The 55056-nt window shown below is 61.7% G+C and carries 55 protein-coding genes, 3 tRNA genes, 1 other RNA gene and 3 pseudogenes (2 of these 62 running past the window's edge); 24 read left to right on the top strand and 38 right to left on the bottom strand.

Annotation, left to right across the window (positions count from 1 at the left end; genetic code table 11):
* Both phoU and phoB read left to right on the top strand, forming a co-directional pair.
* A protein-coding gene (gene phoU, locus ABIE62_RS07490) for a phosphate signaling complex protein PhoU (RefSeq protein WP_354324866.1) crosses the window boundary here: on the top strand, window positions 1–579 show its 3' portion. 90 nt of this gene lie to the left of the window's left edge; 579 of the gene's 669 nt are visible here — the last part of the coding sequence; its start codon lies off the left edge, out of view; the stop codon is at window positions 577–579.
* A gap of 134 nt (window positions 580–713) precedes the next feature.
* A complete protein-coding gene (gene phoB / locus ABIE62_RS07485) occupies window positions 714–1403 on the top strand; it encodes a phosphate regulon transcriptional regulator PhoB (RefSeq protein ID WP_354324864.1) in 690 nt (229 codons plus the stop codon).
* 124 nt (window positions 1404–1527) lie between these two features.
* Here phoB and ABIE62_RS07480 read toward each other — a convergent pair.
* From ABIE62_RS07480 to ABIE62_RS07470, 3 genes and pseudogenes are all read right to left on the bottom strand, one after another.
* Window positions 1528–1878: pseudogene (locus tag ABIE62_RS07480) on the bottom strand (PHP domain-containing protein); the annotation flags it as partial.
* Window positions 1879–1949: 71 nt separating this feature from the next.
* Window positions 1950–2279, bottom strand: a complete 330-nt coding sequence (locus tag ABIE62_RS07475) for a PilZ domain-containing protein (RefSeq protein WP_354324863.1) — start codon at window positions 2277–2279, stop codon at window positions 1950–1952.
* Window positions 2280–2645: 366 nt separating this feature from the next.
* A complete protein-coding gene (locus ABIE62_RS07470; protein ID WP_354324861.1) occupies window positions 2646–4205 on the bottom strand; it encodes an amino acid permease in 1560 nt (519 codons plus the stop codon).
* 139 nt (window positions 4206–4344) lie between these two features.
* Between ABIE62_RS07470 and panB the strand changes: the two genes are divergently transcribed.
* Both panB and ABIE62_RS07460 read left to right on the top strand, forming a co-directional pair.
* The gene (panB, locus tag ABIE62_RS07465) at window positions 4345–5217 is read left to right on the top strand and encodes a 3-methyl-2-oxobutanoate hydroxymethyltransferase (RefSeq protein ID WP_354324859.1); all 873 of its coding nucleotides are present in this window, start codon (window positions 4345–4347) and stop codon (window positions 5215–5217) included.
* Window positions 5218–5246: 29 nt separating this feature from the next.
* Window positions 5247–6326 (top strand): DUF475 domain-containing protein, encoded by a 1080-nt coding sequence (locus ABIE62_RS07460; RefSeq protein ID WP_354324857.1) that lies wholly within the window; start codon window positions 5247–5249, stop codon window positions 6324–6326.
* On the opposite strand, the gene ABIE62_RS07455 is transcribed toward ABIE62_RS07460, so the two are convergent.
* From ABIE62_RS07455 to ABIE62_RS07430, 6 genes are all read right to left on the bottom strand, one after another.
* Window positions 6298–7278, bottom strand: coding sequence for a bile acid:sodium symporter family protein (locus ABIE62_RS07455; protein ID WP_354324856.1), 981 nt, complete (start codon window positions 7276–7278; stop codon window positions 6298–6300). The genes ABIE62_RS07460 and ABIE62_RS07455 overlap by 29 nt on opposite strands.
* A 148-nt stretch (window positions 7279–7426) precedes the next feature.
* On the bottom strand, window positions 7427–8911 hold the full coding sequence (locus ABIE62_RS07450) for a tetratricopeptide repeat protein (RefSeq protein ID WP_354324855.1): 1485 nt from the start codon (window positions 8909–8911) through the stop codon (window positions 7427–7429).
* The gene (prsR, locus tag ABIE62_RS07445) at window positions 8895–10256 is read right to left on the bottom strand and encodes a PEP-CTERM-box response regulator transcription factor (protein WP_354324853.1); all 1362 of its coding nucleotides are present in this window, start codon (window positions 10254–10256) and stop codon (window positions 8895–8897) included. Before prsR ends, ABIE62_RS07450 begins: the two co-directional genes overlap by 17 nt.
* Entirely contained in the window at window positions 10256–12376 is a 2121-nt protein-coding gene (gene prsK, locus ABIE62_RS07440; RefSeq protein ID WP_354324852.1) for an XrtA/PEP-CTERM system histidine kinase PrsK, read from the bottom strand. Before prsK ends, prsR begins: the two co-directional genes overlap by 1 nt.
* Before the next feature lie 2 nt (window positions 12377–12378).
* On the bottom strand, window positions 12379–13764 hold the full coding sequence (locus ABIE62_RS07435; protein WP_354324850.1) for a TIGR03013 family XrtA/PEP-CTERM system glycosyltransferase: 1386 nt from the start codon (window positions 13762–13764) through the stop codon (window positions 12379–12381).
* Between the two features lie 122 nt (window positions 13765–13886).
* Window positions 13887–15242, bottom strand: coding sequence for a helix-turn-helix domain-containing protein (locus tag ABIE62_RS07430; protein ID WP_354324848.1), 1356 nt, complete (start codon window positions 15240–15242; stop codon window positions 13887–13889).
* A gap of 179 nt (window positions 15243–15421) precedes the next feature.
* Here ABIE62_RS07430 and ABIE62_RS07425 point away from each other — a divergent pair, with 179 nt between their 5' ends.
* Window positions 15422–17020 (top strand): isocitrate lyase, encoded by a 1599-nt coding sequence (locus ABIE62_RS07425; RefSeq protein WP_354324847.1) that lies wholly within the window; start codon window positions 15422–15424, stop codon window positions 17018–17020.
* Between the two features lie 161 nt (window positions 17021–17181).
* Window positions 17182–17367 carry a hypothetical protein gene (locus ABIE62_RS07420; protein ID WP_354324974.1) on the top strand — a complete coding sequence of 62 codons (186 nt, stop codon included), beginning with the start codon at window positions 17182–17184 and terminating at the stop codon, window positions 17365–17367.
* Between the two features lie 212 nt (window positions 17368–17579).
* On the opposite strand, the gene ABIE62_RS07415 is transcribed toward ABIE62_RS07420, so the two are convergent.
* From ABIE62_RS07415 to efp, 4 genes are all read right to left on the bottom strand, one after another.
* Window positions 17580–18905 (bottom strand): amidohydrolase, encoded by a 1326-nt coding sequence (locus tag ABIE62_RS07415; RefSeq protein WP_354324846.1) that lies wholly within the window; start codon window positions 18903–18905, stop codon window positions 17580–17582.
* A gap of 95 nt (window positions 18906–19000) precedes the next feature.
* A tRNA-Leu gene (locus ABIE62_RS07410) sits at window positions 19001–19085 on the bottom strand.
* Window positions 19086–19250: 165 nt separating this feature from the next.
* On the bottom strand, window positions 19251–20069 hold the full coding sequence (locus ABIE62_RS07405; RefSeq protein ID WP_354324844.1) for an inositol monophosphatase family protein: 819 nt from the start codon (window positions 20067–20069) through the stop codon (window positions 19251–19253).
* 9 nt (window positions 20070–20078) lie between these two features.
* Window positions 20079–20642, bottom strand: a complete 564-nt coding sequence (gene efp, locus ABIE62_RS07400; RefSeq protein WP_354324842.1) for an elongation factor P — start codon at window positions 20640–20642, stop codon at window positions 20079–20081.
* Between the two features lie 171 nt (window positions 20643–20813).
* Here efp and ABIE62_RS07395 point away from each other — a divergent pair, with 171 nt between their 5' ends.
* Complete coding sequence (locus tag ABIE62_RS07395) at window positions 20814–21236, top strand: elongation factor P (RefSeq protein ID WP_354324841.1); 423 nt, start codon at window positions 20814–20816, stop codon at window positions 21234–21236.
* Between the two features lie 9 nt (window positions 21237–21245).
* On the opposite strand, the gene thiE is transcribed toward ABIE62_RS07395, so the two are convergent.
* The 7 genes from thiE to tkt all read right to left on the bottom strand — a co-directional run bounded on the left by thiE (window position 21246) and on the right by tkt (window position 28177).
* Entirely contained in the window at window positions 21246–21893 is a 648-nt protein-coding gene (gene thiE, locus ABIE62_RS07390; RefSeq protein ID WP_354324840.1) for a thiamine phosphate synthase, read from the bottom strand.
* A gap of 40 nt (window positions 21894–21933) precedes the next feature.
* Window positions 21934–22824, bottom strand: coding sequence for a fructose bisphosphate aldolase (locus ABIE62_RS07385; RefSeq protein ID WP_354324838.1), 891 nt, complete (start codon window positions 22822–22824; stop codon window positions 21934–21936).
* A gap of 167 nt (window positions 22825–22991) precedes the next feature.
* The gene (locus tag ABIE62_RS07380) at window positions 22992–23444 is read right to left on the bottom strand and encodes a PaaI family thioesterase (RefSeq protein WP_354324836.1); all 453 of its coding nucleotides are present in this window, start codon (window positions 23442–23444) and stop codon (window positions 22992–22994) included.
* Window positions 23441–23875 (bottom strand): DUF4440 domain-containing protein, encoded by a 435-nt coding sequence (locus ABIE62_RS07375; RefSeq protein WP_354324834.1) that lies wholly within the window; start codon window positions 23873–23875, stop codon window positions 23441–23443. The genes ABIE62_RS07380 and ABIE62_RS07375 overlap by 4 nt, the downstream gene beginning before the upstream one ends.
* 1 nt (window position 23876) lies before the next feature.
* Complete coding sequence (locus ABIE62_RS07370) at window positions 23877–25079, bottom strand: phosphoglycerate kinase (protein ID WP_354324832.1); 1203 nt, start codon at window positions 25077–25079, stop codon at window positions 23877–23879.
* A gap of 98 nt (window positions 25080–25177) precedes the next feature.
* Window positions 25178–26185, bottom strand: coding sequence for a type I glyceraldehyde-3-phosphate dehydrogenase (gene gap, locus ABIE62_RS07365; protein WP_354324830.1), 1008 nt, complete (start codon window positions 26183–26185; stop codon window positions 25178–25180).
* A gap of 15 nt (window positions 26186–26200) precedes the next feature.
* Window positions 26201–28177 carry a transketolase gene (gene tkt / locus ABIE62_RS07360; protein WP_354324828.1) on the bottom strand — a complete coding sequence of 659 codons (1977 nt, stop codon included), beginning with the start codon at window positions 28175–28177 and terminating at the stop codon, window positions 26201–26203.
* Between the two features lie 253 nt (window positions 28178–28430).
* Here tkt and ABIE62_RS07355 point away from each other — a divergent pair, with 253 nt between their 5' ends.
* From ABIE62_RS07355 to ABIE62_RS07340, 5 genes are all read left to right on the top strand, one after another.
* Complete coding sequence (locus ABIE62_RS07355; RefSeq protein ID WP_354324826.1) at window positions 28431–28646, top strand: hypothetical protein; 216 nt, start codon at window positions 28431–28433, stop codon at window positions 28644–28646.
* A gap of 6 nt (window positions 28647–28652) precedes the next feature.
* Window positions 28653–29096, top strand: coding sequence for a cell division protein ZapA (locus ABIE62_RS07350; RefSeq protein WP_354324824.1), 444 nt, complete (start codon window positions 28653–28655; stop codon window positions 29094–29096).
* 11 nt (window positions 29097–29107) lie between these two features.
* A non-coding RNA gene (gene ssrS, locus ABIE62_RS14705) (6S RNA) lies at window positions 29108–29280 on the top strand.
* 258 nt (window positions 29281–29538) lie between these two features.
* On the top strand, window positions 29539–30117 hold the full coding sequence (locus ABIE62_RS07345; RefSeq protein WP_354324822.1) for a 5-formyltetrahydrofolate cyclo-ligase: 579 nt from the start codon (window positions 29539–29541) through the stop codon (window positions 30115–30117).
* Window positions 30117–30368, top strand: a complete 252-nt coding sequence (locus ABIE62_RS07340) for a DUF2842 domain-containing protein (protein ID WP_354324820.1) — start codon at window positions 30117–30119, stop codon at window positions 30366–30368. Before ABIE62_RS07345 ends, ABIE62_RS07340 begins: the two co-directional genes overlap by 1 nt.
* 68 nt (window positions 30369–30436) lie before the next feature.
* Here ABIE62_RS07340 and ABIE62_RS07335 read toward each other — a convergent pair.
* The 5 genes from ABIE62_RS07335 to thyA all read right to left on the bottom strand — a co-directional run bounded on the left by ABIE62_RS07335 (window position 30437) and on the right by thyA (window position 35357).
* Window positions 30437–30513 (bottom strand) — tRNA-Asp (locus ABIE62_RS07335).
* Between the two features lie 117 nt (window positions 30514–30630).
* Window positions 30631–31944: a dihydrolipoamide acetyltransferase family protein gene (locus ABIE62_RS07330; protein WP_354324819.1), complete on the bottom strand. Its 1314-nt coding sequence runs from the start codon at window positions 31942–31944 to the stop codon at window positions 30631–30633.
* 7 nt (window positions 31945–31951) lie between these two features.
* On the bottom strand, window positions 31952–33004 hold the full coding sequence (locus ABIE62_RS07325) for an alpha-ketoacid dehydrogenase subunit beta (RefSeq protein ID WP_354324817.1): 1053 nt from the start codon (window positions 33002–33004) through the stop codon (window positions 31952–31954).
* Window positions 33001–34296 carry a 3-methyl-2-oxobutanoate dehydrogenase (2-methylpropanoyl-transferring) subunit alpha gene (locus tag ABIE62_RS07320; RefSeq protein WP_354324816.1) on the bottom strand — a complete coding sequence of 432 codons (1296 nt, stop codon included), beginning with the start codon at window positions 34294–34296 and terminating at the stop codon, window positions 33001–33003. Before ABIE62_RS07320 ends, ABIE62_RS07325 begins: the two co-directional genes overlap by 4 nt.
* 113 nt (window positions 34297–34409) lie before the next feature.
* The gene (gene thyA / locus ABIE62_RS07315) at window positions 34410–35357 is read right to left on the bottom strand and encodes a thymidylate synthase (protein WP_354324814.1); all 948 of its coding nucleotides are present in this window, start codon (window positions 35355–35357) and stop codon (window positions 34410–34412) included.
* 111 nt (window positions 35358–35468) lie between these two features.
* Here thyA and ABIE62_RS07310 point away from each other — a divergent pair.
* A tRNA-Pro gene (locus ABIE62_RS07310) sits at window positions 35469–35545 on the top strand.
* Window positions 35546–35651: 106 nt separating this feature from the next.
* A complete protein-coding gene (locus tag ABIE62_RS07305) occupies window positions 35652–35909 on the top strand; it encodes a hypothetical protein (RefSeq protein WP_354324813.1) in 258 nt (85 codons plus the stop codon).
* A gap of 80 nt (window positions 35910–35989) precedes the next feature.
* Here ABIE62_RS07305 and ABIE62_RS14700 read toward each other — a convergent pair.
* A pseudogene (locus tag ABIE62_RS14700) lies at window positions 35990–36541 on the bottom strand (Ivy family c-type lysozyme inhibitor); the annotation flags it as partial.
* On the opposite strand from ABIE62_RS14700, the gene ABIE62_RS07300 reads away from it, so the two are divergent.
* The gene (locus ABIE62_RS07300) at window positions 36458–36931 is read left to right on the top strand and encodes a hypothetical protein (protein ID WP_354324811.1); all 474 of its coding nucleotides are present in this window, start codon (window positions 36458–36460) and stop codon (window positions 36929–36931) included. The pseudogene ABIE62_RS14700 and the gene ABIE62_RS07300 overlap by 84 nt on opposite strands.
* A 282-nt stretch (window positions 36932–37213) precedes the next feature.
* Here ABIE62_RS07300 and ABIE62_RS07295 read toward each other — a convergent pair whose 3' ends face one another.
* Window positions 37214–37711, bottom strand: a complete 498-nt coding sequence (locus tag ABIE62_RS07295; RefSeq protein ID WP_354324810.1) for a hypothetical protein — start codon at window positions 37709–37711, stop codon at window positions 37214–37216.
* A gap of 180 nt (window positions 37712–37891) precedes the next feature.
* On the opposite strand from ABIE62_RS07295, the pseudogene ABIE62_RS07290 reads away from it, so the two are divergent.
* Window positions 37892–38059: pseudogene (locus ABIE62_RS07290) on the top strand (DUF6445 family protein); the annotation flags it as partial.
* Window positions 38060–38086: 27 nt separating this feature from the next.
* Here ABIE62_RS07290 and ABIE62_RS07285 read toward each other — a convergent pair.
* From ABIE62_RS07285 to ABIE62_RS07260, 6 genes are all read right to left on the bottom strand, one after another.
* Entirely contained in the window at window positions 38087–38860 is a 774-nt protein-coding gene (locus ABIE62_RS07285; RefSeq protein ID WP_354324809.1) for a sulfite exporter TauE/SafE family protein, read from the bottom strand.
* A 34-nt stretch (window positions 38861–38894) separates the two neighbouring features.
* Window positions 38895–41333 carry a TonB-dependent receptor gene (locus ABIE62_RS07280; RefSeq protein WP_354324807.1) on the bottom strand — a complete coding sequence of 813 codons (2439 nt, stop codon included), beginning with the start codon at window positions 41331–41333 and terminating at the stop codon, window positions 38895–38897.
* Window positions 41334–41436: 103 nt separating this feature from the next.
* Window positions 41437–41604 (bottom strand): YezD family protein, encoded by a 168-nt coding sequence (locus ABIE62_RS07275; RefSeq protein WP_354324805.1) that lies wholly within the window; start codon window positions 41602–41604, stop codon window positions 41437–41439.
* 143 nt (window positions 41605–41747) lie between these two features.
* Window positions 41748–42188, bottom strand: coding sequence for an RrF2 family transcriptional regulator (locus ABIE62_RS07270; RefSeq protein WP_354324803.1), 441 nt, complete (start codon window positions 42186–42188; stop codon window positions 41748–41750).
* A gap of 121 nt (window positions 42189–42309) precedes the next feature.
* Window positions 42310–43515, bottom strand: a complete 1206-nt coding sequence (locus ABIE62_RS07265) for a type III PLP-dependent enzyme domain-containing protein (protein WP_354324801.1) — start codon at window positions 43513–43515, stop codon at window positions 42310–42312.
* A 224-nt stretch (window positions 43516–43739) separates the two neighbouring features.
* Window positions 43740–44297, bottom strand: coding sequence for a LemA family protein (locus ABIE62_RS07260; protein WP_354324800.1), 558 nt, complete (start codon window positions 44295–44297; stop codon window positions 43740–43742).
* A 68-nt stretch (window positions 44298–44365) separates the two neighbouring features.
* Between ABIE62_RS07260 and ABIE62_RS07255 the strand changes: the two genes are divergently transcribed.
* A complete protein-coding gene (locus ABIE62_RS07255; protein WP_354324798.1) occupies window positions 44366–45334 on the top strand; it encodes a DUF3137 domain-containing protein in 969 nt (322 codons plus the stop codon).
* Here ABIE62_RS07255 and ABIE62_RS07250 read toward each other — a convergent pair.
* Window positions 45327–46520: a carboxynorspermidine decarboxylase gene (locus ABIE62_RS07250; RefSeq protein ID WP_354324796.1), complete on the bottom strand. Its 1194-nt coding sequence runs from the start codon at window positions 46518–46520 to the stop codon at window positions 45327–45329. The two genes, ABIE62_RS07255 and ABIE62_RS07250, sit on opposite strands and share 8 nt — an antisense overlap.
* 154 nt (window positions 46521–46674) lie before the next feature.
* Entirely contained in the window at window positions 46675–47913 is a 1239-nt protein-coding gene (locus ABIE62_RS07245; protein WP_354324794.1) for a saccharopine dehydrogenase family protein, read from the bottom strand.
* Between the two features lie 63 nt (window positions 47914–47976).
* On the opposite strand from ABIE62_RS07245, the gene ABIE62_RS07240 reads away from it, so the two are divergent.
* From ABIE62_RS07240 to ABIE62_RS07215, 6 genes are all read left to right on the top strand, one after another.
* Window positions 47977–48966 carry a threonine ammonia-lyase gene (locus ABIE62_RS07240; RefSeq protein WP_354324792.1) on the top strand — a complete coding sequence of 330 codons (990 nt, stop codon included), beginning with the start codon at window positions 47977–47979 and terminating at the stop codon, window positions 48964–48966.
* A gap of 75 nt (window positions 48967–49041) precedes the next feature.
* Window positions 49042–50256, top strand: a complete 1215-nt coding sequence (locus ABIE62_RS07235) for a BtaA family protein (protein ID WP_354324790.1) — start codon at window positions 49042–49044, stop codon at window positions 50254–50256.
* Window positions 50256–50900: a class I SAM-dependent methyltransferase gene (locus tag ABIE62_RS07230; protein WP_354324789.1), complete on the top strand. Its 645-nt coding sequence runs from the start codon at window positions 50256–50258 to the stop codon at window positions 50898–50900. The genes ABIE62_RS07235 and ABIE62_RS07230 overlap by 1 nt, the downstream gene beginning before the upstream one ends.
* A 69-nt stretch (window positions 50901–50969) precedes the next feature.
* The gene (locus ABIE62_RS07225) at window positions 50970–51425 is read left to right on the top strand and encodes an MAPEG family protein (RefSeq protein WP_354324787.1); all 456 of its coding nucleotides are present in this window, start codon (window positions 50970–50972) and stop codon (window positions 51423–51425) included.
* Between the two features lie 10 nt (window positions 51426–51435).
* A complete protein-coding gene (locus ABIE62_RS07220) occupies window positions 51436–51864 on the top strand; it encodes an MAPEG family protein (RefSeq protein WP_354324785.1) in 429 nt (142 codons plus the stop codon).
* A gap of 92 nt (window positions 51865–51956) precedes the next feature.
* Window positions 51957–52340, top strand: coding sequence for a hypothetical protein (locus tag ABIE62_RS07215; protein WP_354324784.1), 384 nt, complete (start codon window positions 51957–51959; stop codon window positions 52338–52340).
* A 12-nt stretch (window positions 52341–52352) separates the two neighbouring features.
* On the opposite strand, the gene trxB is transcribed toward ABIE62_RS07215, so the two are convergent.
* Complete coding sequence (gene trxB / locus ABIE62_RS07210) at window positions 52353–53327, bottom strand: thioredoxin-disulfide reductase (RefSeq protein ID WP_354324783.1); 975 nt, start codon at window positions 53325–53327, stop codon at window positions 52353–52355.
* Window positions 53328–53385: 58 nt separating this feature from the next.
* Window positions 53386–54201, bottom strand: a complete 816-nt coding sequence (locus ABIE62_RS07205) for a tyrosine-protein phosphatase (protein ID WP_354324781.1) — start codon at window positions 54199–54201, stop codon at window positions 53386–53388.
* Window positions 54202–54374: 173 nt separating this feature from the next.
* On the opposite strand from ABIE62_RS07205, the gene ABIE62_RS07200 reads away from it, so the two are divergent.
* Window positions 54375–54824 (top strand): response regulator, encoded by a 450-nt coding sequence (locus ABIE62_RS07200; protein WP_354324779.1) that lies wholly within the window; start codon window positions 54375–54377, stop codon window positions 54822–54824.
* Window positions 54825–54838: 14 nt separating this feature from the next.
* On the opposite strand, the gene ABIE62_RS07195 is transcribed toward ABIE62_RS07200, so the two are convergent.
* On the bottom strand, window positions 54839–55056 hold the final stretch of the coding sequence (locus tag ABIE62_RS07195) for an acyl-CoA dehydrogenase family protein (RefSeq protein ID WP_354324777.1). 1426 nt of this gene lie beyond the right edge of the window; the window shows 218 of its 1644 coding nt (coding positions 1427–1644); its start codon lies beyond the right edge, outside the window; it ends in the stop codon at window positions 54839–54841.

Below are 55056 nucleotides of genomic sequence, written 5' to 3'. Positions count from 1 at the left end.
ATTGCCGAATCGCTTGATGCGCTGGTGCGCGGCGACGTGGCGCTGGCCGAAAGCGTTGTGGCCCGCGACAAGCGCATCGACGCGCTGGAGACCGAGGTTGATAAGCTGGCGGTGCGAATCATCGCCTTGCGCGCGCCGATGGCTGATGACCTGCGCGAAGTGATCGCTGCACTGAAAATCGGCGGGGTGATCGAGAGGATCGGTGATTATTCCAAGAACATCGCCAAGCGGGTCGGCATGATCGAAGGTCGCGGCCGTTTTGAACCGCTGACACTGCTGCCGGCAATGGGCGAGTTGGCGGGCGATATGGTGCACGACGTGCTTACCGCCTATGCCGCGCGCGATCCCGATCTGGCCCGCGAAGTGATCGCCACCGATGCCAAGGTTGACGCCTTTTACAACAGCATTTTCCGCAATCTTGTCAGCCATATGGTCGAAAATCCTTCGACCATTTCGAGCGCAGCACAGCTATTGTTCGTCGCCCGCAATATCGAACGCATCGGCGATCACGCGACCAATGTGGCGGAAATGGTGCACTTTGCGGCGACCGGTGTCTATCCGCCCGAAGGGGACCGGTGAAAGTAAGATATGACGGGCGATGCGTAACGCCCGTGTGGAAAACTTGTCGCATTCCGTTTCATCAAACTGTCGCGTAGATGACACATAGCACTTGTCAGCGCCCGTCTGTGCGGGCTTGAGGAGGCATCTTGCCCATGTCCGCTGCCAAATTACTGCTGGTTGAAGATGATCCGGCGCTGTCCGAATTGCTCGAATATCGTTTCCAGAACGAAGGCTATTCCGTCCGTTGCACAGGCGATGGCGACGAGGCCTTGATTCTCGCCAGCGAGGAAGTGCCCGATCTCATCATCCTTGACTGGATGATCGAAGGCACCAGCGGGATCGAGGTTTGCCGTCGGCTGCGCCGCGACAAGGAAACCGCACACGTCCCGATCATCATGCTGACCGCGCGCGAGGCTGAGGATGACCGGGTGCGCGGGCTCGAAACCGGGGCGGATGATTACCTGACCAAGCCGTTCAGCCCGCGCGAACTGCTCGCCCGGGTGGCGGCGGTGATGCGGCGTATCCGCCCGGCGCTGGCGGGTGAGACGATCGAGGTTGGCGATCTCAAGCTTGATCCGGTGGCGCACCGGGTGCAGCGTCGCGGCCGCGCGCTGCAACTGGGGCCGACCGAGTACCGCTTGCTCAAGTTCTTCATGGAAAGCCCGAGCCGGGTGTTCAACCGCGGGCAATTGCTTGACGGGGTGTGGGGCACCGGCTCCGACATCGAGTTGCGCACGGTCGATGTCCATATCCGCCGCTTGCGCAAAGCAATCGGGATCGACGGCGCGAAAGACCCGATCCGCACGGTACGATCTGCCGGATATGCGCTTGAGGCGAGCTGAAGTTTACTCGCTAACCCTAATGAAAATCGCGTGATTTTGGCAATATCCGGTGGTCGCGCGGGTGGCCGCTTGGCCCGTGCTCGAACATCAAGCGGTTGGCCTCGTCGGCGCGGGCCAGCGGAGCGCTCAGCAGATGCATCCGCCCGGCACTGATGAGGCGGCATAACCGGCCATAGGCGGCACGATCTTCAGGATAAGCGAGAAAGGCCAGCCCCTCCACCGTCTCGATCCGGCAGCCGATCACCGGGCGCAGCTTGAGCGCCTTCGCCTCGGTATGCAGGCGCACCACGCCTGCCAGTGAATTGGCATCGGCCAGCCCGATTGCATCATAACCGTGGGCGTGCGCGGCCAGCACCAGATCAGCCGCGTGCGACGCGCCGCGCAAAAAGCTGAAACAGCTGACGATTCCGAGTTCGACAAAGGCGCTGCGCAGGGGCAGCACATCATCAGGGGTTTCGATCGTTTTCTGGGGCATTGGGAACCTTAGGGAACACCTTTATGTTCCTTATATGTTCCGCGCCAAATGCAAAGCTTGCAAGTAGGTAGTCAGACCCTGCGGCGTTGCGGGGCAGCCAGCTTTGCGCCGCCCTGTTCACACAGATAATCGATCACAGCGGGATGCATTGCGCCTTCGAAAGCGACGCCCGCGATTGGCCCTTCAATCCAGGCGATGTTGCCGAGCGGCGCGTTGATGCCGTTCACCCTCATCGTCACCCGGTCGCCCATCTCGGCAAATCCCGGTTTTCCACGGATCTTGCAACCGCCTTCGGACAGGTCGATCAGATCGACGAACACCACGCGCGAGCGCACCCGGCTTTTCACCATCAGGCTTATCGGTCGGCGATCAGACGCCCGCGGGATCGAATCGAGGTTCATGGTCTGAACTTCGCATAAACACGTAAAGGAACTCTAAGCAGGCCTATAAGGAGGCTTAAAGGCAACACCTAGGCTCAGGGCCCTAGGCATACAGCCCCGTGCAGAAACCAATCGGGCACCCCGCCGCGCCCGTCGCCTGCGATCCCTTGGCGGTAAATCCAGTAACGCCAGTCGCCAGCGCGATTCCGGGGGTACGCGAAGCACAGCGCGGGCAGATGAAAGGTGCGAGGACATAGCTGAACGACTCATCTGTTCATATTATGTTCCATTTGTGAGCTTGGCAATCGCTTCGTCAACCAACAAAAAAGGGGCGCCTGAACCAGGCGCCCCTCTAATTGTCTCAAACGGCATTGATCAAAAACCGGATTAGCCCTTAGGCAGGAGTGTTTCCTCTCCCAGCACATCATCAACCACTTCCACGACCCCGCGTCCCAGATGACTGCGGCTGCGGCCATAGGCGACATACATGAGCACCCCGGCCACAGTCCATGTTGGCAATACGATCATTGCTTCGAACGGCAGATTGAAGAACAGGAACAGACAGCCTGCCATCGCCGCAGGGGCAATGACCCACAAGCCCATAACCCGGAATGGCCGCTTCACATCAGGCCGCTTACGCCGCAGCACCATCACCGCCAGCGCGACCATCGCAAAGGCGTACAGTGTTCCGGCATTGGCAATGTCAGCCAGCTTGCCCACCGGCAGGAACGCGGCACCAACCGCCACCGCCGCGCCGGTGATCATCGTCACCACATGCGGGGTCTGCCACTTGGGGTGAACCCGGCTAAGCACATCGGGAAGCAAGCCGTCACGGCTCATCACGAAGAAGATGCGGGTCTGCGCAAACAGCAGCACCAGGATCACCGATGGCAAGGCAATGAACGCGGCATAGCCCAGCGCATTACCGATCCCCGAATAGCCGATCTGCCGCAGCACATGGGCCAACGCTTCATCCGAACATACCAACGCAGCGGAATAGGCCGGCATGGCGCATTGCCGTGCAAGTTCTTCTGAACCGGCCGGGAACGGAACGCCGCCCGGGCCCATGATCGGCTGACCACCAATCGTGCCAATCGCCCCGGCTGCCACCAGAATGTAGAACACCGTGCAGAACAACAGCGAACCGATCAGCCCGATCGGAACGTTGCGCTGCGGGTTTTTGGTTTCTTCAGCTGCGGTCGAAACCGCATCGAAACCGACATAGGCGAAGAAGATCGTCGCCGCAGCGCCGACCGCGCCGACACCCGTGCCCCAACCGCCAAAAACGCCAGCCGGCAGGAACGGGTTGAATTTATCCGCATCAACTTCGGGCAGGGTCAACACGATGAAGATCGTGAGCGCAGTCACCTTGATCGCCACCAGCACCGCGTTGACCTTGGCGCTTTCGCTGGTGCCGATCAGCAGCAACCAGGTAACCAGCAGTGCGATCACGAAAGCAGGAAGGTTGATAATACCTCCCTCGACCCCGCCAAACGCCAGCGGCCCACCCGAAAGCGCGGCTGGCAGGTGTATCCCGAATGTCTCATTGAGGATTGTGCCGACGAAATAGCCTGACCACCCCACAGAAACGGCGCTCGCCGCGATCGCGTATTCGAGCACCAACGCCCAGCCCACTGTCCAAGCGAGAAATTCGCCCATCGTCGCATAGGTGTAGGTATAAGCCGAACCCGATACCGGAATGGTCGAGGCGATTTCAGCATAGCATAAAGCCGCGACAATACAGATCAGCCCCGCAATGGCGAAGGCCAGCATCAGACCCGGCCCGGCTTTCTGCGCCCCCGCAGATGTCAGCACGAATATCCCGGTGCCGATGATACTGCCGATGCCGAACAGCATCAGTTGCAATCCGCCGAGCGTGCGCTTGAGCGATTTCTTCTCCGCTGCTGCGAGGATCGCATCAAGCGGCTTTACCCTGTCAAGAAACATCTGGAATAAATCTCCCACTGATCGCAAGCAGATCCCCCGCGCGATCGTCGGGGACGGAAGCTAGCGTAACACCGGCGCAACACAAGTCGAAAGCGCGCTCTTTCCCCAAGCGCAGACAATCGCTAGACGCGGGGACATCATGTCAACGACCTTCCAGCTAGATACCAGCACCAGCCGTGCCAACCCCACCCCGCAGCCGATGCGGCGGTTTACCGTTCCCGGCATCCGCAACCGCAAACAGGATGGGGTGACGGCTGAACCGCTGGTGATGCTCACCGCCTATACCGCGCGGCAGGCGCAATTGCTTGATGCGCATTGCGATCTGCTGCTGGTCGGGGATTCGCTGGGGCAAGTGATCTATGGCCTGCCCTCGACCATTCCGGTGACGCTGGAGATGATGGCAAACCACGGCGCAGCGGTGGTGCGCGGTTCCTATCATGCGGTGGTGGTGATCGACATGCCGTTCGGCTCTTACGAAAGTTCGCCGCAGCAAGCGTTTGAAAGCGCAGCTTTCCTGCTCAAACAGACCGGCGCGGCTGCGGTAAAGCTCGAAGGCGGGGCAGCGATGGCACCGACCATCGCGTTCCTCAACCAGCGCGGCATCCCGGTGATGGGCCATGTCGGCCTGACCCCGCAGGCGGTCAATGTGCTCGGCGGATATGGCGCGCGCGGGCGTTCCGACGCCGAGGCCGAGAAGATCGTCAGCGATGCTAAGGCGCTCGACGACGCCGGGGCCTTTGCCATCGTGATCGAAGGCGTGGTTGAACCGATCGCGATTGCCGCAACCAAGGCGGTGTCCTGCCCCACCATCGGCATTGGCGCTTCGGCGCAGTGCGATGGGCAGGTGTTGGTGACTGAAGATATGCTCGGCATGTTTGAACGCGTTCCGCGCTTCGTGAAACGCTACGAAGACGTCGCCGGATTGATCGACCGCACCGTTGCCCGCTATGCCGATGAAGTGCGCAGCCGCGCCTTCCCCGGCGAAGAACAGACATATCAGCCCAAGGGCTGACCCTCTCCTATTCAAGGCCTCTTTCTGTCATGCAGACTTTGCTGCGTTTCTACACATTTTCGCTCGGCTTCACGGCTGTCTGTTTTGCGCTGGCAGCCTATTATGGCTGGGTCAGCAGTGGCAATCTTGCGGGGATGCTGTCGGTTCTATGGATCGTGTTTGTGCTCTCGATCCTCGAAATCTCGCTCAGCTTTGATAATGCGGTGGTTAACGCCACGGTGCTGCGTGAAATGGACCCGGTATGGCAGCAACGCTTTTTGACTATCGGCATCCTGATTGCGGTGTTCGGGATGCGGATCGTGTTTCCGATCGCGATTGTTTCAATCGCGGCGCAGATCGGCCCTTGGGATGCGATCCAACTCTCACTTGGTGATCCGCAGGAATATGAGCGTATCGTTTCAAGCGCACATATCGGCATTGCCGGGTTTGGCGGCGCGTTCCTTGCGATGGTCGGCCTCAGCTTCTTCTTCGATTCTGACAAGGAAGTGCACTGGATCGCATCGGTCGAACAGGCGATCAACCGCTTCTCGAACGTCCCGGCGGTGGAAATCGGATTGGTGCTGTCACTGGTCTATGGCGTTTCGACAATGCTTGCCCCCGATGATGCAAACACATTTCTCACCGCAGGCATCCTCGGCCTTGTCACCTATATCGGGGTGAATGCGCTGGGGGCGATCATCGAACAGCGCGAAGCCGCCAAAAAGGCCAGCGGCGCTATCGTGCGGTCAGGGTTAGGCGGGTTTCTGTATCTCGAAGTGCTCGACGCCAGCTTCAGCTTTGACGGCGTGATCGGGGCGTTTGCGCTGTCGAACAACATGATCGTGATCGCCATTGGCCTATCCGTAGGCGCGATGTTCGTGCGCTCAATGACGATCCATCTCGTCAAAGCCGGAACGCTGGCGCAATATCGCTATCTTGAACACGGCGCGTTCTGGGCGATTATCGTGCTGGGTGGGATCATGCTGATATCGGCGCGCTATCACATTCCTGAAACCTTCACCGGATTGATTGGCGCGACCCTGATCGGGCTGTCGCTGGGGTGGTCAATCCGTCACAACCGGGCGGAACGCCGGGCCGAAGCTATTGGGCAGTCCGCGCCAGACGCGTAGCCAGCGGCGCGGCCACCACCAGTTGCGCAAGGTGATAGAGTAGCAGCGGGGCAATCACGAACCCGGCGCTGGCGGGTGGAAACAGAATAGCAGCGAGCGGCGCGCCGATGGCAACGCTTTTCTGCGACCCTGCGAACAGAAATGCGATCCGGTCAGCGCGCGGCAGGCCCAGCGCGCCGCCGCTGCCCCATGCCCCGGCCAGCGCCAACCCCAGCATCGCCAGCACCAGCCCGATCAGCACCAGCCAATCGGCAGGCGCAAACATCGCGCCCAGCCCGTGCTCGACCGCGCCGGAGAACGCGACATACACCGCCATGCCGATCACCGCCCGGTCAAGCCACACGATGCGCGCACGGTGGGCGGTGATACGATCGAACACGCGATCCTGTACCACCTGTCCGATCACGAACGGCAATATCAGGATCAACCCGATCCGGATGATCGCCTCACTGCCGATCTCGCCCGCGCTGCCCCCGCCCAGCAGTGCGAACAACGGCGCGCTTATAAACACCCCCGTGATATTGATCAGCGCCGCGCCGACCACCGCCAGCGCCACATTGCCATGCGCCAGACTGGTATAGGACGTCGCCGATTGCACCGTTGATGGCAGGCTGCCAAGATAGACAAACCCCAGCGCCACCAGCGGCGGCAAGGCGTTTCCTGCAAGGCTAGCAAACCCCACCCCCGCCAGCGCCATCGCGCCAAACACGAACAGCATCAGCGGCGCGAAATAGCGCCAGTTGGCCAGCCCGCGCGCGATCTCGCCGCGCCGGATGCGCATTCCGTTGACGAGGAACAGCACGAATATCCCGCCATTGGAAACGGCACTCGCAAAGCGGCGCGCTTCTCCGGTGGCGGGCAGCAACAGCGCCAGCGTGGTCGCCGCCAGCAACACGGCGACCATCGGATCGCTGAATAATGGCAGGCGCAGGAGGGATCGAGGTTGGGACATTGGCAAGCCGCCCTGCCCCGCGCTTGCCCGCTTGTCGAGCCTGTCGCTAGAGCGGGCTGCGTTAAATCTGACGCAGGTCGCCCGCTCTAGCTTTTGTTGTCGCATCGTAAAAAGCTGAAAACCGGTTCCCACTTTTCAGCACGATGCTCTAATGCTGCGCCAAGGTGCCCGGCCTGATGTGAGCCAGCAACCGGGCGAAATGCTGCGCATCGGCGGGCCGATTCAGCGCCCGAGCGGCCTCCACGCGCAAGCTCAGCAGCGCAGGATCATGCCCGCCGCCCAGCCTGATCGCATGGTCGAGCAACATTGCAACCCGCGCCCAGTCCCCCCGTTGGGCTTGGACATCGGCCAATTCGACCAGTCCGCTTATCGCCAATGGCTCGCCCGCAACATGACGCGCCAGTAAGGCATCGGCTGCCTCCGCGTCTCCGGCCATGCGCGAGGCAAACGCGATCTTTCGGGTCATCGGCCAAGGGCGTTTCACCCTGGCGGCCAGCGCATAGGCGGCAAGCGCCGCACGAATATCTCCCGCGCCATAGCTGGCATCACCGGCAAGGCTCGCCACATCTGCCGATGCCGCAAAGCGAACGCGCAAATCCTGCGCCTGCGCCTGCGCGCCTGTCCAGTTTCCAGCCAACGCATCGGAACGCATCGAAGCGGTTGGCGGCGGCAGGCCGGGACGATCTGCCAGTGCGATCGGTGTGCGCCGCGCGCCGCCATAGGCACGCGCCAGCAGCGGTGCCGCTCGCGCCCGGTCGCCCAGTCGTTCATGCGCCCGCGCCACCAGCATGATGAGATAGGGCGAGGCTTCTGCCAGCTGCGTTTCGGCACTGAAACGCGCAACCAGATCCGCCTCGCGCCCCGCCAGCAGCAAGGCTCTGGCGAGCAATTCGCGCGCACGGGCGTTGCCCGGTTGGCGCGCGGTCAGCGTTTCAAGCGTCACGGCTGCGCTATCGTAATTGCCGTTGGCAAGGCTCAGCACCGCGTCAAGCTGCATCGCCGCAGGCACCTCGCGCGCGGCCAGCCCGCTACGCTGCAACAGGCTGCGGGCGAGCGCGGGGTTATCGCCGCGCGCGGCCAGCACGGCTTGCAAATAGAACACCCGCGCATCATCGGGCGCAATTTCTGCCAGCCTGCGAACCGCCCGTAGCATCGCCCGGTTGCGTCCGCTATCGCCAAGCGTCGCCGCGTATTCGGCCCACACCTCGGCATTATGCGGATCAGCTGCCAGCGCCGCCTCGAACCACGCCAGCGCCTTGGCTGGCCCATGCGCATCGCGCACCATCAGCGCCCGCATCAGCAGTGCGGGCGCGTGACGGGGGCCAAGTTCCAGCGCACGGTCTGCCGCTTCGAGTGCGGTGAAATGTTCGCCGCCACGAAACCGCAGCCGGGCAATCGCAACCCACAGATCAGGATCATCGGGCGCAAGCACGCGCGCTGCGTCAAGCTTGCTACCCGCTTCGGCCAACGCGCCCTGCGCCATTGCCGAATCGGCATCGTCCAGCAGGATCGCAACCGCCGGATCGCGCATCGCGGATGGGTCTGGCGCACCCGTGTCGCCCTCCCCCGCACAGCCCGTCAGCGTCAGGATCAGAGCGGCTAGCGCAGCGCGGGTTTCACGCCTGCAAATCATACTGCTTGAGCAGGTCATAAAGCGTCGGGCGGCTGACCCCGAGCAGCTTGGCGGTGCTGGAGATATTGCCTTCACTGCGCGCAAGCGCGTGGCGGATCACCCGGCGATCCGCTGCCTCCCGCGCGGCTTTGAGGTTGAGGACATTGGCGTCTTCCTCCTCCGTGCCAAAATCGAGGTCATCGGCATTGATCAGCTTGCCATCGGCCATGATCACCGCCCGTTTCACCCGGTTTTCCAGCTCGCGGACATTGCCCGGCCAGTCATGCGCATCAATCGCGGCGAGGGCATCGGGAGCAAAGCCGGTGACGCCGGGGTTCATCTCTGCGGCGAAGCGTTTGAGGAACACTTTCGCCAGCAGCACCGGATCGCCGTGGCGTTCGGCAAGGCCGGGAATGCGCACCACGATTTCGGCAAGCCGGTAAAACAGGTCTTCGCGGAAAGCCCCAGCCGTGATCATGCTTTCAAGATCCTGATGGGTGGCACAAACAATCCGGGTGTTGACCGCAATCGCCTTGCGTCCGCCGACGCGTTCGATGGTGCGTTCCTGCAGGAACCGCAGCAGCTTGACCTGAAGGGGGAGCGGAATGTCGCCGACCTCGTCAAGGAACAGCGTGCCGCCATTGGCGCTTTCGATCTTGCCTTCGGTGGTCTTGATCGCCCCGGTGAACGCGCCCTTTTCATGCCCGAACAGCTCGCTTTCGAGCAGGTTTTCAGGGATAGCCGCGCAGTTAATCGCGACAAACGGCCCGTCAGCGCGGTCGCTGGTATCGTGCAGGCCTTGGGCAAGCAATTCCTTGCCCGTCCCGCTGGCACCCAGCAACATCACCGACACGCTGGTTTTGGCGACACGTTCGATGGTGCGTGCGACCTTGACCATTTCTGGCGCGGCGGTGATCAGGCGGCCAAGCACGGTCTTGTCGGCGCTGTTGCTGGCAATCAGCCTGCGGTTTTCCTGTTCGATTGCGCGTAGGTTGAACGCGCGCCGGACGATCAGGCCAAGCGTCGCGATATCAATCGGTTTCTGGTAAAAATCATAGGCCCCGCGCGCGATCGCCTCCAACGCGCTTTCACGCGCGCCGTGGCCGCTGGCGACGATTACCTTGGTGTCGGGCTTCAGCGCCATGATCGCATCGAGCACGGCAAAGCCTTCGCTGGTGCCGTCGGGATCGGGCGGCAGGCCGAGATCGAGCGTGACCACGCCGGGAACCTCCGCCCGCAAGGCTGCGAGCGCGCTGTCACGGTCACCCGCGATCACGACTTCGAAATCATCATAGGCCCATTTCAGCTGGGCCTGCAGGCCGGGATCATCCTCGATCACCAGCAGTACGGGTTTCTTGTCAGACATCAGGCGACCTCTTGTGATGGTGGTTCAGGCGCAGTTTGGCCGGCCAGCAGCCGCGCAGCCTCGGCAATCGGCAGCGTCACGGTGAAGCGCGTGCCCAGCCCTTCGCGCGATTCCACCGCAACCCGCCCGCCCATCGCCTTGACGAGTTCGCGGGCTTCAAACGCGCCGATGCCGAACCCGCCCTGTTTCGATGATGTGAAGGGTTTGAACAGGCCGGTGCGGACGAATTCGGGGGTCATGCCTTCTCCAGTATCAACCACTTCGATAACGCCATGCAGCCCATCTCCAGCGACATCGAGGAACACCGGCGCGCCCACTTCACTCGCATCAATCGCGTTCTGAACCAGGTGGATCAGCGCTTGTTCAAGACCTTCGCGGTTTCCCATCACCTCTACTGGCGTCTCTCGGGTCAGCATTACCGGGTGCACCGTGCGGAACCGCTCGGCAATCGCGCGAGCAAGCGCAGCAAGATCAATCGGCGCAAGATCGTGCACCTGTCCCGATCCATAGCGGCCCAGCCGAGCAAGCAAGGCCGAAAGCTTATCCGCCGAATTGCGCAGCGTAACCAGCATATCGGCGCGGAACGCGGGGTTATCAGCGTGCTTTTCGGAATTGGCCGCCAGCAGCGACAACTGGCTGACAAGATTCTTGATATCGTGCATCACAAACGCGATGCGACGGTTGAATTCGTCGAACCGGCTGGCGTCCATCAAGGCCTGTTGCCCGGCCTGTTCGGCCAGATAACTGGCAAGCTGCTGACCTGCGACGCGCAGCAGATCGAAATCTTCCCAGTCAAGCTGGCGTTCAATTCGCGGCCGCGCGAGCACAATCGCACCCACCAAGCGATCAAAATGGAGCAACGGCACCAGCGCCCACGCATCCTCGGCCTCGATCAGCCACGCAGGCACCAGCGGCAGTTCCCCGTGATGATCGATGCCCCCGCGCGCCTCATCGAAGGCGAGCACCAGGTTATGCTGTTCGATCAGGCCCGAAAACCCATAATCTGCCGCCGCGGCAGGCACCGCAATCGTCGGCCAGTTCCAGCGCGCGGTCAATTCCAGCAGCGCTTCTTCGTTAGGCATCAACAACAGCCCTGCCGGGCTTTCGGTAATGTCAGCCAATGCCTTGATCGCACGTTCGTGCAAACTTGCGGTGCCTGCCCCGGCGTGGCCGATGGTGCGGGTAAAGCGCAGCCATTCCTCGCGGTAATCGTAACGGTGCTGGAACAGATGCTTGGTCGCCATGACCCGCAGCCAGCCCCTGACCCGCGCCGATGGCAGCGCGATTCCCGCACCGACAATCGCCAGCACCACAAACATGATCTGGCTCACCCGGGCGATATCTCCGCCGATCAGCGCCAGTGATTTGGTCACCAGCACCATCAGCGCGAAGTAACCGCCGATCAGCAACAGCGAGAGGGTTCGAAAAGTCACCGCGCGCGACGGATTGAACTGCACCCGCGGCCCTGAAGCGTTCATGCCAAGTGCAAACAGCCCCGCCATGATCCCGGCAAACAATCCGCGCAGATCCGTAAGCCCAGCCGGGTTTTGCCCGCTGAGATAGCTGATCGTGCTGAGATTGAGATCATAGGCAAAAATGCCGGCCAGCGCGATTCCTGTCCAGCGCAGGATCGGGCGTAGGTTATTTGCCGCCCCGGCATAGAGATTGTGAAGCAACATCAATGCCCCAATCGACACCAGCATATCTATGATGAGGCGCACTTCAAACGCCGCGCGGGCGATGCCGGGAACTTCGCTCGCCCGCCACTGGAACAACAGCACCACGGGTTGCAACAGTTGCACCAGCACCAGCGCAATGATCACCGGGCGGATAGGTTTGAGGCTGTCGGCTCGTCCATCAGCAGAGAACAGGCAGAATATCGCCGCGATCAGCGCCAGATTGCGGGCCATTGCCGCAGTGATTGCAGCACCGTGGTCTGGCCCAAGCCCGGCTGTCAGCGAACACCACACGGCGCTGCACCCAGCCGCCGCGAGCAACGCGCCGCGATCCGGCCGCGCACGCTCACCATGCTGCCACAACCACAGCATTGCGCCCGCGCTCAACACCGCGCCCGCCAGCCATGCCAGCGATGTCGCCAAAGGCATGATGGTGCCGGCCATGATCACCGTGCACCCTCCGGCCACAGGATCACGCGCATAGTCTGCAACAGAATCACGAAGTCGAGGAAGGGCGTATAATTCTTGGCGTAATAAAGATCATATTCCAGCTTGCAGCGGCTGTCTTCAACCGACGCGCCATAAGGATAATTGATCTGCGCCCAGCCGGTGATGCCGGGTTTGACCATGTGCCGTTCGCCATAGAACGGGATTTCTTCTTCCAGACTTTCGACGAAAGACGGCACTTCGGGGCGCGGGCCGACGAAACTCATCTGGCCTTTAAGCACGCTCCACGTCTGCGGCAGTTCATCGATCCTGACCTTGCGGATAAACCGGCCAAGCCGGGTGATGCGCGGGTCGTTTTCCTCGGCCCACTTGGCCCCGTCTTTCTCGGCATCGGTGCGCATTGACCGCAGTTTAATCAGCGTGAACGTCTGACCAAACAGACCCACGCGCTGCTGACGGAAAAACGCCGGGCCTTTGCTGTCGATCTTCACCAGAGCCGCAAACAGCGCAATAAGCGGGAGCGTCAGCGCGAGCAGGATGACGCTCGCGGTGATATCGAACACGCGCTTGACCGCGCTCGAAAACATCCGCCCACTGGAAAACCCGTCAGAAAAAATCAGCCAGCTGGGATTGATGGTGTCGAGATCGACGCGCCCGGTCTCACGCTCGATAAAGCTGGAAAAATCATTGACGTGGACGCCCTTGGTCTTGATCCGCAGCAGGTCTTTCAGCGGTAGGGCATTGCGGCGTTCCTGCAGTGCCAGCACCACTTCGCTCACGCCGAGGTTTTCGACGAACCGGCCCAGATCGTGGATCGCCGAACGCGGGATCGCTTCTTCGACAACACGCGTGTCGTCGCTCATCGCGATAAAGGCGACGATCACGAAACCGGTTTCGGGTTTTTCGGCCAATTCGCGCAGCCGCTGCGCCCGGTCGCCCGCGCCCAGCACCATTACCCGGCGGCGAAAGGCGGAGGAGCCGAGGAAGCTGTTGAGCAGCAAACGATCCGCCACCAGCACAAGGATGGCGAAGCCCATCGTGTAAAGCAGCGTTGAACGCCAGAACAGGTCGCTCGGGATGATAAAGTCGATCACCGCCAGCGTGATGATGCCCAGGCTGATCGCCACCAGCACCCGCGCGCCCGCAAAGCGCAAACTGCGCAGCGCATTGGGGCCGTAAACACCGACCGAAATCATCGCGAGCCAGATCACCGCCGCAGTCCCGATCAACGCAATCCACCGATCGGCGAGGCTGCCCACATCCATGCCGATCTGATGCGCGCGCAATTGCCACGCCGCTTCGCTCGCCAATATCAGCAAGCCGAGATCAAGCAGACCGAGCAGCAGCACGGCGTGTGGGATATAATGCTTGAACAGGCGGATCATGACAGGGCGGGCCTTTGGTGCTTGGCTGCGCCCGGTTTTAACGCTGAGACCTTAAGTGTCGGTAAACTTTACACCGTTTACTGACTCGCGGTTTTCTGCTGCATATGACGGTTAATACCGCGTCAGGAACCGGGCCGCAGTCGTGGTAATACGCTCGCCAAACGTGCCGGTGCGGGCGTCAGGCATTCCGTCCGCCCACAACGCAGGCAAGGAGTGCCCAGCGGCACCGCATCCGCGCGGTCCAGAGAAACACCGCGCGCGTGGGCCAGATCGCCCGCGAAGCGCGCTTCGATCCCCAGCACCACGGAGCTGCGGCCCGCGCACATCACCCCGTCGCCATCGACCGTGCGGGTGATGGTAAACCAGTGCCGCGCCGTGCCTTCGCCTTCCCCGAAAGTCACTGCCTGCGTCAGCACCGTGCCGGGCCGTTCAAAAGCCGCGAACGGCACCCATGCTGGCCATAGCGCGCCTTCGAGCGGGTAAATCGCGCCGCTGCCGCCCGCCGTGAAGTGGGTCAACCGTCCGGCGCGATCAATCGTGGCGGTGAAGAACGGCAGCCCGCGCTCTCCCACCCGGCCCAATGTGGTCAGGCGCTGCGCCACCTGATCAAAGCTGACAGCAAAGCGGCGTTGCAGCACTTCCAGATCATATCCGGTCGCCTCGCAAGCCCGCATAAACCGGCGGTAAGGCAGCAGCAGCGCGCCCGCCAGATAGTCGCTGATGTGCTCACGCAAATGGTCGCGCGCTTCGGTCGATGCGAGGTTCGCACCTGCCACCAGCGCTTCAATCGCCTCACGCATTTCGAGCGTGCCGACCTGCCGCGCAATCTGGAATCGCCGCGCCGCGCCGGGCAGCATCTCGGACAATTGCAATTGGCGCGCATGCAGGTCGAGCCGGTGCACCTGCCCCGGCATCACCTCTGCCGGGAGGATGCGCACCGACAACTGGTGCCTTTCGCGCAGCCGTTCGCTCAGCGCGGCGCTGATTTCCCCGCGCGACAGGCGCAGTTCGTCAGCAAGGGCTTCGGCGGCGTGATCGAGATCGGCAAAATGGTTCTGCCAGCGTTCGATCACCCGGCGCGCAGCCGCGGTGGCATCTTCGGCCTCGGCCCGCCCACCACTTCCACTACTGTCATAAAGCCGAGCAAATGCTGCTGCAATCTGGGGGGCGGCGGACAGGAACTCCTGCACTTCCTCGCGGTCGATTCCCAGATCGGCAAAGCGTTTATCCGCCATCCGCCGGATCAGCCCGTCGATGCCGCCAATCGCATCGTCCTCACGCAGGGAACGCGGGTCAAAATCAAACCGTTCGATCACCCGCACCAGCACTTTCGCCGATAGCGGGCGCTGATTGCGTTCGATAAGATTGAGATAGGATGGAGAGATGCCCAGCGCGGATGCCATCGCGGCTTGGGTAAAGCCTTCGCGCTTGCGCAAGCGGCGCAACGCCGGGCCAGCGAGGAGATTGGTGTCGGACATGGTCACGCTGTAAATAACTTTACTGATTTACACAAGATCAGGGCCAAAAGTCCGCATAGCCACACGATTTTCTGTAAGTTTTCCTGTTATGCTGCGCCGCACCATGGCACAGCCTGCTCATCCGAAGGTGCAAGCCCTACCAGGCCCGCACCACTGCCCAGAACGGACAGGAGAAGCATATGACCTACCACAACACCATCACCCACATGCGCGACATCGTCGCCGCCAATGGGCCAAGCTGGGCCGCAATCGATCCCGAAAGCGCCGCGCGCATGGCGACCCAGAACCGTTTCGCCACCGGGATCGACATCGCCAATTACACCGCCAAGATCATGCGCGCCGATATGGCGGCCTATGATGCCGACCCGGCGCAATACACCCAGTCGCTGGGCTGCTGGCACGGCTTCATCGCGCAGCAGAAAATGATCGCGATCAAAAAGCATTTCGGCACCACCAAGCAGCGTTACCTGTATCTGTCGGGCTGGATGATCGCCGCGCTGCGCAGCGAATTCGGCCCGCTGCCCGATCAATCGATGCACGAGAAAACCTCGGTGCCTGCGCTGATTGCCGAACTCTACACCTTCCTCAAGCAGGCTGACGCGCGCGAGCTTGGCGGGATGTTCCGTGCGCTCGACGCGGCCCGTGCGGCAGGTGACGCGGTCGAAGCCAAGCGGCTCGAAAACGCGATCGACAATTACGAAACCCACGTCGTGCCGATCATCGCCGATATCGACGCAGGCTTCGGCAACGCCGAGGCGACCTATCTGCTCGCCAAGAAGATGATCGAGGCAGGCGCCTGCGCGCTCCAGATCGAAAATCAGGTGTCGGACGAAAAGCAGTGCGGCCATCAGGATGGTAAAGTAACCGTGCCGCACGAGGATTTCCTCCAGAAAATCCGCGCCTGCCGCCATGCCTTTCTCGAACTGGGCGTGGACGACGGGATCATCGTTGCCCGCACCGATTCGCTCGGCGCTGGCCTGACCAAGCAGATCGCATTCTCCAAGGAACCGGGCGATCTGGGCGACCAGTACAACGCCTTCCTCGATGCCGATGAAGTTGACCCTGCCAACATAACCAATGGTCAGGTGTTCATCAGCCGCGATGGCAAGCTGCTCGCGCCCAAGCGCCTGCCTTCGAACCTTTACCAGTTCCGCCCCGGCACCGGCGTGGACCGCGTGGTGCTCGACTGCATCACCAGCTTGCAAAACGGTGCCGATCTGCTGTGGATCGAGACCGAAAAGCCGCACGTCGAACAGATCGCCGAAATGGTTGATCGCATCCGCGAAGTCGTGCCGAACGCGAAGCTCGTCTACAACAACTCGCCCAGCTTCAACTGGACGCTCAACTTCCGTCAGCAGGTGTTCGATGCCTGGGCCGAAGCAGGCAAAGACGTGTCGGCCTATGACCGCGCCAAGCTGATGAGTGTCGATTATGACACCACTGAACTGGCCGCCGAAGCCGACGAGAAGATCCGCACCTTCCAACGCGATGGTGCAGCGCGGGCGGGGATTTTCCACCACCTCATCACACTGCCGACCTATCACACGGCGGCACTCAGCACCGACAACCTCGCCCGCGAGTATTTCGGCGAACAAGCGATGCTGGGTTACGTAAAGAACGTGCAGCGTGAAGAAATCCGTCAAGGCATTGCCTGTGTGAAGCACCAGAACATGTCCGGCAGCGACATCGGCGATGATCACAAGGAATACTTCGCCGGTGAAGCCGCGTTAAAGGCCGGCGGCGCGCACAATACGATGAACCAGTTCGAGGCGGCATAAACGCAGCCTCACCGCAGGTGGAATGCTGCATGGCCGCAGATGACGGTCAGCAGCAAGAGGATGCCACATGACAGCCAACCGGAAATCGCGCTTGCCGCCTTCCGGTTGGCTGCCGAAACGCCTAAGCGCGCAAGGGTGCAAGCCGCCCGAGGAGACTGATGATGAGCGATACTGATACCCCCAAGACCGAGCCCGCCCGCGCCCGCGCGCTGCTGTCAACGGCCGACATGAAGCTGCTGCGCCGCGCGCTGGAAAGCCACGCCCGCGCGACCGAAGACCGCGAGGAGCTGGCGAAGATCAACGCGCTGCACCACCGGCTCGGCACCTACGTGCCGGATTCGGAATAACCCCGTTCAACAATTCTCCTGGGGAGGAGAAACGGCCGCCGGAATGCTCCTTCGCTGGGGCGATCCGGCGGCTGAATTTTTTTAAATGTGCCGATGCCTACGAACTGAAGCACAATCGGTTGCGCAGCAACCGCAAGGGCGACCGGCCGCCCGCAGCGACCAAAGGGAGCGAGGATTTCGCATCGCGGAAGCGATGCGGAACACAAAAACTCCTATCCCCCAGATTTCGCCATCAGATCAAGCGTGGTCGCGGTCAGCGCCTCAGTTGCAGTCGCGATCACCACCGGGGCGTCGGGTGCCCAGAATGGTGAGTGGAGCGAGGGAAGTTCGATCTCGCCGCGTTCCGATTTCGCCCATTCGCCCGGCCGCACACCGCCAACCCAGAAGATCAGCGATTGGACATTGTCAGGATCAGCGCGACGGAACTGGCTGAAATCCTCACCCCCCATCACGCTCGGCGCTTCAAACACGCGGCCTTCGAACCGGGTTTTCAATCCTGCCATGACCTGATCGGTGAATTCGGGGTTGTTGTATGTCGCCGGGGTATAGGGATCTGACACAGTGACCTTGGGCAGCTTGTCGTCGGGCATTCCGGCGGCCAGCGCCTCTCCCCTGGCGATCCGGGCGATCCCGTCGAGCAGCTGCTTGCGCGCCTCGTCGGTGTAGCTGCGCACGGTGATTTGCAGCCGTGCTTCATCGGGAATGATGTTGTGCTTTGACCCGGCCTGAAAGCTGCCGACTGTCACCACCCCCGGTTCAAGCGGGTTCAATTCGCGGCTCACCAGCGTTTGCAACCGGCTGACGATGCTGGCGGCGATCACGATCGGGTCTTTGGCGGTATGCGGATAGGCACCATGTCCGCCGACGCCGGGAACCACCACATCGACGCTGTCGACATTCGCCAGCGCAAAGCCTTTCGAATAGGCGATCACCCCAGCAGGGGCCTGCGCCGCATCGTGGAAGGCCAGCACGTAATCAGGCTTCGGGAAACGGGTGTAAAGCCCGTCTTCGATCATCGCGAGTGCGCCTTCGCCGATCTCCTCGGCCGGTTGCAGGATCATCACCAGCGTGCCCGACCATTGATCGCGGCGTTCGGACAGCAATTGCGCGGTGCCGATCCAGGCCGCCATGTGGGTATCGTGGCCGCAGGCGTGCATCACCCCGGTTTCGATCCCGGTGGCAGGCACCGCGCGGCGCGTTGAGGCATAGGGCAGCCCAGTCTGTTCGATCACCGGCAATCCGTCCATGTCGGCACGCAGCATGACGGTGGGGCCATCGCCGTTCTTCATCACCGCAACCACGCCGGTTTTGCCGACGCCTTCGGTCACTTCAAACCCCAGCGCACGGGCGCGGGCGGCGAGTTTCTTGGCGGTTTCAAACTCCTGGAACGACAATTCAGGGTTGGCGTGCAAATCCTGATAAAGCGTCACCAATTCGGGCAGATCAGCGGCCACCGCTTCGCGCAAATCGTCAGCCTGCGCCGGTGCCGCCAACAGCGTCAGCGCGCTTGCCCCGGCTAGGATTGTCTTTAACCGCATAACGTTCCCCTCAATGGCAGGGCTCGAACGTGACCCTTGGCGAAGGCTACCCAATTTCGTGGGGCCTGCACAAGCGGTTTATGGGAAAGCGGCGGTGGTGCCCCTGGCCAGACTCGAACTGGCACTTCTTTCGAAACTCGATTTTGAGTCGAGCGCGTCTACCAATTCCACCACAGGGGCGCCTGCGCGGGAGCGGGCCTGTTAGCGAGGTGTGCGATCCGCATCAAGCGTCAAGCGGCATTGTTTCACGTGAAACATTGGTCTGGATGGGGCCTAGCAGGGGTCTAAGTGGGGTCTAGCAGGGGTCTAGCGCCACCTAGGCAGGATCTGGAGCGCTCGGAAACCTTACCGCAGCGCCCCCGCCAACAGCTTATGCAGCCGTGAATGCAGCACATCATTGGCCGCCAGCACCTGATCAGCATGGATCGGGGCTGACCGCCCGCGGAAATCGGATACGAATCCGCCCGCCTCGCGCACCAGCAGGCACCCGGCTGCGGTGTCCCATTCCGACAGGCCGCTTTCCCAGAACCCGTCAAACCGGCCCTGCGCGACGTAAGCCAGATCGAGCGAGGCGGCGCCGAACCGGCGGATGCCCGCAACCTCCGGGCCAATCGCGCCGAAAATCCGGCTCCATTCGGCAAAGTCACCGTGTCCGAAGAACGGCACCCCGGTGGCCACCAGCGAATCGGCCAGCCGTGAACGCGCCGAGACCCGCAACCGCGCGTCCTGCAACCACGCACCGCGCGATTTTTCCGCCCAGAAGGTCTGATCGGTGATCGGCTGATAGACCACGCCCGCCACCACATCGCCCCAGCCGCTGCCATCGGGCTTGGGTTCCTGCGCGGCGATGGAAATCGCGAAATGCGGGATGCCGTGGAGGAAATTGGTGGTGCCATCAAGCGGATCGACGATCCAGCGCGGCATTCCGGGATCACCTTCGATCACGCCGGCTTCCTCCATCACGAAGCCCCAGCCGGGCCGCGCGGTGAGCAGTTCGTCATACAGCGTGCGTTCGGCGCGGATATCCGCCTTGCTGACGAAATCAGCCGGGCCTTTGCGGCTTGCCTGCAAATGTTCGACTTCGCCGAAATCGCGCCGCAAACGCCCGCCCGCCTTGCGCGCGGCGCGTTCCATTACGCGGATCAGGCCGGAAATAGCTGCCATCAGTTTTGCTCAGTTCGCCTTGCCGACATAGGCCTGTTCATAGACATCGACGATGATCCGCGTGCCGCTGCCGATATGCGGCGGCACCATGATCCGCACGCCGTTATCGAGGATCGCGGGCTTATAGCTCGACGAGGCCGTCTGCCCCTTCACCACCGCGTCCGCGTCGACAATCGTTGCTTCGATCTGCGCGGGCAGTTCGACCGAGATCGGCCTTTCGTCCCACAGTTCAAGATTGACCTGCATCCCGTCCTGCAAAAACGGGCGCGCATCGCCGAGCAGATCGCCGGGCAGCGTGATCTGTTCGAAGGTGTCATTGTCCATGAACACCAGATCATCACCCTCGGCATAGAGGAACTGGAATTCCTTGGTGTCGAGCCGCACGCGCTCAATCGTGTCGGCGCTACGGAACCGCACGTTGGTTTTGCGGCCATCCTGCAGGTTCTTCATTTCGACCTGCATATAGGCCCCGCCCTTGCCCGGCTGGGTATGCTGGATCTTGGCGACCTTCCAGATGCCTTTTTCATATTCAAGGATATTGCCGGGGCGAATATCGACGCCGCTGATCTTCATGGGGCTATTGGCCTTTGTGCAAGGAAGTGGTGAGAGCGCACCGCGCCGAAACGCAAGCGCCCGAAAATGATGCGCGCCCATAGCCGAGCCTGCCCGTCCCGGCAAGCGCGGGCAGAAGCCTGCTGAAAGGCTTGGCCTTCGCCGCTGCTGGCTGATAGAGGCGAACCCATCATGAAGACCCGTTACATTTTCCTGCTGATCATCAGCGCCGCTGCCGCCGCCGCCTTCCTGCCGGGAAGCGCCTACGGGCAGGATCGCGCAAAATCACTCCCGCCTAACCGCGACGATAGGCCTTCGTCCGGGGTGCTCGGCATTCTCCAGCATGGGAACTACGAATGCGCGCTGCCGGGTGATGCCGGCAGTGTGGCCTTTGATGTCGTGGCCGAAGAAGGCTTTCGCATCGGCGCCGCGTCAAGCTACGTCAACGCCGAAGGCAACGGGATTTACCTGATGCGCGGGGATGAAGTGTTGTTCACCCGCGGCCCCAAGAAAGATCAGCGTTTCCGGCGGCTTGGCGATAACACCTTGCAAAAATTGAATGCCGACGGGAGTCCGAGCAAGCTGATCTGCACCCGGCTCGGCTCGACGTTTTAGCGCGCCGTTTCAACGCGATTCGGCGATCGCCTTGGCGAAGGCTTGCACAGCAGCGACTTCGTCCCCGCCCCATACCGCGCCCGACACGGCGAGAAAATCTGCGCCAGCCTCTATCAGCGGGGCGCAATTGTCGGGGGTGATCCCGCCAATCGCGACGCAGGGAATTTCGAAGATCTGGCTCCACCATTGCAGCAGTTCGAGGTCAGGCCGTTCAGCGTCCGGCCCTTTATCCTTGGTGGTGGAGGGATAGAACGCGCCGAATGCGACATAATCGGCCCCCGCCTCGCCCGCATCCATCGCCTTGTGGCGGCTGGCATGGCAGGTCACGCCGATCTGCGCCTCACGCCCCAGTTCTTCGCGCGCTTCGCGGGGTGATCCATCGTCCTGCCCCAGATGCACACCATCCGCCTTCAACCGCTTGGCCAGCGCCACCGAATCGTTGACGATAAAGGCGACATCATGCGCGGCGCAGATCGCCTGCAAGGGCGCGGCGAGCGCGGCGGCTTCGTGGTTGTCGAGGCCCTTCACCCGGAACTGGAACGCGGTGACAAGCTGGCTTTTCGGCCCCTTGCCCGCCGCCAGCGCGCGTTCGAGCCGTTCGGGAAAGTCGCCGGTCACATCAAGCGGCGAAATGAGATAAAGCTGAGTTTCGGTCATGCCATGCGCGCTAATCGCTCGCGCGGCATCTGTCACCTGTTCAACCGGCGACGCTGGCGCTGGCGATCTGGTCGATGGCCTTGCCCAGCACCGCGTCGAATTCCTTGTCCGACTGACCTTTTCGCAGATCCTGCAACAGCCCGCGGCTGAAGCTGGCGATCATGCCGGGGTTCCGGGCTAGCTGCGAACAGGCATCATCGGTCGAAAATCCGCCCGACAGCGCGACCACGCGCAGCACCTTGGGATGCTGCGTCAACGGCGTGTAAAGGCCTGCGGTCGCCGGGATCGACAGCTTGAGCATCACCTGCTGGCCATCGGGCAGTGCTTCAAGCTGCCTGGAGATTTCGGCCAGCAGCATCGCTTCCCCGGCGGGGCGATCGGCGGCGGTTATGTCATATTCGGGCTCTAAAATCGGCATCAGCCCAGCGGCAATGATCTGCCTTGCGACGTCGAATTGCTGCGCCACGATGGCGGCGATCCCGGCCGGATTGGCGGATTTGATGACCGACCGCATCTTGGTGCCGAACATCCCGGCTGCGAGGGATTTTTCGAGCAGTTCTGGCAGTTTGGTCAGCGGCTTCATCAACTGCACGCCATCAGCCTCATCCGAAAGGCCTTGATCCACCTTGATAAACGGTACGATCCCGCGCGCCTTCAGCGCATCGCCGGTCGATACCCCGTCAACCACACCGTCCATCGTTTTTTCAAACAGAATCGCGCCGATCACCTTGCCGCTGCCGAAACAGGGCGATGTGATGACACGCGCGCGCATCGCGTGGATTTGCGCGAACATTTCATCTTCGCTCGACCAATCGCCATCCGCGACACCGTAGCCATGCAGCGCCTTGGGGGTGGAACCACCCGACTGATCGAGCGCGGCGATAAAGCCCTGCGCTGAGGCAATACGATCAGTCATGGTTTGCAAGTTCATTGCGGCGTTCTCCGATGACGCAACTGGGTGGGCGGGACTTGTTTTCGAGGTTTCTGCATACCTATGCATAACTCTCGTAAGTGCCCTTAGCGACGAGATCGACGCGCTGCAATATCAATGCTGCATCTGCACACAGGTGGATTGCGCGCGGAGCTACCTCGCAGCGATCAACGTCGCGACAAGCGCCTGATAATGCCGGTAAAGCTGAGCGCAGGCTGACCATCGCCTGTCACCATTCCGCGCACAAAGATGGTCTTGCCCCCGCCGCGGGTCACCTCACCGCGCGCCTCAACCAGCGCGCCGGGGTTGACCGAACCGAGGAAATCGCCCGCAAGGTTGAGCGTAACGGCATGATCGCCGGCCAGTTCATCGGTGGCGATGGCAAACAGCGCGAAATCGGCAAAGGTCAGCAGGCAGCCGCCGTGCATGAACCCGCCGCCGTTCATGTGCCGCGCTTCGGCACGGAAGGCGCTGACATAGGAACCATCCGGCTCGCGCTTCATGAAGAACGGGCCGGAACGGGTTTCGAACGGATCGCCCTGCCAATATCGCCACCCGGAAAATTCGCCCGTTTCCACCGTTGTCAGCGTGCCGTAGCTGGTTTCAACTGCCTCGCTCATGCCTGTTTCCACAATTGCAGGCCGCGCACTGCATCGGCGATGCGGTCGCCCTCTTCCAGCCGCGCGAGGCTCATGTCGTTAAGGTTCCAGTTGCGCGAGATACTGCCGCGCCGCCACAGGGCGGACAAAAGGAAAGGCCCTGTCCACACCTTCCCGCCAAGGCGCAATTCAAGCTCCGCTCCGGCGATGAACCATGCGCTCTTGCCATGCTGGCGAACGAACACTTCGCGAAAGGCGAATTTGGTGCAGGCAAAGCCGCGCTCCATCGCGGCGATAAAGCTCGGCCGGTCGAGCAATTGCGGTGGCAGCGTGCCGACCATGAACATGAAATCGCGCGCGGTCAGTTTCTTCATCGCCTTGGCATCGCCCGCCACCCAGGCGCGCATCGCGCCCAGCGCCAGCGCCTCGATCTCGGCACTAACATCGGCCATGTCAGGCCTCCAGCGCGGCCACGCCGGGCAGGACGCGGCCTTCCATCCATTCGAGGAATGCCCCGCCAGCGGTTGAAACATAGGTGAAATTATCGCCCGCGCCCGCTTGTGCCAGCGCCGCAACAGTATCCCCGCCGCCCGCCACGCTGATCAGTGATCCTTCCAGCGTCAGCGCCGCCGCAGTCCGCGCCAGCGCCACGGTGGCCGTATCAAACGGTTCGGTTTCAAACGCGCCCAGCGGCCCGTTCCACACCAGCGTGCGGCAGGTCTTGAGCACATCGGCAAGCGCTTCTGTCGCCTGCGGGCCAAGGTCGAGGATCATCTCGTCATCGGCGACTTCATGGACGTTGCAAGTGCGCAAGGATGCCGGATTGGCGGCGAATTCCTTTGCTACGACAACATCATAGGGCAGGTGAACGGTGCATCCGGCATGATCGGCCTCGTCCATGATCCGGGTGACGGTGGCGGCCAGATCATGTTCGCACAGGCTTTTGCCGACATTGACCCCGCGCGCGGCGAGGAAGGTGTTGGCCATGCCCCCGCCGATGATCAGGTGCTGAACCTTGCCCACAAGGTGTTCGAGCACGGCGAGCTTGGTCGAAACCTTCGCCCCGCCGACCACTGCCGCGACCGGCGTTTCGGGATTGCCAAGCGCGGCATCCAATGCCTTCAATTCGGCCTCCATTGACCGCCCGGCATAGGCAGGCAGGTGATGCGCCAGCCCTTCGGTGGTGGCATGGGCGCGGTGTGCGGCGCTGAAGGCGTCGTTGACATAGAGCGTGCCGTGCGCGGCAATCGCCTGCGCCAGCGCCGGATCATTGGCCTCCTCGCCCGGCCAGAAGCGGGTATTTTCGAGCAAGCCGATATCGCCGCCGCGCAGAATACCGATCGATTGTTCCACAACTGGCCCGGTGATTTCGGGGATGAACATCACCTCCTTGCCCAGCACATCCTCGACATCGCCCACCACCATGCTGGTCGACAGCACCGAGGAACGCTGCCCGCCCGGACGCCCGAAATGCGCAAGCAACAGCACCTTCGCGCCCTTGCCCGCGAGTTCGAGGATGGTCGGCTTTACCGCCACGGCCCGCGTCAGATCAGTGGCCGATCCATCCTTCATCGGCAGGTTGAGATCAACGCGCACCAGCGCGACCTCGCCGGTCAGGTCAGCGGGCAGATCATCGAGAGTCTTGAACTTGGCCATCTTATTCACCCGTCATTCCGGCGTAGGCCGGAACCCAGAGGCTCCGGCCACGCTCATTCGCTCTGGGCCCCGGCCTGCGCCGGGGTGACGAAGCTCGCTTACAAAAACTTCGCCATCACTCCGGCGGTATCGACCATCCGGTTGGAAAAGCCCCATTCATTGTCATACCAGCTGACCACGCGGGCCAGTTTGCCATCCATCACGCTGGTTTCGAGGCTGTCGACCGTCGAACTGGCGGGGTAGTGGTTGAAATCCGAGGACACGAGCGGCTGATCGGTGAAATCCAGCACGCCCTTCATCGGGCCATCGGCCGCCGCCTTCAACGCAGCGTTGATTTCATCAACACTGGTTTCGCGGCTGGGCACGAACACCAGGTCGACCATGCTGACATTGGGGGTCGGCACGCGCACTGACGATCCATCAAGCTTGCCCTTCAGTTCGGGTAGCACCAAACCAACCGCACGCGCCGCGCCGGTGGTGGTCGGGATCATGTTCTGCGCCCCGGCACGCGCCCGGCGCAAGTCCTTGTGGATCTGATCGAGCATCTTCTGATCGTTGGTGTAGGAATGGATCGTGGTCATGAACCCGCGTTCGATCCCGATCACATCATTCAGCACCTTCGCGACCGGGGCGAGGCAGTTGGTGGTGCAGCTGGCATTGGAGATGATCACGTCATCGCCCGTCAGCGTGTCGTGATTGACCCCGTAAACAATGGTCTTGGACACGCCGGCCGCGGGCGCGGAAATCACCACGCGCTTGGCACCGGCAGTAATATGCGGGCGGCTGGCTTCGTCGGATTGGAAGAACCCGGTGCATTCGAGCACGATGTCCACGCCCATCGCGGCGTGCGGCAGTTTGCCCGGATCACGCTCTGCGGTGACGGCGATACGTTTGCCATTGACGATGATCGCATCGCCATCGGCGGTCACTTCGCCAGCGAAGCGCCCATGCACTGTATCATAAGCGAACAGCAGCGCATTGGACTTGGCATCGGCCAGATCATTGATCGACACGAGATCGAGATCATGGTCATCGCGTTCGAGGATCGCGCGCGCAACCAGACGTCCGATGCGACCAAAGCCGTTGATGGCAACTTTTGTAGCCATGATAAAAACTCCTGCTTAGTTGTTCAGTTTATTCTGGATTTGCGGAACAATTGTGTCAGCGATGAGGCCGAAATGGGCGAACAGGTCGCCCGCCGGGGCCGAAGCGCCAAAGCTGTCGATCCCGATATTCAGCCCATCGCGCCCGGTGTAACGCTGCCAGCCAAAAGTGCTTGCGGCTTCAATCGAGACGATCAGCGCATCATCGGGCAGGATATCGGCGCGGTAGGCTGCGCTTTGTTGGTCGAACAATTCGGTGCAGACCATCGACACCACATCAGTGCCCACGCCCGCCGCTTCAAGCTGCGCGGCGCATTGGGCCGCCAGTGAAACTTCCGATCCGGTAGCGATGATGACGACCTTGCGCGGGGCAGCCGCCGATTGGATCCGGTATCCGCCGCGCGCCGACAGGTTTTCACCCGGCTCAAGCCGCAATTGCGGCAGGTTCTGACGGGTCAGCGCCAGCACGGTCGGGCGGTCTTTCTGCGCCAGCGCGATTCCCCAGCATTCGGCAGTTTCCACCGCATCGGCCGGGCGCATCACCAACAGGTTCGGCATCGCCCGCAGCGACGCGAGGTGTTCAATCGGCTGGTGCGTCGGCCCGTCTTCACCCAGCCCGATGCTGTCATGCGTCATCACGTATATCACGCGGCAATGCTGCAAGGCCGAAAGCCGGATCGCACCGCGTGCATAATCGGTGAACACCAGAAAGGTGCCGCCATAGGGGATCACGCCGCCATGCAGCGCCATCCCGTTCATCGCCGCGGCCATGCCAAATTCGCGGATGCCGTAATTGACATAACGGCCCGCGTAATTGTCACGGTTAAAGGTAACGATTCCGCCGGCCAGCGTGTTGTTCGATCCGGTCAGATCGGCGCTGCCGCCGATGGTATCGGCCAGCGCCGGATTGATCGCCGCCAACGCGATTTCGGACGCCTTGCGGGTGGCGATTTTCTGCGGGGCGGCGATCAGGCCCGCGATGTGGTCATCAAGGTTGAAACCTTCGGGCAGGTCGCCCGCCATGCGGCGTTCAAAATCCGCCCGCTGCGGGGACGCCGCTAGCCGCCCCGCCCATGCCCCATGCGCCGCGCGGCCCGGTTCGGCTGCCCGGTGCCAATCGGCGGCGATGTTGCCGGGGATCACGAAAGGTTCAGCCGTCCAACCCAATTCGGCGCGCGCAGCGGCAACCTCTGCCGCGCCGAGCGCCGCACCGTGGGTGGCGCTGGTGCCCTGCTTGTTCGGCGCGCCCTTGCCGATCACTGTGCGGCACGCGACCAGCGATGGGCGCGGATCGGCCTTGGCCTCAGCCAAAGCGCGGTCGATATCGGTAAAGTCATGCCCGTCGCACTCCGTCACGTGCCATCCGGTCGCAGCATAGCGCGCCTTGATGTCCTCGGACGTGGAAAGGTCAGTCGCGCCGTCGATGGTGATGCGGTTATCGTCCCACAGCACGTTCAGCCGCCCCAGCCCAAGGTGCCCCGCCAGCCCTATCGCTTCGTGGTTGATGCCTTCCATCAGGCAGCCATCGCCCGCGATCACCCATGTGCGGTGGTCGACGAGAGCGTCGCCATAAACGGCGTTCAGGTGCCTCTCGGCCATCGCCATGCCCACTGCCATCGCCACGCCCTGCCCCAGCGGGCCGGTGGTGCATTCCACCCCATCGAGCAGAAAGTTTTCCGGATGGCCCGCACACGGACTGCCCAGCGTCCGGAAATTGCGAATGTCATCAATGGTCGGCGCGGCATAGCCTGACAGATGCAGCAGGCTGTAAATCAGCATTGACCCATGGCCCGCCGACAGCACGAAACGATCCCGGTCAGCCCAATGCGGCGCGGCGGGATCAAACTTCAGGTGCCCCGTCCACAGCACGGTAGCGACATCGGCCATGCCCATCGGCATTCCCGGGTGGCCCGAATTAGCGGCCTCTACGGCATCCATCGACAGGGCGCGGATGGCATTGGCCATGGGTTGAAGGCGGGCGACGTCGATGCTCATGAGCGCAAAATTCTCCTGCTGCGGCACCGCAAACTGATGCGGCACGGCCCGTTGCCCGCCCGGGGACAAATCTTGCAGTGCAGCGCGATTCGATGCCGGAAGGTGGCCGCCGTGCCATTGCCGAGCCGCCGGGGTAGGTCAACCTTGCGTCGCTATACCGTGATCGCGGCCCGCGCGCGCCAATCGCGCCCACTTATCAACAGCCTCGCCCAAACCTTTGCGTGGCCTTCGCTATCTTGGTAATGTCATTTATATGACCGCCGATCGTATCGCGACCGCCATAACGCGTATCGAGGCTGCAATGCAGCGGATCGACGCCGCGCGCGAAGCGGGGGCGAAGTCAGGCGTGGCGGCTGGTGCTGGCTCAGCCCGGGTGGTCGAACTGGTCAACAGCCATGAAAAACTGCGTGAACACGTCGCGGAAAGCCTTCGCGAACTTGACGATCTTCTGGGCAAGCTGGAGGAATAGCGCGCGATGAGCACCGTCACGCTCACCATCGGCCCCAAAAGCTACACCATCACCTGTGCTGAGGGTGAGGAAGCGCATATTTCAGCGCTGGGCGCGATTATTGCGGAAAAATATGCACAATTGGGGGCTGCGCGCGCGCCTCTGGAGGCGCAAAATCTGCTGTTTGCCGCGCTGTTCCTTGCCGATGAACTGGCCGAGGTTCGGAAAGGCAATGCCCCCTCACCAGCGCCCGCACCTGCGCCTGACCAGCAAGCGATAGAGGCCCTGCGCGCGGCGATTGCCCAGCTTGAAGATGATCTTGCCGCCGCGCGCGAAGCTGCAGATGCGCCAGATGCCGACCTGTCCGGAGGCGCAGACGCGTCCGATGCGCTTGCCCAGCAGCTCGAAGCGCTGGCGACCTGCGCTGAAGCCACGGCAAGCGCGCTTGAAGCGGCGGCTGCAAGCGCCTAGATACTAACATGGCGGGACTGCCCGGCACGAGCCGATTGAATATCCCTGAGGCTATAAGCAATCCAATGGGAACTGTCCCTGCCCTTGCCTACTGGTTCGTCCGGGAGGTTTGGGCATACGGCGCCCACCTGACGTAAGACGCGTCAGAGGATTTCTAGCGCAAACGACCCATGGTGGTTCCGCCACGTTTTTGTTCAGCCTCAAGCGCCGGCGCGCGCATCCGCGCGCTTGGCTTTCCTGCGGGGGCCCGGCCCCTTTGGGGCCACCCCTTCGGGCGGGCGGTCGCCCTTGCGGGCCGTTGGCCCGTTTTTGTTGCCCTACCGCTTCGCTGCTTGAGTGCGTTTTTTGTTTTCGATCCTCGCTCATGCTGGCTGCGCCAGCTTCGCTGCGGGCGGGCAGTCGCCCTTGCGGGCCTTTGGCCCGAGGGCTACCGCTGCGGCGCATGATTGATCCAACCAAATCCGACCTCCGCCGCCAATTGCGCGCCACGCGCCGTGCGCACGTTGCTGCGCAGCCGGATGCGATCCGCGCGTTGTTGTTCCACCGGCCACCTGCTCCGGTTGTTGCGCAAATCGCGCCTGATGCGGTGATCGGTCTGTATCATGCCGGGCCGGACGAGGCCCCGGCGCATGGCTATGCCCGGTTCTTCCACGATGCGGGCCACACTATCGCCCTGCCGCACTTCACCGCGCACGACGCCGCGATGACCTTTCGCCGTCACAGCGACCCCTACGACGATAGCGACCTTGCCCCCGGCCCGTTCGGCATGATGCAACCCGGTGCGGAGGCAGAGCCGCTCACCCCCGACGTGCTGTTCGTGCCGTTGATCGGCTTTACCGCCGCGCTTGATCGTTTGGGCCAAGGCGGCGGGCATTATGATCGCTGGCTGGCAGAACATCCCGGCGCGCAAGCGATCGGGCTGGCATGGGACGCGCAAGCTTGCGACACCCTGCCGAACGAGCCGCACGACCGGCGGTTGAATGCGGTGATAACTCCCACCCGGATTTACGGAAGCTTCTGATGCGTGAAACCCCGACCTGGCGAATTCCGTTTGGCATCATTGGCCTGTTTATCGCGCTGATCATCTACGCCGTGATCATCGCGCGCTATGCCCCCGGCCTGATCGGTCAGTGGAACGGCCTTGCGCAAACGGTGGTCTATGTGGTGCTCGGCCTGATCTGGCTGTTGCCGCTCAGGCGGTTCCTGATCTGGATGGAAACCGGGCGGTGGAGCGCGCCGCAGGGGGCGCAGACAAAAGAAAAGGCGGACTGACGCCCGCCCCTATTCAATGTTCTGTTCGATGTCTTGATGTGAAGCCACTTGACCCTCTGCGAGGAAAGTGGCGCGAGTGACGGGACTTGAACCCGCGACCTCCGGCGTGACAGGCCGGCGCTCTAACCAACTGAGCTACACCCGCGTATTTCATTCCGTTGAGCGTTCAGGCGATGCCATCCCGTTCGTTGGAGCAGCGCCATTAGGGCTGGCTTCGAAAGCTGTCAACGCTCTCGTCACCAGCCTTGCCGCGAATTTTTCATCAATCCACCAGCAGCAGTGCCGGAGTTTCGATCAGCCGCTTGATCCCCTGAATAAAGCTGGCGGCATCGTGCCCGTCGACCACCCGGTGATCGCAGGAAATCGAGATGTTCATCAGCTTGCGCTTGGCGATTCGTTCCCCGCCCATGCCATCAGGCACGAACATCGGGCGTTCGACGATGCGATTGGGGCCGATGATCGCCACTTCGGGCCGGTTGATCACCGGCGTGGTCGCCACCCCGCCCAATGGGCCGAGCGAGGTTATCGTGAGCGTTGAGCCCGACAGTTCTTCGGACGTTGCCTTGCCGGTGCGCGCGGCTTCGGCCAGGCGGCCAATTTCCCGCGCCAATTGCCACAGATTGCGGCTTTGCGCGTCGCGAATCACGGGCACCATCAGTCCATTATCGGTCTGCGCCGCCATGCCCAGATGCACGCTGCCATAACGCGTCACCACGCCCGCTTCGTCATCATAGCGCGCGTTGATCATCGGGAAGTCCGGCACCATCTTGCAGATCGCGGCAATCAGCAGCGGCAGCATGGTCAGCTTGGGCCGATCCCCGCGCGCGGCATTCAGTTGCGCGCGCAAGGTTTCCAGATCGGTGACGTCGCATTCCTCGACATAGGTGAAATGCGGAATGTTGCGCTTGGCGGCCGCCATGTTCTGCGCGATGCGTTTGCGCAGGCCGATGACCTTGATCGCCTCATCACTGCGCGCCTGGCCCGCCGGGGCGAAGCCACTGCCGGCGTTGTAAGCGAGAAAGGCATCCAGATCGCCGTGGCGCACACGGCCATCCTCGGCAGGCTTTACCTGCGCCAGATCAACGCCAAGGTCGCGCGCGCGCTGGCGCACAGCGGGGGAGGCGAGGACTTTGGCCTCTCCCCCTCCCCTTGGGGAGGGGGTTGGGGGGTGGGGGTTCGAGGGTGCGGGGGGACGACGCACCATTTCAGGCGTTGAGCCCCCATCCCCAACCCCTTCCCCTTGGAGAAGGGGCTTTTCAGGCGCATCGGACATTTCGTCTTCGATCTGCTCGGCTGCGGCCTCAGCCTCAGCCTCAGCCTCCTCCGAAACCTCGCCCTCAACCTCGATCACCAGCAGCATCGCTCCGATGGCGATCACATCGCCAGCCTCGCCTGCAACCTCGGTCACAATGCCTGCCACCGGGCTTTCAATGTCGATCGTTGCCTTGTCGGTCATCACGTCGACAAGGTGCTGATCCTCCTCGACCCGATCGCCGATCTTTACGTGCCATTCGACGACTTCCGCCTCGGCAACGCCTTCGCCCACGTCGGGCATATTGAATGTGAACTTCGCCATGGTGCGCTTACTCGCTCAAAAGCTTGTCGATGGCCTCGCCAATGCGGACTGGGCCGGGGAAATAGGCCCATTCGAGGCTGTGGGGATAGGGCGTGTCAAACCCGGTCACACGTTCGACCGGGGCTTCGAGATGGTAGAAACAGCGTTCCGTCACCAGCGCCGACAATTCCGCGCCGAAGCCGCTCGTGCGGGTCGCCTCGTGCACGATCAGACAGCGGCCGGTTTTTTCAACCGAAGCCTCAATCGCCTGAATATCAAGCGGCACCAGCGTGCGCAGGTCAAGGATATCGGCATCAATGCCCTTGGCCTTGCACACTGCCTCGGTGACGTGAACCATCGTGCCATAGGCGAGCACGGTCAACGCCTCACCTTCGCGCACGTGCCGCGCCTTGCCCAACGGGATGCGGTAATAGCCTTCGGGCACCACGCTATCGGGGTGTTTCTTCCACGGTTCGACCGGCTTGTCGTAATAGCCGGAAAACGGCCCGTTATAGATCCGCTTTGGCTCAAAGAAGATCACCGGATCATTGTCTTCGATGGCCGCAATCAGCAGTCCCTTGGCATCGTACGGGGTCGAAGGGATCACGGTTTTCAGGCCCGAGACATGGGTAAACAACGCCTCGGGGCTTTGGCTGTGGGTCTGCCCGCCAAAAATCCCGCCGCCGAACGGCGAACGCACCGTCAGCGGCGCGATGTAATCACCCGCCGAACGATAACGCAGCCGCGCGGCCTCGGAAATCAGCTGATCGAGGCCGGGATAGATGTAATCGGCAAACTGGATTTCCGGCACCGGGCGCAGGCCATACGCCCCCATCCCCACCGCCGCGCCGATAATCCCGCATTCGCTGATCGGGGTATCGAACACGCGGGTTTTGCCGTGTTTGGCCTGCAAGCCTGCCGTGGCGCGGAATACCCCGCCGAAATAGCCGACATCTTCGCCCATGATGATCACATCGGGATCGCGGGTGAGCATGATATCGAGCGCTTCGTTGATCGCCTCGATCATGTTGATCCGGCGTTCTACAGTCGCTTCGGTCATGGTGTCAGGGCTCTCGCTCATCCGAACGGCCTTTCGCTGCCGAATTTGGTGATGCGTTCGCGGATTGCCTGATCTGCCTGTTCTTCAAGGTGCCAGGGCAATTCCTCGAACACATCTTCGAACATGGTGTGGAACGGGTGGTGCAGGCCGTGGCCGAGGATGCCGTTCTTTTCGGCTTCCTTGGTGGTGGCTTTGACCAGCTCAGCGCATTCAATGTCCATCGCCGCCTGCCGGTCCAAATCCCATTCACCAATCGCAATCAGGTGCTTTTTCAACCGCATCACCGGATCGCCGAGCGGCCATTCCTCCCGTTCCTGCGCGCTGCGATAACCGCTGGGATCGTCCGAGGTAGAGTGCCCTTCGGCGCGGTAGGTGAAATATTCGATCAGTGTCGGCCCATGATTGCCGCGCGCGCGGTTGGCGGCCCATTGCGCAGCGGCATAACAGGCAAGCGCATCATTGCCGTCTACCCTTAGCGCGGCAATGCCATAGCCCAGCCCGCGCGCGGCAAAGGTGGTGCGTTCGCCGCCCGCAAACCCGCTGAAGCTGGAAATTGCCCACTGGTTGTTGATCACGTTGAGGATCACCGGCGCGTTATAAACGGCGGCAAAGGTGCAGGCGGCGTGGAAATCGCCCTCTGCGGTGCTGCCCTCACCCACCCAGGTCGCAGCAATCCGGCTGTCGCCCTTGATCGCGCTCGCCATCGCCCAGCCGACCGCCTGCGGGGTCTGCGTGGCGAGGTTGCCCGAAATGCTGAAAAAGCTGTGCTCGCGGCTTGAATACATGATCGGCAGCTGGCGGCCTTTCAGCTTGTCGGCCCGATTGGAATAGATCTGGTTGATCATATCCAGCATCGGATATCCGCGCGCGATCAAGATGCCCTGCTGGCGATAGCTGGGGAACACCATGTCATCGCTCGCCAGCGCCATTGATGACGCAATCGAGGTCGCCTCTTCACCGGTGCACTTCATGTAAAAGCTGGTTTTGCCCTGCCGCTGCCCGCGAAACATCCGTTCATCAAAGGCGCGCACCATCGCCATGTGGCCGAGCATCGTGCGCAGGGTTTCGGGATCGAGCCGGGGGTTCCACGGCCCGTGCGCCTGATGATCATCGCCCAGCACTCGCACCAGACCATAGGCCAGATCGGCCATCTGCGACGGGTGGCAGCTTTCATCCGGGCGCGGCTGCGCGCCGGGGCTACCCACGTCGATATGCGAGAAATCGGCCTTGTCGCCGGGGCGATATTTCGGTTCGGGAACGTGCAGCGCGAGCGCCGGGCGGTTGGTGTCAGCCGGGTTTGCAGGTTCAGCCATCGGGCGCTCTCCCCCTTGCCTGGCACCGTGCCCAAAGCCGGTGCAATCATTGCTAGGAAGTGTATTTTTATTTCAACGCCGGGGAGCGGTCAAGCGCGGTGCATCATCCCGCCTCATACCGCAACAGGGGCGCTGATCGGGGGCAGCGGCGCGTAATCATGCACCACGAAATCATCGATCCGGTAATCGAATATTGTTTCGGGGGTGCGGGTAATTTCCAGCGTCGGGCGGCCCTGCGGCTGGCGAGTGAGCTGCTCCTCGATCAGATGCGCGTGGTTGAGATACAAGTGCACATCCCCGCCCATCCACACCAGCTCACCGGGAAGCATCCTCACCTGCTGCGCGATCATCCGCGTCAGCAACGCCGCCGACCACAGGTTAAACGGCAGGCCCAGCGCGACATCGCAGCTGCGCTGGTAAAGCAGGCAATTGAGCCGTGCAGCGCTCCCTTCTTGGGCGCCATCCCCCGCAACATGAAACTGATAGGTCTTGTGGCACGGGGGCAGCGCCATGCGGTCAAGCTCGGCCACGTTCCAGCCTTCGATAATATGGCGGCGGCTGCCGGGGTTGGTGCGCAGGCTTTCGATCACGGCCGCGACCTGATTGATGCCCTCACCCTGTTCATACAGCCCGTCAGGCCGATAACGATAGGTCGGCCAATCGACCCACTGCTTGCCATACACCGGGCCAAGTTCGCCCCAGCGCAGCGCGAAGGCTTCGTCAGCGGCGACGCGCGCGACAAAATCATCAAGACTGATCGCATCGCCCGTATCTTTAACGTAGCGCGCGTGCGGCCATTCGTTCCAGATTTTCACTCCTTGCAGCACCAGCGGGCGGATATTGGTGCTGCCGGTCAGAAACCAAAGCAATTCCCGAGTCGCGGTTTTCCAATAGACCCGCTTGGTCGTCAGCAGCGGCATCGCACCGCCCGCCAGATCGAACCGCAGCACCGCCCCGCACACCGACCGCGTGCCGATACCGGTGCGATCGATCCGCTCGCTGCCAGTTTCCCAGATGGTGCGCATCAGATCGAGATATTGCTGTTCGGGATGGTCAATCATGACCTGTGCCTAGCGCGAAATTGCCCGCTTGCCACCCCGCTCATCCACACCTATAGGGCGCGCCTTGCCTCGACCTGCGTGGGGCAATTTTCCGCGCAGGGCCGACACGGTCGGGGAGTAGCTCAGCCTGGTAGAGCACTGTCTTCGGGAGGCAGGGGCCGGAGGTTCGAATCCTCTCTCCCCGACCAATTATCCTTCATTGCATTGAAAGATAGCCTTGCGCATCCGCGCAGGGTGGTGCGCAGCACTGCGGCCGAATTGGCGAGCGAGGCCTCCCCTTCAAGGCGACCATTGATGCGCAGCATCACTGTCCCGCTTTGCTGCATCACCAGCGGGATAAGCTGCGTGCCTGTCAAACTGCCGATCCATTGTGTGCCACCCGCATTGGCGCGCCGCAGGGGAATATTTACCAGCCTGCCGGAAAAGTTCCACGTCATCGTCAACGCGTTGTCGCGTGCGGGTTTGTTGAGCAACATCGCCATGAACGGCTTGCCGCCTTCGCAATACAGGCTGAGAGATTCGATGTTTGGCGATCCCGCCGCGCTCACATAAGCAATCGGCGCGCGCCCCTGCACCGGAACCACTTCCCAAGGCGTTCCGGGCAGCGCCACTGCCGTTTCCGGCGGGCTGTTGTCCAACATCGTTTTGATCTCTGGCGCGACCGGCATTCGCCTGCCCGTGGCAGGGGGATAGACAGTCAGCTTGCCCCGTTCCCAAAGGCCTACCTGCACTTCCCGGCGGGCCGGGTCGATCATGACATAGGCCTGTTCTTCGCCGCCTTGATGCGGCGCGTTGCCTGACAGGTAAAAATAGTTCCCGGCGCGCTGCAATGGCGAAACGACTGACAGATTTTTCCGCAGTGCAGCCATTTTCGGGCCCATCCGCGATTTCAAAACGGCGGCCACGGCACCCTTTTCAAACAGGTCGATATTATCCTTGGCGTAGCTGCCCGGATATTTGCCGACAAGGCTGGCGAGGTTGTTCCATTCCGCAGGGATGCCTTGCACGGCAACCGCCACTTCCGGCTGCGGCGGCGCTGGAGTGCCCGCAGGAGCGCTGCCTTGACAAAGAGTGAACAACCCGCCGCCGGTGAATGACGCATGGAACGGATCGGGGCGCTGACCCGGCGCAAGGTCGGGCTCAAAGCGGATGACCCCCGGCTTCTCGTCATCGTTGACGAACATCAGCACGCGGCCAAAATCATTATTGCTTACCGGAAAGGGGAAGAAAACCGACATGATGCCGTCATAGCGCTGACCCATAAAGGTAAGCGCATATTCCACCCTCGGGGGCTTTACCTCGCGGCCATTGGCGCGGAACGTCATGCCCTTTTCATCAATGGTCACGCGCGGTTCTTTTGCGCAGTCACCGCGCGGGGCGTAGCTTCCATAAATATGGTCGATGCCCTGATCTTTGAAACTCGTCAGCGGAAGCGCCTGTGCACTTGCGGCTGCAAATGCGCCCAATGCACAAACGCCAAGGGCCGCGCTGACCCGACCAATCGTGGATGGTTTGAAAGGATGCCAATCCATGCCAATTCCCCCCGGAACAGACGTTTCCCAAAAGCCCGCTGACTCGCAACCGGATCAGAGACTGCACCAGCGCGATAACGCAAGCGCCCCATTTTGTCGCGCCTGTTTTGGGCCTTGGCGCTCACCGCGTCCGCACTCGCGCTGAGCCGGGGGTTTGGGGCGTGGTCAACTCGCAAGCGATCAAGATGGGTAATGGGCGGGAAGCTGCCAATCCGCGCACATCGTCACCCCCGCGCAAGCTGGGGCCTTGGGCTTTCAAGCGCCGTGTTTGCCGCCTGAGATCCCAGCTTGCGCTGGGATGACGGATAGTAGCGGGTTTTGGGCTTAGCGCGGATTGGGGGGATTGTCTGTGCCGCGGCAGGAGATCACCTTCTCGCCCGCCGCGAAACCTTCCACGCCGGTCATGTCGTAGGCTATGGCGTAGAAGCCTGCTGGCATCGCTCCCGATGGCAAATCGACGTTGAGTATCGTCGCTTTTCCGAGCTTGCGCCCAGCTTCAGCTTGACCTGCATCAGAATCGCCTGCGTTCAAGATCACGCCTTGCCCGTAGGCGCGATTATATGAGTCCATTGCAAGGATGGATAAAAACAGATTCCGATCCGCACCGCCGCACAGCGATGGGTCAGGCCTGACCGATGGCTGCCCTTCTCTGCACGCCGCGTTCTGCATCAGACGCACGTGATACCCTGCAGCATCCCCGTCAGTATCCGAACGCAGCAGCGCAAACAGCACCTTGTCATTGGGAAGAGGCACGGCAACAGCCTCGCCTTGCAAGCCATACCGCACCCCGCCCGCATCGCCCATCCGCACGCCCGTGCTCATGGTCGATTCCAGTACGCTTGCCCGGTTGCAAGCAAGGTTTCCGATACCCCTGCAGATATTCCAGCCATGAACCCCGCAACGATGGTGACAGGCGTGCGACACGTCCATCCTTTATCAATGCCAGCAAGCAAGGGAGTGCTCCCGGGCGTCAGTTCGAACGGCCCCGTGTAAAGATCGCCGATCGCTTCGGGCGCGCAGTGTATCCCGCATATCGATGATGTCGCACCGGGCAGCTATGCCATGGTTCATTATCTGGCCCACACCGCATTCGGCGGAACCGCATTTTACCGTCAGCGAAGCACTGGTTTTGCACAAATTGCAGCAGCGCAGCACCGCGCATATGCTGCGGCGTCTAAAACAGTTTCCGGAGCGGTTCTAGCCGAGCAGCCATGCCCTGTAGATGCTGTAGCCACTGGTCACGATCAGCACCACAGCGACCGCAATCAGCAAGGCGCGCGGCTGCACGCGGCTGGCAAGGATCGCTCCGAACGGCGCGGCGATCACCCCGCCGATGATCAGCCCGACTGTTATCAGCGTGAAGGCAGCAAAGCCGAGTGACGCGATAAATGCGATCGAGATCGCCAGCGTGAGCAGGAATTCGGCCGAATTGACCGTGCCGATCACCTTGCGCGGATCACCGCCTTGAATCAGCAGGTTGGAGGTGACCACCGGCCCCCACCCTCCGCCGCCTGCTGCGTCGAGAAATCCGCCTGCCGCCGCCAGCGGACGGGTATAACGCGGGTCTTCGAACCGGGGCTTCGACAGGCGTATGGCCCGCCACAGCAAGTAGAACCCGATGCCGGTAAGATAGAGCATCACGAAAGGGCGGGCAGCCGCGGCATCAATGCTCGACAGCAGATAAGCCCCGGCGACCCCGCCCAGCACGCCAAACGGCACCAGCCGCCAGAACAATCCCCAATCGACATTGCGATGCCAGATATGGCTCGCCCCCGAAGCCCCCGTGGTGAACAGTTCGACCAGATGCACGCTCGCCGAAGCCGTGGCGGGCGGCACGCCGAGCGCGCTCACCAACAGGGTTTGGGTGATCACACCGAACGCCATGCCCAGCGCCCCATCGATCATCTGTGCGGCCATGCCGATCGCGATGAACGGCGCGATGGTGATGAGCAGCTCGGTGAAATCAGGCATGAGGTATGTCCTCTCTGTGAAACGGACGGAAAGATCAGAAACGGGTGCTGATTGTTCCGCCCCAGGTGCGCGGATCGCCCGGCAGCCCTGCGATCAGACCGGTCTGGCCCGGCCCGACAAACAATTGCTGGAAGAAGTTCTTGTCGAAGGCATTCCTGACCCAACCAAAGATGTTGAGCCCGGAATCGGTTCGGAAGCCAAAGCGGAAATTGGATAGGTGATACCCTTCGATCCGCGTCGCCTCGGACGGTGAGGCATTGGAGAAAAAGTCTGACCGGGTGCTGCCATCATAGCCAAGGTAGACCTCACCATCGCGGTCAAGCAGGCGCACCGGGACATTGCCCTCGGCGCCGAACGAGAAAGCCACCTTGGACACGCCCGGCAGGCGCTGGCCGGAAATGTCGCAGTTGGCAGGACTGATCCCGCCGGGCGTGCCGGGGGCGGATGGGGTCTGGCCCGGCGCGGCAGTGGTGCCGCCGCGCAATTCGACCGGGCATGGCGCGTCGACGAAGCGGACATATTTCGCATCGGTGTAGGCACCGCTGATGTAAGCGTTGAACCGTTCGCTGGGCCTGATGGTGAAATCTGCCTCAAGCCCTTGCGAGCGGACCTTATCCGCATTTGCCAGAAACCCGCGCAACACGCCGAACTGGCCATTGGTCACGGTCGCCTGAAAGTCGCTAATGTCGGTGCGGAATGCCGCGAGATTGAGCGTCGCGCGGCGACCCCAGAATTGCGTTTTCAGCCCCAATTCGAAGTGATCGACTTTTTCCGGCAGGATCGAACCCGCTTCTTCGATCGGCACGCCATTGGCATCGGTGGGCAGGCCATTTTGGTTGATCCCGATGGTCTTGAAGCTGCGCGCATAGGTGCCGTAGGCCCGCACATCGGGCGCAAGTTCATAGTTCAGCGTCAGATCATAGGTGAGGTTCCAGTCGGTATCCTTGGGCCCGCTGACTTGCGGGGTAAACACCGCCAACTGCGCTCGGCTGCGGGCATCGGTTTCGGTTCCGAGCAGTTCGGTGCCATCCCCGGTAAACACGCGCCGCTGGAAAAAGCCCTCTTTCTCATCATAATTTAGCCGCACGCCGGGCTGAATCGTCAACGCGTCTGTCACCCGCGAGCTCAACTGCCCGAACAGCGCAAGGCTGGTGCTTTCGAGAAACTGCGTGTTGCGCGCAGTGAGCCCGTCAAGCACGGTGGGATCGTTCGACAGCGGGTTGCTCGGGTTGATCGTCCAGCGGCTTGACGCTGGCCCGTGCCCTTCCAGTCCCTGTGTGTCGATCCGCTGATCAAAGGCGAAAGCCCCGACCACAAAGTCGATCTTATCGCCATCATAGGCGTAGCGGAATTCCTGCGTGTATTGATCCTGCTGCGACGGGTTCTGCGACAGAGTCACGATCGGCAGGCCGGTAAAGTCACGGTCGTTCTCGGGCTTCCAGTCCCACGTCCGCCATGCGGTGATTGATGTGAAGGTGCCCGGCCCAATGTCCCAGTTGATGCGCAAAGCAAGCCCGCCGATCGTGTTGCCCGCGTTGAGGTTGGCATCGAGATCGCTCAGCCGATCAAATGGGTTTGTGCTAGGCGGTGCATAATTTTGCGCGGCGGCAAGCGCAGCAAACTGCCGGTTGAGCGGGCGCTGGGTGGATACGGTGCGCACGAACACCGATCCGCAGCAATTGGCATCCTGCTTGTTATAATCACCCGCCAGCGTCACCCGCAGATTATCATTGGGCTGCCACAGCAACTGGGCGCGCAGGCCGATATTGTCGAGGCTCTGGAGGTCTTGCCCCGTGGTCACATTGAACAGGGTGCCGGTCCGGTCGGTCGTGGACACCGCAACGCGCGCGGCCAGTGTATCCGACAGCGGGCCGGAAATGGCGGCGCGCGCCTGCTTGAAGCTGAAATTGCCGACGCTCACCTCGGCGCTGCCTTCCAGATCGAAGGTCGGTTGTTTAGTCCTGATGTTGATCGCGCCCGCTGTGGTGTTTTTGCCATAAAGCGTGCCTTGCGGGCCGCGCAGCACCTCCACTTGGTCAATATCGACAAAGTCGAACGTGGCTGAGGCAACGCGGGCGTAATAGACATCGTCGATGTAGATGCCGACGCCCTGTTCGAACCCGTCGCTGGTAAGCCCGAATGGCACGCCAAGCCCGCGGATATTGACCGCGGTGTTGCGCGGGTTCGACGAAAACAGCTGAAGCGTCGGGGCGAGCTGCTGGACGCGGTCGATATTGAACGCCCCGGTCGATTCGATCTGCGGGCCGCCGATGACCGATATGGCGAGCGGGATTTCCTGCGCGGTTTCGGAACGGCGCCGCGCGGTAACGATGATGTCGTTGCCTGATGAGGCCTGTGCTTCTGAGCCGGCATCATCGGACGCCGCCTCGTCCTGCGCGAAGGCCGCAGCGGGAGTGATCGCGGCCAACGCCGCGCCAAGCAGCAAAGTGCAGCGGAGAGAAATCGGATACATGGTTTCGCCTTTGCAAGCGGGCATGCATCCGGTGGTCCGGTCTGCGGGTCCCTGTTTGTGTTAAGTTCATGGTATTGGTGATGATCGGCTGCGGCTGGAGCCGTCAGTCGTTCAGACGCTTTCTTTCGGTCACGTCGATCTGCATCACCCGGCCGTCATGGACGGTAAGCTGGATTGCGCCATAGCGCAGGCGCGACAGCGCTTCGCTGACCACGGCCAGCGCCTCGGGCAAAACCCCCTCGCGATCACCGTGTTTCTTGTCATGGTCCATTATCGGGCCTTTCCTTGCGCGAATTGCGTTTGCAGCGCAGGAATTAAACCCAAGTGAATTAATTGACAATAGGGTAAGGCAAAAGATTTTCTGTCCGGCGGTGAAAGGTTGGGTTTGTAGGCCGGAGCGATTGAAAGCTTGGCTCAGGTGCCGTCCTGGGAAAAGGGCGCCACCGGCATAATCGGATCAGACAACCGAATGGCGTCAAGGATCTGGGCAGTCCGGTCGCGCACATCCAGCAGCAAGGCGCGCGTCCGGCATTCGCCTTCGTCTAGGCAATTCTTGCACTTTTCATGGGCATAGCGACTGGCGCAGGGCACCAGCGCGAGCGAACCGCGCATATGGCGGATCAAATCGCCATAGGTGATGTCCACCGGAGCAATCGCCAGCCAATAGCCCCCATCACGTCCACGGCGCGAAGCAACGAGACCGTAGCGGGTAAGTTCGGACAGGATCACGGTCAGGAATTTGGCCGGGATGTTCTGCTTTTCGGCGATGACGGCGAGCTGAATCGGGCCCTCGCCGTAGTGGTCGGCAAGATGCTGCATCGCGCGAATGGCATATCGGGTTTTCTGCGACAGCATGGCCTTTTATCCATCTGCCAAGTAGGCAATGAGGTCAAGTCGCTCCACAAGCGACCCTGGCGCGTCACGCTCAATGACCGAAACGGGGTCGAAACCATCCCGCAGCGCGGAACGGCATCCCTTACCGCAAGCTCACCACGTTATCGCTGGCTTCGCGCACGCGGGTGCCGTTGAACAGGCTCATCATCGGCTCGTCGGCCACGGTCACCACCTGCGCCGCGCCATAGCCGTTGAAGCCGGTTTTCATCGCGGCACCATACGCGCCTATCATGCCGACTTCGATGTAATCGCCCGCCTGAATGTCGGCCGGCAGCGCGAAGGGGCCTTTCATGTAATCGGCATCGTCGCAGGTCGGGCCGTAGAAGGCGAAATCCGCGTCGGCTTCGATCAGATCATCCTCAAGCGCGCGCACCGGGAAGCGCCACGCGACGTGCGCGGCGTCATACAGCGCGCCGTAGGCACCGTCGTTGATGAAGAGTTCTTCGCCGCGGCGCTTGTTCACTTGCACGATCATCGAACTGTATTCCGCGCTCAGCGCCCGGCCGGGTTCGCACCACAGTTCGGCGTTATAGGCGATCGGCAACGCCTCGAAATGCTTGGCGATGATCGCGAAGTAATCTTCCATCGGCGGCGGTTCGAGGCCGGGATAGGCGCTGGGAAAGCCCCCGCCCACGTCGATCATGTCGATCACCACCGATGCTTCCGCAATCGCGGCGCGGGTGCGGTCTAGCGCCTGCACGAAGGCGAACGGCGTCATCGCCTGACTGCCGACATGGAAACACACGCCCAGCCAGTCGCAATGCTGGCGGGCCTGCTGGAGCAGCCCAGGCGCTTCGATCAGGTCGCAGCCGAACTTGCTGGCCAGCGAAAGCTCCGAATATTCGGACGACACCCGCAGCCGCACGCACAGGCGCAGGTCGCGCGGCGCTTCGCCGGTTTCGGGATGGCGGCAGGCGTCGACGATCTTTTCCAGTTCCTCAAGCGAATCGAGGCTGAAGGTGCGCACGCTGTGCTGGAAATAGGCTTCGCTGATCGCCGCCGGGGTCTTTACCGGATGCATGAAGCACAGCACCGCCTGCGGCAAAATCGCGCGCACCAGCCGCACTTCGGCAATCGAAGCGACATCGTAATGGGTCACGCCTGCATCCCACAGCACAGAAATCAAATCAGGCGCGGGGTTGGCCTTCACCGCATAGAGCACCTTGCCCGGAAACTTCTCGACGAAGAAACGGGCGGCGCGCCGCGCGGCGTGCGGGCGGTTGAGAATTACGGGTTCGTCCGGCGAAAGCGCGCGAACTACAGCCTGAGCGTCGGTATAGATGTGCAACTCAAGGGACCCCCGAAACGGTTTGTGAAAACCATAAAACGACAAGCTGCCTTGCGGTTAGGAAGTCCCCTTGGGGCAGCGGGAACGGCGCAAATAGGGCTTGCGGGCCGAATTGCAATCGAAAAATGGGCCGCACCGGGGCGGAATGTTGCTTTTCTGAGGCAACCCTACAAACACGACCGGAATGTGACTTAAACCTGCGGATTTTGCAGTTTCCCGCGCGTTCAGAAGGTTACGCGCGGCACCTGATCGACGCTACCCTGTTCGCTGTCATCGAGCCGGTGGAAATCCGCCTCGGCGAAACCAAGCGCGCCGGCAAACAACACAGCCGGGAACGATTCGCGCGCGCTGTTGAACCGCGCCACGGCAGCATTCAGCGCCCGGCGGGCAGCCGCGAGCTTATCCTCGACATCGCCGAGTTCGGTCTGGAGCGACTGGAAATTCGCGCTCGCCTTAAGATCGGGATAGGCCTCTCCCAAAGCCAGCAGATTATCGAGCGCGACCCGCAGCTTTTGCTCGCTGCCTGAAGAAGGCTCGCTATTTGCCGCCGCATTGCGCGCGGCGATCACTGCTTCGAGCGTTGACGCCTCATGTCCGGCATAGCCTTTGACCGCCTCAACCAGATTGGGGATCAGATCATGGCGTTGACGCAGCTGCGCATCGATATCGCCGATGCCTTGCCGCACACTCTGCCGCAGGCCGACGAGATTGTTGTAGATCCCGATCACCAGCAAAGCCAAAAGGGCTACGACCGCTAAAACCACCCAGACCATAAAATCCATTGTAACCCCCTTTAACCACTATCCGCTACTATGGAGCCGACAGGTTAAAGAATCTCGCGGGAGACGCAATGCGCACCAACATTGATACCCTAATGCAAGGTCAGCTGGGCGAATGGCTCGCAGGGCAGGCAGAGATGCGCGCTTCGGCAAAGGCAAAGGCCAGCGCGCGCTGGGTGTGGGGCGCGGTGATCCTGCTGCCCGCGCTCGCGTTCGTGTGGTTTGCCCCCGACCTGCCAACCGGGCTCAAGGCACTGATGACCTTCGGCGGTATCATGTTCGCCGGTATCTGGGGTTATCAGCCGATTGCCGAAGCGAAAAAGGCGATCAAGATCGGGATCAATTCGGCCATCGCGGAAAGCTTCGGCGTTTCTTACGACCATGAAGTTGAACCGGGCGCGGAGTTTGAGGCGGCCAAGACCTATGGCTTGGTTCCCGATTTTGACCGTTCCGGTTTCGAGGACCGCTGGCATGGGACTCTCGAAGGGCACAGCTTCAACCTTTACGAAGCGCACCTCGAAGAGCGCCGGGGATCGGGCAAGAACCGCCGCTGGGTGACAGTTTTTCGCGGGGTGATCATCCAGATGGGGTTTGGCCGGCCGTTCCGGTCAACCACCCTGCTGCAACGCGCAGGCAAGCATCGCAAATGGCTCGGGCTTGGCGGGGCAAGCGAGTATGTGAGCTTTGATGGTCATCGGCTGGACAAGGTGGATCAGGTGCACCCAGCTTTTGGCGAGGTGTTCACGCAGTTCAGCGATGATCAGGTCGAGGCGCGCGTGCTGGTGCACCCCGGCTATGTCGAACACCTGTTGCGGCTGGAAAGCGCTTTCGGCGCGAAGGAGCTGCGCGCCTTGTTTCGTGCAGGCGAGGTGATCATCGCGGTCGAAGGGCGCAACCTGTTCGAAAGCGGCGCGATTGACGCCAGCGGCGATCATGCCCGCGCCGAAGAAGCTGCGCGCCAGTTCAGCGCGCTGGCGGGGCTAGCGCTGGCAATCAACCAGAACGAGCGCGGACGGGTGCTGAAACCCGGCTCTAGCTGAGGCGATCCCTGAAATCGGCGTAATCGAACCGTTTGATGCAATCGAGCGCGTCGCTTTCACTGTCCCACATCCAGATGCTCGGCAATTGCACCCCGTTGAAGGTGTTGGTCTTGACCATCGAATAATGCGCCTGATCGAGAAACGCGAAACGTGCGCCGGGCTCCGCAGGCACCGGCAGGCGGTAATCGCCGATCACGTCGCCCGCGAGGCAGGATGGCCCACCCAACCGGATCGGGATCAGGTCGGGGTCAGCGATTTCGCCCAGCATGGCGGGGCGATAGGGCGCTTCGAGCACATCGGGCATATGGCAGGTGGCCGAAATATCGGTGATGCCGACGGGAACTTCGTTGAACATCGTATCCAGCAGCGTGCCGACCAGAATCCCCGCGTCGAGCGCGACTGCTTCGCCCGGTTCTAGGATGATCTGGCATCCGGTATCTTCGGCCGCGTCTTTCAGGAACTCCACCAGTTCATCGCGCTGGTAATCGGCCCGCGTGATGTGGTGGCCGCCGCCCATGTTGATCCATTTAAGCTGGCCGAAGAACGGCTCGATCACGTCAAACACCCGGTCCCAGGTGGCCTTCAGTGGTTCGAAATCCTGTTCGCACAGATTGTGAAAATGGATGCCCTCGACACCCTCCATGTGTTCTTCGGTCAGCTGGTCGAGCGGGAAGCCGAGGCGTGATCCCGGCGCGCTGGGGTCGTACTTGGCGACCTCGCCGGTGGGCACTTGCGGATTGATGCGCAGGCCAATGCTGACGCCCGCTCCGTTGGCAGCGGCGTGATCAAGGATCAGCCGCGCGCGTTCATGCTGGCCGGGGGAATTGAAGATCACGTGATCCGACAGGCGGCAGATTTCTTCTAGCTCCTCCGGCTTGAACGCGGCGGAATAGGTGGCTATTTCACCGTCGTAAAATTCGGACGCGAGCCGCGCTTCCCACAGGCCGGAGGTGGAGACGCCGTCAAGATATTCCCCGATGATCGGCGCTGCCGACCACATCGAGAACGCCTTCAATGCAGCGAACACCTTGATATCCGCACCATCAGCCGCCGCCGCATCGCGCACGTCCGCCAGCACGCGGCAATTGGCACGCAGCTTGGACGCGTCCACCACGAAAGCGGGGCTATCGACGCGCGACAGGTCAAAATGGGCAAAGGCGCCCGGATCACCGGCTTTGGTTTGCATTTTCACTCACTCTCGTTCGTCATTGCGAGGAGTCCCGAACTCGTTTCGGGGCGACGCGGCAATCCATTGTCTGACGCTGCAATCACGCGAGATGCCCGAAGCTGGATTGCTTCGCTACGCTCGCAATGACGAAGTGGCGTGAGCCTTGTCAAAATCAGAACCCGACCGGCCCGGCCATTTCCTCGACCGTCCACGGCAATCCGTGCGCGTTTAGCATTTCCGTGAAGGGATCGGGGTCCATTTCCTCCATATTGAACACGCCTTTCCCCTGCCAGTCACCACGCACCATCATCGCCGCGCCGATCATCGCAGGCACGCCGGTGGTGTAGCTTACCGCTTGGTTGCCGGTTTCCTCATAGGCTGCTTCATGCGAGCAGATGTTCTTGATGTAGAATGTCTTCTCGCCGCTGCCGTCCAGTGCTTCGCCTGTCGCGATCACGCCGATATTGGTGTTGCCCTTGGTCGTTTCGCCCAGCGATTCGGGCTTGGGCAGCACCGCGGCGAGGAATTGCAGCGGGATGATGTCGCGGCCCTGATACTTCACCGGATCAATCCGCGTCATCCCGACATTCTGGAGCACGGTGAGGTGGGTGATATATTGATCGCCAAAGGTCATCCAGAACCGCGCGCGTTCCAGTTCGGGGACGAACTTGGCGAGGCTTTCCAACTCCTCGTGATACATCAGGTAGGCGTTCTTCTTTCCTACCGCTTCGAAGTCGAATTCGGTTTTGACCTGCATCGCCGGGGTTTCCACCCACTCCCCATTCTCCCAGTGGCGCGCAGGGGCGGTCACTTCGCGGATGTTGATTTCGGGGTTGAAGTTGGTGGCGAAATGCTGGCCGTGATCGCCGCCGTTGCAATCGAGAATATCAAGCTGGCGGATGGTCTTGAGCTTGTGCTTCTTGAGCCACATGGTGAACACAGACGTCACGCCCGGATCAAAGCCCGACCCCAGCAGCGCCATCAACCCTGCATTCCTGTAACGGTCGTGGTAAGCCCACTGCCAGTGATATTCGAACTTAGCCTCGTCCTTGGGTTCGTAATTGGCGGTGTCCATGTAATCGACCCCCGCTTCAAGGCAGGCGTCCATGATCGGCAGATCCTGATACGGCAGCGCGAGATTGACGACTAATTCTGCGCCGGTCTTGCGGATCAGGTTGACCATCGCGGGCACTTCTTCAGCGTCGATTTCATAAGTGGCGATGTCACGCCCGCAGCGTTCCTTCACCGAAGCCGCAATCGCATCGCATTTCGATTTGGTGCGGCTGGCCAAGTGGATTTCAGGGAAAATATCCGCGTTGAACGCCATCTTGTGGACGCAGACCGAACTGACCCCGCCCGCACCGATGACGAGGACTGGTTTGGGAACCGTGCTGGATTTTGCTGCCGACATGATAGGAACCTTTCGTAATGCGAATCTTGCGCTGCGCTTACGCGAATGAATGGATGGGGACAAATGATCCAGGCTGATGTCAGAATACCGACCGGCGAAGGGGTTGTCGCCGCCGCCGATGCGATTGCGGCGATCCTGCCGCCGACGCCGCTGTTGCCGGTGACGATCAATGGCGTGCAGGCCTGGGCAAAGGCGGAAGTGCTGCAACCCGTCGGCGCGTTCAAGATCAGGGGCGCGTGGTGGCGGTTGATCAACCTCTCGCCGGAAGAACGCGCGGCAGGCGTGGTGGCGGTATCATCGGGCAATCATGCGCAGGGCGTGGCGTGGGCAGCGCGACGGTTGGGTATCCGCGCGGCCATCGTGATGCCGCATGATGCCCCGCAGGTGAAGCTCGACAATACCCGCGCGCTCGGGGCGGAGGTAGTGCTGTATCAGCGCGCTCCCAAGGAACAGGGGGGCGAGGATCGCGATGAAGTGGCCGCCAATTTGATCGCAGAGCGTGCCAAAGACGCAAAACCCACACTGGTTCACGCATTCGGCGATCCGTGGGTGATCGAAGGGCAAGGCAGCGCCGCGATTGAGGCCGCCGCGCAACTTGGCCGCGCGCCCAGCCGTATCATTACCTGCTGCGGCGGCGGCGGGCTGGCAGCAGGTCTCGCATTGGGTGCGCCGACAAGCGCGATTCACCCTGTCGAGCCCGTCGGCTGGGACATGGTGGGTCAGTCGATGGCGACGGGTGCAATCGTCCACGCCGCGCCCGATGCGCCCAAAACCATCTGCGACGCGCTGCAACCCAATGCGACCAAGCCGCTCAACCTCAGCCTGCTGCAAGGCCGGGCCGAGCCGGGGGTGGCCGTAACCGATGCCGAAGTGCGCGATGCGCAGCGGTTTGCCTTTTCCCATCTGCGACTGGTGGTTGAACCCGGCGGCGCGGCGGCGCTGGCAGCGGCGCTGGCGGGCAAGGTGCCGGTGGACGATGGCACGGTCATCATGCTGACCGGCGGCAATGCCGATCCGGCGGCGTTTGCCCGCACCCTTGCCGGGGCTGGCTAGCTGTGGATACCGTCACATTGCCGACACGCGGGCAAAATATGGCAAGGGTCTCACGTGACACAGGAACCAGACCACATGGCCACACAGGCAAAGCGCATCATCGAAGACGCGGTGATCCGCAAGGATGCAAGGATGGGCGATAAACTGTTAGACAAGGCATTTGCGCTGGCGTTCAACGGCCTCGTCTATGCCCAGATCTGGGAAGACCCGGTGGTCGACATGGAAGGCCTCGCCATCCAGCCTGACAGCCGCGTGATGTGCATTGCGAGCGGCAGTTGCAACGCATTGTCCTATCTCACCGCGAACCCCGAAAGCGTGACGGCGGTCGATCTCAACCACGCCCACGTGGCGCTGGGGCGGCTCAAGATCGCGGCGATCAGGCATCTGCCCAATTACGAACGCTTTCACCGCTTTTTCGCCCATGCCGATCACAAGGAAAACAACGCGGTCTATAAATCCATGATCGCCCCACACTTGGACGCGGAAAGCCGCGCCTATTGGGAAAAGCGCGACATTCGCGGACAAAGGCGCATTTCGTATTTCACCAAGGGCATCTACAAAAAGGGTTTGCTCGGCAATTTCATCGGCCTCGCCCATGTGTTTGCCAAACTCTACAAGATCGATCTGGGCAAGGTGCTTGAAGCGCAAACGCTGGAAGAACAGCGCGATGTGTTTGAACGCGAGTTGGCCCCGTTATTCGAAAAGAAGTTCATCCGCTGGCTGACCGATCAGCCCGCCTCGCTGTTCGGCCTCGGCATCCCGCCCGCGCAATTCGAGCATCTCGCCGGCGATCAACGCATGGCCGAAGTGCTGCGGCGGCGGCTGGAAAAGCTCGCCTGCGATTTCGAGGTGAAGGACAATTACTTCGCCTGGCAGGCATTCGGGCGCGGATATAGCCGGGCCGAGGGCGCGCCGCTGCCGCCCTATCTGCAGCGCGCCAATTGGGAGGTGATGCGCGAACGGATCGGGCAGATCGACGTCACCCGCGCCAATATGGTCGACTGGATCGGTGAGCGGGACGAGGCCAGCATGGATCGCTTCGTGCTGCTGGATGCGCAGGACTGGATGAACAACGCCCAGCTTGACGGATTGTGGAGCCGGATCACCCGCGCCAGCCGCCCCGGCGCGCGGGTGTTGTTCCGCACGGCGGCCGAACCCAGCCTGCTGCCCGGGCGGCTGAACGATGCGATCCTGTCGCGGTGGCGTTATCTTGAGGAAACCTCCGCCGATCTCACCCGCCGCGATCGTTCGTCGATCTATGGCGGCGTCCACGTTTACGAGTTGGCCTGATGGCGAACGCAGGTGCGCCTTCGGGTCATGCCGCGCTGATGGACGAGGTTTATCGCGGGCAGCGGCATATTTATGATTTCACGCGCAAATATTACCTGTTTGGGCGTGATACGCTGATCAAAGGTCTGGCGGCGCAGCCGGGGATGCGCGTGCTCGAAATCGCCTGCGGCACCGGGCGCAATCTGGCCAAGATCGGCAAAGCGTGGCCGGGCGTGCGGCTCTACGGCCTCGATATTTCGGCGGAAATGCTCAAAAGCGCGCGCGCCGCCTTGGGAGCCGAGGCACGGCTGGGCGAAGGCGATGCCTGTTCGTTTGACGCAGCGGCGCTGCTGGGCGAACCGCAGTTTGACCGGGTCGTGCTGTCCTATTCGCTGTCGATGATCCCCGATTGGCAAGGGGCGCTGGATCACGCCGCAAGCCTGCTGGCCCCCGGCGGCGCGTTGCACGTGGTGGATTTCGGCGACCTAACGGGCCTGCCGCGTCCCTTCGCCGGATTGCTGAGGGCATGGCTCGCCAAGTTCCACGTCGCACCGCGCGATGACATGGGCGCGGTTGCAGTGCGCATCGCCGCCGCACGCGGTCTGCAGCTCACCAGCACGCGCGGCGCGCTCGGCTATTTCCAGCTGCACGTCCTGGCCGCATAATAGGTGCAATTGACAATCCATCGCCGCGCTCGCAGGTATCGGCTGGAACTTTTGAGAGGGGATCCGACGATGCAAGCGCAAATGCTCGCGCCCGCTGCCGTGCTGGTGGTGTGGACTTTGATAGTATTGTTGTGGATCATTCCCGCGCGGTTCGGGGCGATTGCCAAGATTGAAGATAAATCACTGCTCGCCGCCAAACCGGGCGCGCGCGGCAGTGATCTGGAAGGCGTCATCCCTGACAAAGCCAACTGGCCCGCGCATAATCACACCCATCTGCACGAACAGCCGACGTTGTTTTATGCGACGGTGCTGATCTTGGCGGTAATGGGGCCGGGCGCGCTCGATGTGACGCTGGCATGGGTGTATGTCGCGCTGCGGATTGTGCATTCGCTGTGGCAGAACCTCGTCAACGCGGTGCCGGTGCGGTTTGCGCTGTTCCTGGCCAGCACGATCGCGCTGATCGTTCTGGCAGTACGCGCGGTGATGGCGACGTTGCTGGCCGACCCTTCCGCATTGCCGGTTTAAGGAAAACACCATGATCGGAATGGATATCTTGCAGCCCGTCGTCGCGCTGCTGGCGTGGACGATGGTGATGTGGCTGTGGATGTATGCCACCCGCATCCCGGCGATGAACGCCGCCGGGATCGACTCCAAGAACCTGATCGGCGGCGACGGGGGAAGCCTGCGCGCCAAACTGCCCGATACCGTCAGCTGGAAGGCGGACAATTACAACCACCTGCACGAAGCGCCGACGCTGTTTTACGCGGTGGCAATCGTGCTGGCGATCATCGGACAGGGCGACGGGTTCAACACCATGCTCGCCTGGGCCTATGTCGCCCTTCGGGTGGCGCACAGCATCGTGCAGGCGACGGTAAACCGCGTGATCGTGCGGTTTGCGCTGTTCGCCCTGTCATCGCTGGTGCTGATCGCGCTGATCCTGCACGCCGCGCTGGCGGTATTCTAAGGTCAAGACCCGATAACCCGCGCCGTTTGGCATTGCGACTGCCTCAGGCTCGGATAATTACCGCAAACGCTCAAAAAAGGGAGCAAGTCATTATGTTAAAGCAAAAATATCGTTTTGGTGTGCTACTTGGTGCACTTGCACTTGTTGGTTGCGGTGAAAGCGATTTTTCCAGAGGTGTGTGGACATCTCCCCAAATGGCCGAATTCACGTGCCGTGGAAATTTAATGGTGCTTGGGGTCGATAGCGACCGCGTTCAACTTGCGTCCCTAGGATCCGTCGCGGAAGAATGGCCAAACCTCAAGACCCAATTCAGAGAGGGGGGATCTGTCATTGTTAAGGGCCGCGCCGGCGACGTTTTCAGATTCAGAGACGAAGGCGATGGCACAATAACACTTGAAGAAGCCCCGGATACCTTGGAGGCATATTTCATAACACCAGCGGAGTTGGTCAATTGCGCGAACTTCAAACAAGGTTAGCTTGCGATAACCCTACACGGCCACCTTGCTAACCTGCTCTTTTCCGTAGGACAATGAGGCGAGATAGCGTTCGCCGTCGAGCGCCGCCATGCAACCCATCCCTGCTGCGGTGACCGCCTGCCGGTAGACATGATCGGTCACGTCCCCGGCTGCAAACACGCCGGGGATCGCGGTTTTCGGGGTGCCGGGTTCGGTCAGCAGATAGCCGCCTTCGTCCATCGGTAGCTTGCCCTTGAACAGTTCGGTCGCAGGCGCATGGCCGATCGCGACAAACGCACCGTCCACTTCGATGGTGGACGCCTCACCCGTCGCCGTATCTTTGAGCGCGAGGTGGTGGAGCATGCCATTATCGCCAGCCACAAAGCTTTCTACTGCCTTGTTCCACAGAACTTTAATCTTGGGATTGGCGAACAGGCGTTCCTGCAGGATCTTTTCCGACCGCAGGCTGTCACGGCGGTGGATCAGGGTCACGTCGTCGGAATGGTTGGTGAGATACAGCGCCTCTTCCACCGCCGTATTCCCGCCGCCGATCACCGCCACCTTCTTGCCGCGATAGAAGAACCCGTCACACGTCGCGCAGGCGGATACGCCTTTGCCGCCCAGTTCCATCTCACCCGGAATGCCCAGCCACTTGGCCTGCGCGCCGGTGCAGATCACCAGAGTTTCGCCAATATATTCATCGCCGCTGTCGCCAATCGCGCGGAACGGCGGGCCGTTTTCGAGGTCAACCGAAACGATGGTGTCCCACATCATCCGTGTGCCGACGTGTTCGGCCTGCGCCTTCATTTCCTCCATCAGCCACGGGCCTTGCACCACCTCGCGAAAGCCGGGGTAATTTTCGACATCGGTGGTAATGGTAAGCTGGCCGCCGGGCTGAAGTCCTTGAACAACAATGGGTTTCAGCATTGCGCGCGCGGCATAGATCGCAGCGGAATAGCCCGCCGGGCCGGAACCGATGATCAGCATTTTGGTGTGGTGGGTGGCCATTACGATTTGCCTTCCAGTGAATAACAGACCCGCGATATGGGAGCACGCAGCGCGATTGTCACGCCACCAGCTTTGCTCTGAGGCGCTGTTTCCGCGCCTCATCCACACCTAATTTCTGCGCGAGATAGGTGTCGAGCGAACCGTAATCGCGCGTTATCTCTGCAATATAAGTATCTATATACTCTGGTAAAACGCCCATAAGATTGTGCAACGCCTCGGGCTCGATGGCGCCATAATACGCCTCCATCCGGGGGAGCGACTGGCGTTCGAGCACATCGCGGGTGGGAGCATCATTGGTGCGCAGAAATTCGGCCACCACATCATCGTGGTGGACGCCGAGCGTGTGGAGTAGCAGGCTGGCGGCGATCCCGGTGCGGTCTTTTCCGGCAAAGCAATTCACCAGAGATCCGCCTTCACGTTCATCCAAAGCATTGAAATATCGCGTAAACATCGCAATCATCGCAGGGTTGACCGGCATCCGCCGATACACCGCCAGCATCCGCTGCCGCGCCTTTTCGGGGGTCATCACCACCTGCCCGCCGCCGCCTTCGTGGGGTGGAGAATTGGTTGTTTCACCATCAAACACAATCACTTGCGCGGCAAAGTTCGGATGGCGTCGACATGGAAAGCCCTCCCGCTCGCTCACCCCGCGCAGGTCGATCACCGTGCGGATATCAAGCGCGTGGATCAGCGCAAGATCGGCGTCGCTCGCCTCCATATGCTGGCCCGACCGGAACAGCACCCCGCTGCGCACCCGCGCCCCGCCGGGCACTGCATAGCCGCCATAATCCCTAAGATTATGAATGCCTTGCGTAATATAAAACGGGCCGGATCGGGCAATGTTGGGCGGATCGCCAAGGTTTTCACGAATCATCACCCCGACACTGACAGGGTGCCAAGACGGGGGCAAGGCCGGTCTAAGAGGGGTCTAGGTGGGGTCAAGCCAGGGTCTAGGGAACTCTACGAGGGGTCAAGCCAAGCCCGCCGGAACCCGCCATAGTTAATGGTGCATTTTCCAACACACCCACTTCGCAAAAGCCCGCACCTATGGCCCGAATCCTGATTGCCGATGATGATGAACTGATCGCCGGACTCGCCAGCGAAGTGCTGATCGATGCCGGCCATGCCTGCGGCTGGGTGACCAGCGCCGAGGCAGCGTGGGATTGCGTGCATCGCAAGCGGCCCGACGTCCTACTGCTCGATCAGGCGATGCCGGGCGAATCCGGCCTTTCGCTGCTGCGCCGCTTGCGCATTTCGCCGTTGCTGTATGATTTGCCGGTGGTGATGTTCACCACCATCAGCGGCGAGGAGGATGAGGCGCAGGCGATTTATGCCGGCGCGCAGGATTTCCTGACAAAACCGTTCGATCCGTTCGTGCTGGTCACGCGGATAAACCGGCTGCTGAAACGCCGTGGGGATCGCCCGCGCCATGTTGATCTTGTCCACGCGGTGCTGGCCCAGCCGGTCACAACCCAGCCGTTACGGCGCGCGATTTAAGGCGCCCCCTCCCGCTATTGTTGGCCGCCCAACAGGCCGCGGCCGATCACCTGCGCCTGAATCTCCGCCGCGCCTTCGAAGATGTTGAGAATCCGCGCATCGCACAGCACCCGGCTGATCGGGTATTCCAGCGCATAGCCATTGCCGCCGTGGATCTGCACGGCATTATCCGCCGCGCTCCATGCCGCCCTCGCGCCGAGCAGTTTGGCCATCCCCGCTTCGATATCGCAGC

The sequence above is a fragment of the Porphyrobacter sp. MBR-155 genome, from assembly GCF_040547625.1.
In the GTDB taxonomy this organism is placed as follows: Bacteria; Pseudomonadota; Alphaproteobacteria; order Sphingomonadales; family Sphingomonadaceae; genus Erythrobacter.
The sequence above is the reverse complement of the archived record's forward strand: the minus strand, read 5'-3'. Positions and strand labels throughout refer to the sequence as shown.

Excerpts from the sequence above, each read along its gene's own strand:
- phoB (WP_354324864.1), top strand. The coding sequence starts at position 714 with ATGTCCGCTGCCAAATTACTGCTGGTTGAAGATGATCCGGCGCTGTCC.
- ABIE62_RS07475 (WP_354324863.1), bottom strand. The coding sequence starts at position 2,279 with ATGAACCTCGATTCGATCCCGCGGGCGTCTGATCGCCGACCGATAAGC.
- ABIE62_RS07470 (WP_354324861.1), bottom strand. The coding sequence starts at position 4,205 with ATGTTTCTTGACAGGGTAAAGCCGCTTGATGCGATCCTCGCAGCAGCG.
- panB (WP_354324859.1), top strand. The coding sequence starts at position 4,345 with ATGTCAACGACCTTCCAGCTAGATACCAGCACCAGCCGTGCCAACCCC.
- ABIE62_RS07460 (WP_354324857.1), top strand. The coding sequence starts at position 5,247 with ATGCAGACTTTGCTGCGTTTCTACACATTTTCGCTCGGCTTCACGGCT.
- ABIE62_RS07455 (WP_354324856.1), bottom strand. The coding sequence starts at position 7,278 with ATGTCCCAACCTCGATCCCTCCTGCGCCTGCCATTATTCAGCGATCCG.
- ABIE62_RS07450 (WP_354324855.1), bottom strand. The coding sequence starts at position 8,911 with ATGATTTGCAGGCGTGAAACCCGCGCTGCGCTAGCCGCTCTGATCCTG.
- prsR (WP_354324853.1), bottom strand. The coding sequence starts at position 10,256 with ATGTCTGACAAGAAACCCGTACTGCTGGTGATCGAGGATGATCCCGGC.
- prsK (WP_354324852.1), bottom strand. The coding sequence starts at position 12,376 with ATGGCCGGCACCATCATGCCTTTGGCGACATCGCTGGCATGGCTGGCG.
- ABIE62_RS07435 (WP_354324850.1), bottom strand. The coding sequence starts at position 13,764 with ATGATCCGCCTGTTCAAGCATTATATCCCACACGCCGTGCTGCTGCTC.
- ABIE62_RS07430 (WP_354324848.1), bottom strand. The coding sequence starts at position 15,242 with ATGTCCGACACCAATCTCCTCGCTGGCCCGGCGTTGCGCCGCTTGCGC.
- ABIE62_RS07425 (WP_354324847.1), top strand. The coding sequence starts at position 15,422 with ATGACCTACCACAACACCATCACCCACATGCGCGACATCGTCGCCGCC.
- ABIE62_RS07420 (WP_354324974.1), top strand. The coding sequence starts at position 17,182 with ATGAGCGATACTGATACCCCCAAGACCGAGCCCGCCCGCGCCCGCGCG.
- ABIE62_RS07415 (WP_354324846.1), bottom strand. The coding sequence starts at position 18,905 with ATGCGGTTAAAGACAATCCTAGCCGGGGCAAGCGCGCTGACGCTGTTG.
- ABIE62_RS07405 (WP_354324844.1), bottom strand. The coding sequence starts at position 20,069 with ATGGCAGCTATTTCCGGCCTGATCCGCGTAATGGAACGCGCCGCGCGC.
- efp (WP_354324842.1), bottom strand. The coding sequence starts at position 20,642 with ATGAAGATCAGCGGCGTCGATATTCGCCCCGGCAATATCCTTGAATAT.
- ABIE62_RS07395 (WP_354324841.1), top strand. The coding sequence starts at position 20,814 with ATGAAGACCCGTTACATTTTCCTGCTGATCATCAGCGCCGCTGCCGCC.
- thiE (WP_354324840.1), bottom strand. The coding sequence starts at position 21,893 with ATGACCGAAACTCAGCTTTATCTCATTTCGCCGCTTGATGTGACCGGC.
- ABIE62_RS07385 (WP_354324838.1), bottom strand. The coding sequence starts at position 22,824 with ATGAACTTGCAAACCATGACTGATCGTATTGCCTCAGCGCAGGGCTTT.
- ABIE62_RS07380 (WP_354324836.1), bottom strand. The coding sequence starts at position 23,444 with ATGAGCGAGGCAGTTGAAACCAGCTACGGCACGCTGACAACGGTGGAA.
- ABIE62_RS07375 (WP_354324834.1), bottom strand. The coding sequence starts at position 23,875 with ATGGCCGATGTTAGTGCCGAGATCGAGGCGCTGGCGCTGGGCGCGATG.
- ABIE62_RS07370 (WP_354324832.1), bottom strand. The coding sequence starts at position 25,079 with ATGGCCAAGTTCAAGACTCTCGATGATCTGCCCGCTGACCTGACCGGC.
- gap (WP_354324830.1), bottom strand. The coding sequence starts at position 26,185 with ATGGCTACAAAAGTTGCCATCAACGGCTTTGGTCGCATCGGACGTCTG.
- tkt (WP_354324828.1), bottom strand. The coding sequence starts at position 28,177 with ATGAGCATCGACGTCGCCCGCCTTCAACCCATGGCCAATGCCATCCGC.
- ABIE62_RS07355 (WP_354324826.1), top strand. The coding sequence starts at position 28,431 with ATGACCGCCGATCGTATCGCGACCGCCATAACGCGTATCGAGGCTGCA.
- ABIE62_RS07350 (WP_354324824.1), top strand. The coding sequence starts at position 28,653 with ATGAGCACCGTCACGCTCACCATCGGCCCCAAAAGCTACACCATCACC.
- ABIE62_RS07345 (WP_354324822.1), top strand. The coding sequence starts at position 29,539 with ATGATTGATCCAACCAAATCCGACCTCCGCCGCCAATTGCGCGCCACG.
- ABIE62_RS07340 (WP_354324820.1), top strand. The coding sequence starts at position 30,117 with ATGCGTGAAACCCCGACCTGGCGAATTCCGTTTGGCATCATTGGCCTG.
- ABIE62_RS07330 (WP_354324819.1), bottom strand. The coding sequence starts at position 31,944 with ATGGCGAAGTTCACATTCAATATGCCCGACGTGGGCGAAGGCGTTGCC.
- ABIE62_RS07325 (WP_354324817.1), bottom strand. The coding sequence starts at position 33,004 with ATGAGCGAGAGCCCTGACACCATGACCGAAGCGACTGTAGAACGCCGG.
- ABIE62_RS07320 (WP_354324816.1), bottom strand. The coding sequence starts at position 34,296 with ATGGCTGAACCTGCAAACCCGGCTGACACCAACCGCCCGGCGCTCGCG.
- thyA (WP_354324814.1), bottom strand. The coding sequence starts at position 35,357 with ATGATTGACCATCCCGAACAGCAATATCTCGATCTGATGCGCACCATC.
- ABIE62_RS07305 (WP_354324813.1), top strand. The coding sequence starts at position 35,652 with ATGCGCAGCATCACTGTCCCGCTTTGCTGCATCACCAGCGGGATAAGC.
- ABIE62_RS07300 (WP_354324811.1), top strand. The coding sequence starts at position 36,458 with ATGGAACGGATCGGGGCGCTGACCCGGCGCAAGGTCGGGCTCAAAGCG.
- ABIE62_RS07295 (WP_354324810.1), bottom strand. The coding sequence starts at position 37,711 with ATGAGCACGGGCGTGCGGATGGGCGATGCGGGCGGGGTGCGGTATGGC.
- ABIE62_RS07285 (WP_354324809.1), bottom strand. The coding sequence starts at position 38,860 with ATGCCTGATTTCACCGAGCTGCTCATCACCATCGCGCCGTTCATCGCG.
- ABIE62_RS07280 (WP_354324807.1), bottom strand. The coding sequence starts at position 41,333 with ATGTATCCGATTTCTCTCCGCTGCACTTTGCTGCTTGGCGCGGCGTTG.
- ABIE62_RS07275 (WP_354324805.1), bottom strand. The coding sequence starts at position 41,604 with ATGGACCATGACAAGAAACACGGTGATCGCGAGGGGGTTTTGCCCGAG.
- ABIE62_RS07270 (WP_354324803.1), bottom strand. The coding sequence starts at position 42,188 with ATGCTGTCGCAGAAAACCCGATATGCCATTCGCGCGATGCAGCATCTT.
- ABIE62_RS07260 (WP_354324800.1), bottom strand. The coding sequence starts at position 44,297 with ATGGATTTTATGGTCTGGGTGGTTTTAGCGGTCGTAGCCCTTTTGGCT.
- ABIE62_RS07255 (WP_354324798.1), top strand. The coding sequence starts at position 44,366 with ATGCGCACCAACATTGATACCCTAATGCAAGGTCAGCTGGGCGAATGG.
- ABIE62_RS07250 (WP_354324796.1), bottom strand. The coding sequence starts at position 46,520 with ATGCAAACCAAAGCCGGTGATCCGGGCGCCTTTGCCCATTTTGACCTG.
- ABIE62_RS07245 (WP_354324794.1), bottom strand. The coding sequence starts at position 47,913 with ATGTCGGCAGCAAAATCCAGCACGGTTCCCAAACCAGTCCTCGTCATC.
- ABIE62_RS07240 (WP_354324792.1), top strand. The coding sequence starts at position 47,977 with ATGATCCAGGCTGATGTCAGAATACCGACCGGCGAAGGGGTTGTCGCC.
- ABIE62_RS07235 (WP_354324790.1), top strand. The coding sequence starts at position 49,042 with ATGGCCACACAGGCAAAGCGCATCATCGAAGACGCGGTGATCCGCAAG.
- ABIE62_RS07230 (WP_354324789.1), top strand. The coding sequence starts at position 50,256 with ATGGCGAACGCAGGTGCGCCTTCGGGTCATGCCGCGCTGATGGACGAG.
- ABIE62_RS07225 (WP_354324787.1), top strand. The coding sequence starts at position 50,970 with ATGCAAGCGCAAATGCTCGCGCCCGCTGCCGTGCTGGTGGTGTGGACT.
- ABIE62_RS07220 (WP_354324785.1), top strand. The coding sequence starts at position 51,436 with ATGATCGGAATGGATATCTTGCAGCCCGTCGTCGCGCTGCTGGCGTGG.
- ABIE62_RS07215 (WP_354324784.1), top strand. The coding sequence starts at position 51,957 with ATGTTAAAGCAAAAATATCGTTTTGGTGTGCTACTTGGTGCACTTGCA.
- trxB (WP_354324783.1), bottom strand. The coding sequence starts at position 53,327 with ATGGCCACCCACCACACCAAAATGCTGATCATCGGTTCCGGCCCGGCG.
- ABIE62_RS07205 (WP_354324781.1), bottom strand. The coding sequence starts at position 54,201 with ATGATTCGTGAAAACCTTGGCGATCCGCCCAACATTGCCCGATCCGGC.
- ABIE62_RS07200 (WP_354324779.1), top strand. The coding sequence starts at position 54,375 with ATGGCCCGAATCCTGATTGCCGATGATGATGAACTGATCGCCGGACTC.